General features: G+C 48.7%; 45 protein-coding genes and 2 pseudogenes (1 of these 47 cut by a window edge). 38 read left to right on the forward strand and 9 right to left on the reverse strand.

The window, feature by feature from the left end:
• Positions 1 to 44, forward strand: the end of a protein-coding gene (locus B9Y93_RS12015) for an alpha/beta fold hydrolase (RefSeq protein ID WP_176228914.1). Its footprint begins 805 nt before the window's first position; only the last 44 of its 849 coding nucleotides appear in the window; its start codon lies off the left edge, out of view; its stop codon occupies positions 42 to 44.
• A gap of 155 nt (positions 45 to 199) precedes the next feature.
• Here B9Y93_RS12015 and B9Y93_RS12020 read toward each other — a convergent pair whose 3' ends face one another.
• On the reverse strand, positions 200 to 1,210 hold the full coding sequence (locus B9Y93_RS12020) for a hypothetical protein (protein WP_085494672.1): 1,011 nt from the start codon (positions 1,208 to 1,210) through the stop codon (positions 200 to 202).
• A 180-nt stretch (positions 1,211 to 1,390) separates the two neighbouring features.
• Here B9Y93_RS12020 and B9Y93_RS12025 point away from each other — a divergent pair, with 180 nt between their 5' ends.
• Entirely contained in the window at positions 1,391 to 2,470 is a 1,080-nt protein-coding gene (locus B9Y93_RS12025) for an ankyrin repeat domain-containing protein (RefSeq protein WP_085494673.1), read from the forward strand.
• 203 nt (positions 2,471 to 2,673) lie between these two features.
• On the opposite strand, the gene B9Y93_RS12030 is transcribed toward B9Y93_RS12025, so the two are convergent.
• A complete protein-coding gene (locus tag B9Y93_RS12030; RefSeq protein WP_176228915.1) occupies positions 2,674 to 4,323 on the reverse strand; it encodes an RNA polymerase sigma factor in 1,650 nt (549 codons plus the stop codon).
• 236 nt (positions 4,324 to 4,559) lie between these two features.
• On the opposite strand from B9Y93_RS12030, the gene B9Y93_RS12035 reads away from it, so the two are divergent.
• The 8 genes and pseudogenes from B9Y93_RS12035 (at position 4,560) to B9Y93_RS12070 (ending at position 17,159) form a co-directional block, all read left to right on the forward strand.
• A complete protein-coding gene (locus B9Y93_RS12035; RefSeq protein WP_085494675.1) occupies positions 4,560 to 7,664 on the forward strand; it encodes an ATP-binding protein in 3,105 nt (1,034 codons plus the stop codon).
• Between the two features lie 36 nt (positions 7,665 to 7,700).
• Positions 7,701 to 8,516 carry a helix-turn-helix transcriptional regulator gene (locus tag B9Y93_RS12040; protein ID WP_085494676.1) on the forward strand — a complete coding sequence of 272 codons (816 nt, stop codon included), beginning with the start codon at positions 7,701 to 7,703 and terminating at the stop codon, positions 8,514 to 8,516.
• 296 nt (positions 8,517 to 8,812) lie between these two features.
• Positions 8,813 to 10,120, forward strand: a complete 1,308-nt coding sequence (locus B9Y93_RS12045) for an NtaA/DmoA family FMN-dependent monooxygenase (protein ID WP_097676092.1) — start codon at positions 8,813 to 8,815, stop codon at positions 10,118 to 10,120.
• A gap of 122 nt (positions 10,121 to 10,242) precedes the next feature.
• Entirely contained in the window at positions 10,243 to 11,253 is a 1,011-nt protein-coding gene (locus B9Y93_RS12050) for an iron-hydroxamate ABC transporter substrate-binding protein (protein WP_085494677.1), read from the forward strand.
• Positions 11,254 to 11,599: 346 nt separating this feature from the next.
• Positions 11,600 to 13,702 (forward strand): TerD family protein, encoded by a 2,103-nt coding sequence (locus tag B9Y93_RS12055; protein WP_085495111.1) that lies wholly within the window; start codon positions 11,600 to 11,602, stop codon positions 13,700 to 13,702.
• 188 nt (positions 13,703 to 13,890) lie between these two features.
• A pseudogene (locus tag B9Y93_RS12060) lies at positions 13,891 to 14,055 on the forward strand (amidase); the annotation flags it as partial.
• Positions 14,056 to 14,417: 362 nt separating this feature from the next.
• The gene (locus tag B9Y93_RS12065; protein WP_085494678.1) at positions 14,418 to 15,422 is read left to right on the forward strand and encodes a LacI family DNA-binding transcriptional regulator; all 1,005 of its coding nucleotides are present in this window, start codon (positions 14,418 to 14,420) and stop codon (positions 15,420 to 15,422) included.
• Positions 15,423 to 15,497: 75 nt separating this feature from the next.
• Positions 15,498 to 17,159 carry a glycoside hydrolase family 13 protein gene (locus tag B9Y93_RS12070; RefSeq protein ID WP_085494679.1) on the forward strand — a complete coding sequence of 554 codons (1,662 nt, stop codon included), beginning with the start codon at positions 15,498 to 15,500 and terminating at the stop codon, positions 17,157 to 17,159.
• 156 nt (positions 17,160 to 17,315) lie between these two features.
• On the opposite strand, the gene B9Y93_RS12075 is transcribed toward B9Y93_RS12070, so the two are convergent.
• The gene (locus B9Y93_RS12075) at positions 17,316 to 18,149 is read right to left on the reverse strand and encodes a phosphatidate cytidylyltransferase (RefSeq protein ID WP_085494680.1); all 834 of its coding nucleotides are present in this window, start codon (positions 18,147 to 18,149) and stop codon (positions 17,316 to 17,318) included.
• 179 nt (positions 18,150 to 18,328) lie between these two features.
• Between B9Y93_RS12075 and B9Y93_RS12080 the strand changes: the two genes are divergently transcribed.
• Together B9Y93_RS12080 and B9Y93_RS12085 are read left to right on the forward strand one after the other, a co-directional pair.
• Positions 18,329 to 18,865, forward strand: a complete 537-nt coding sequence (locus B9Y93_RS12080; RefSeq protein ID WP_085494681.1) for a C40 family peptidase — start codon at positions 18,329 to 18,331, stop codon at positions 18,863 to 18,865.
• Between the two features lie 106 nt (positions 18,866 to 18,971).
• Positions 18,972 to 19,310, forward strand: a complete 339-nt coding sequence (locus B9Y93_RS12085; RefSeq protein WP_085494682.1) for a thioredoxin family protein — start codon at positions 18,972 to 18,974, stop codon at positions 19,308 to 19,310.
• Positions 19,311 to 19,498: 188 nt separating this feature from the next.
• Here the strand turns inward: B9Y93_RS12085 and B9Y93_RS12090 are convergent, their stop codons facing one another.
• Positions 19,499 to 22,636 (reverse strand): hybrid sensor histidine kinase/response regulator, encoded by a 3,138-nt coding sequence (locus B9Y93_RS12090; RefSeq protein ID WP_085495113.1) that lies wholly within the window; start codon positions 22,634 to 22,636, stop codon positions 19,499 to 19,501.
• Positions 22,637 to 22,816: 180 nt separating this feature from the next.
• On the opposite strand from B9Y93_RS12090, the gene B9Y93_RS12095 reads away from it, so the two are divergent.
• On the forward strand, positions 22,817 to 23,305 hold the full coding sequence (locus tag B9Y93_RS12095; protein WP_244903385.1) for a GyrI-like domain-containing protein: 489 nt from the start codon (positions 22,817 to 22,819) through the stop codon (positions 23,303 to 23,305).
• A gap of 135 nt (positions 23,306 to 23,440) precedes the next feature.
• Here the strand turns inward: B9Y93_RS12095 and B9Y93_RS12100 are convergent, their stop codons facing one another.
• Positions 23,441 to 23,992 (reverse strand): helix-turn-helix domain-containing protein, encoded by a 552-nt coding sequence (locus tag B9Y93_RS12100; RefSeq protein WP_085494684.1) that lies wholly within the window; start codon positions 23,990 to 23,992, stop codon positions 23,441 to 23,443.
• Positions 23,993 to 24,143: 151 nt separating this feature from the next.
• Between B9Y93_RS12100 and B9Y93_RS12105 the strand changes: the two genes are divergently transcribed.
• The gene (locus B9Y93_RS12105; protein ID WP_085494685.1) at positions 24,144 to 24,560 is read left to right on the forward strand and encodes a DoxX family protein; all 417 of its coding nucleotides are present in this window, start codon (positions 24,144 to 24,146) and stop codon (positions 24,558 to 24,560) included.
• Between the two features lie 45 nt (positions 24,561 to 24,605).
• Positions 24,606 to 25,385, forward strand: coding sequence for a DODA-type extradiol aromatic ring-opening family dioxygenase (locus tag B9Y93_RS12110; protein WP_085494686.1), 780 nt, complete (start codon positions 24,606 to 24,608; stop codon positions 25,383 to 25,385).
• A gap of 199 nt (positions 25,386 to 25,584) precedes the next feature.
• Here the strand turns inward: B9Y93_RS12110 and B9Y93_RS12115 are convergent, their stop codons facing one another.
• Complete coding sequence (locus B9Y93_RS12115) at positions 25,585 to 26,277, reverse strand: Dph6-related ATP pyrophosphatase (protein ID WP_085494687.1); 693 nt, start codon at positions 26,275 to 26,277, stop codon at positions 25,585 to 25,587.
• A gap of 221 nt (positions 26,278 to 26,498) precedes the next feature.
• Here B9Y93_RS12115 and B9Y93_RS12120 point away from each other — a divergent pair.
• Both B9Y93_RS12120 and B9Y93_RS12125 read left to right on the forward strand, forming a co-directional pair.
• Positions 26,499 to 26,639, forward strand: a pseudogene (locus tag B9Y93_RS12120) (winged helix-turn-helix transcriptional regulator); the annotation flags it as partial.
• 194 nt (positions 26,640 to 26,833) lie between these two features.
• On the forward strand, positions 26,834 to 27,958 hold the full coding sequence (locus B9Y93_RS12125; protein WP_085494689.1) for an FAD-dependent oxidoreductase: 1,125 nt from the start codon (positions 26,834 to 26,836) through the stop codon (positions 27,956 to 27,958).
• Between the two features lie 88 nt (positions 27,959 to 28,046).
• Here B9Y93_RS12125 and B9Y93_RS12130 read toward each other — a convergent pair whose 3' ends face one another.
• Positions 28,047 to 29,570 (reverse strand): methyl-accepting chemotaxis protein, encoded by a 1,524-nt coding sequence (locus B9Y93_RS12130; RefSeq protein ID WP_085494690.1) that lies wholly within the window; start codon positions 29,568 to 29,570, stop codon positions 28,047 to 28,049.
• A gap of 311 nt (positions 29,571 to 29,881) precedes the next feature.
• Positions 29,882 to 30,901, reverse strand: coding sequence for an alpha/beta hydrolase (locus B9Y93_RS12135; RefSeq protein ID WP_085495115.1), 1,020 nt, complete (start codon positions 30,899 to 30,901; stop codon positions 29,882 to 29,884).
• Between the two features lie 311 nt (positions 30,902 to 31,212).
• Between B9Y93_RS12135 and B9Y93_RS12140 the strand changes: the two genes are divergently transcribed.
• Positions 31,213 to 32,700 (forward strand): AcpB/EbpR/MafR family transcriptional regulator, encoded by a 1,488-nt coding sequence (locus B9Y93_RS12140; RefSeq protein ID WP_176228916.1) that lies wholly within the window; start codon positions 31,213 to 31,215, stop codon positions 32,698 to 32,700.
• Between the two features lie 133 nt (positions 32,701 to 32,833).
• A complete protein-coding gene (locus B9Y93_RS12145; RefSeq protein WP_085494692.1) occupies positions 32,834 to 33,175 on the forward strand; it encodes a zinc ribbon domain-containing protein YjdM in 342 nt (113 codons plus the stop codon).
• A 111-nt stretch (positions 33,176 to 33,286) separates the two neighbouring features.
• Here the strand turns inward: B9Y93_RS12145 and B9Y93_RS12150 are convergent, their stop codons facing one another.
• A complete protein-coding gene (locus B9Y93_RS12150) occupies positions 33,287 to 33,541 on the reverse strand; it encodes a hypothetical protein (RefSeq protein ID WP_085494693.1) in 255 nt (84 codons plus the stop codon).
• A gap of 274 nt (positions 33,542 to 33,815) precedes the next feature.
• Here B9Y93_RS12150 and B9Y93_RS12155 point away from each other — a divergent pair, with 274 nt between their 5' ends.
• From B9Y93_RS12155 to B9Y93_RS12245, 19 genes are all read left to right on the forward strand, one after another.
• Positions 33,816 to 34,277: a MarR family winged helix-turn-helix transcriptional regulator gene (locus B9Y93_RS12155; RefSeq protein ID WP_170936497.1), complete on the forward strand. Its 462-nt coding sequence runs from the start codon at positions 33,816 to 33,818 to the stop codon at positions 34,275 to 34,277.
• A gap of 382 nt (positions 34,278 to 34,659) precedes the next feature.
• Positions 34,660 to 35,883, forward strand: a complete 1,224-nt coding sequence (gene codB, locus B9Y93_RS12160) for a cytosine permease (RefSeq protein ID WP_085494695.1) — start codon at positions 34,660 to 34,662, stop codon at positions 35,881 to 35,883.
• A 33-nt stretch (positions 35,884 to 35,916) separates the two neighbouring features.
• On the forward strand, positions 35,917 to 37,185 hold the full coding sequence (locus tag B9Y93_RS12165) for a cytosine deaminase (protein WP_085494696.1): 1,269 nt from the start codon (positions 35,917 to 35,919) through the stop codon (positions 37,183 to 37,185).
• A 230-nt stretch (positions 37,186 to 37,415) separates the two neighbouring features.
• Positions 37,416 to 38,612 carry an amino acid deaminase/aldolase gene (locus tag B9Y93_RS12170; protein WP_085494697.1) on the forward strand — a complete coding sequence of 399 codons (1,197 nt, stop codon included), beginning with the start codon at positions 37,416 to 37,418 and terminating at the stop codon, positions 38,610 to 38,612.
• Positions 38,600 to 39,910, forward strand: coding sequence for a D-arabinono-1,4-lactone oxidase (locus B9Y93_RS12175; RefSeq protein ID WP_085494698.1), 1,311 nt, complete (start codon positions 38,600 to 38,602; stop codon positions 39,908 to 39,910). Before B9Y93_RS12170 ends, B9Y93_RS12175 begins: the two co-directional genes overlap by 13 nt.
• Positions 39,911 to 40,067: 157 nt before the next feature.
• A complete protein-coding gene (locus B9Y93_RS12180; RefSeq protein WP_085494699.1) occupies positions 40,068 to 40,532 on the forward strand; it encodes an SRPBCC family protein in 465 nt (154 codons plus the stop codon).
• Positions 40,533 to 40,907: 375 nt separating this feature from the next.
• Positions 40,908 to 41,777 (forward strand): MurR/RpiR family transcriptional regulator, encoded by an 870-nt coding sequence (locus tag B9Y93_RS12185; protein WP_085494700.1) that lies wholly within the window; start codon positions 40,908 to 40,910, stop codon positions 41,775 to 41,777.
• Positions 41,778 to 41,884: 107 nt separating this feature from the next.
• Positions 41,885 to 42,829: an ROK family protein gene (locus B9Y93_RS12190; protein WP_085494701.1), complete on the forward strand. Its 945-nt coding sequence runs from the start codon at positions 41,885 to 41,887 to the stop codon at positions 42,827 to 42,829.
• Positions 42,830 to 43,207: 378 nt separating this feature from the next.
• Positions 43,208 to 44,521: an ABC transporter substrate-binding protein gene (locus B9Y93_RS12195; protein WP_244903386.1), complete on the forward strand. Its 1,314-nt coding sequence runs from the start codon at positions 43,208 to 43,210 to the stop codon at positions 44,519 to 44,521.
• 67 nt (positions 44,522 to 44,588) lie between these two features.
• Positions 44,589 to 45,518, forward strand: a complete 930-nt coding sequence (locus B9Y93_RS12200) for a carbohydrate ABC transporter permease (RefSeq protein WP_085494702.1) — start codon at positions 44,589 to 44,591, stop codon at positions 45,516 to 45,518.
• Positions 45,518 to 46,351 carry a carbohydrate ABC transporter permease gene (locus B9Y93_RS12205; protein WP_085494703.1) on the forward strand — a complete coding sequence of 278 codons (834 nt, stop codon included), beginning with the start codon at positions 45,518 to 45,520 and terminating at the stop codon, positions 46,349 to 46,351. Before B9Y93_RS12200 ends, B9Y93_RS12205 begins: the two co-directional genes overlap by 1 nt.
• Before the next feature lie 41 nt (positions 46,352 to 46,392).
• Positions 46,393 to 47,076, forward strand: coding sequence for an N-acetylmannosamine-6-phosphate 2-epimerase (locus B9Y93_RS12210; RefSeq protein ID WP_085494704.1), 684 nt, complete (start codon positions 46,393 to 46,395; stop codon positions 47,074 to 47,076).
• Positions 47,077 to 47,245: 169 nt separating this feature from the next.
• Positions 47,246 to 49,189 carry a DUF4855 domain-containing protein gene (locus B9Y93_RS12215; RefSeq protein WP_244903387.1) on the forward strand — a complete coding sequence of 648 codons (1,944 nt, stop codon included), beginning with the start codon at positions 47,246 to 47,248 and terminating at the stop codon, positions 49,187 to 49,189.
• A 253-nt stretch (positions 49,190 to 49,442) separates the two neighbouring features.
• Positions 49,443 to 50,594: a sugar diacid recognition domain-containing protein gene (locus tag B9Y93_RS12220; protein WP_085494705.1), complete on the forward strand. Its 1,152-nt coding sequence runs from the start codon at positions 49,443 to 49,445 to the stop codon at positions 50,592 to 50,594.
• Between the two features lie 63 nt (positions 50,595 to 50,657).
• A complete protein-coding gene (locus B9Y93_RS12225) occupies positions 50,658 to 51,416 on the forward strand; it encodes a thioesterase II family protein (protein WP_170936498.1) in 759 nt (252 codons plus the stop codon).
• Between the two features lie 377 nt (positions 51,417 to 51,793).
• A complete protein-coding gene (locus tag B9Y93_RS12230; protein ID WP_085494707.1) occupies positions 51,794 to 53,062 on the forward strand; it encodes a GntP family permease in 1,269 nt (422 codons plus the stop codon).
• A 138-nt stretch (positions 53,063 to 53,200) separates the two neighbouring features.
• Entirely contained in the window at positions 53,201 to 54,337 is a 1,137-nt protein-coding gene (locus tag B9Y93_RS12235) for a glycerate kinase (protein WP_085494708.1), read from the forward strand.
• A 368-nt stretch (positions 54,338 to 54,705) separates the two neighbouring features.
• The gene (locus tag B9Y93_RS12240) at positions 54,706 to 55,683 is read left to right on the forward strand and encodes a ring-cleaving dioxygenase (RefSeq protein ID WP_085494709.1); all 978 of its coding nucleotides are present in this window, start codon (positions 54,706 to 54,708) and stop codon (positions 55,681 to 55,683) included.
• Between the two features lie 172 nt (positions 55,684 to 55,855).
• The gene (locus B9Y93_RS12245; protein ID WP_085494710.1) at positions 55,856 to 57,538 is read left to right on the forward strand and encodes a BCCT family transporter; all 1,683 of its coding nucleotides are present in this window, start codon (positions 55,856 to 55,858) and stop codon (positions 57,536 to 57,538) included.
• The last annotated feature ends 133 nt before the right edge of the window (positions 57,539 to 57,671 follow it).

The raw sequence follows: 57,671 nt of genomic DNA on the forward strand, positions 1-57,671 counted from the left end.
CGGAGGCGCGTTCCCACATGCTGCATTTCCTTCAGGAGGCATAGGAGCCAGCTTCGATCAAGCGAGGTGGCGTTTCAGGAGCTCTTTTGGCTATACGGAGCACAGAGCAGGGAAGCCCTTTTTCTCATAAATATAGAAAGGTAGAGGGCTCCCTCCCATTTGCCAGCCTTCATGATAACGGACAGTGAATCGAGCAGCTTCACAGCTGCTCTAAGTCCTCCAGTACCATGTGGAGAATCCGTTTGGTGTCTTGCTTCAGCTCATCGTTAAGATGCTTCTCAATAGCTGGAACGGCTTCTTGCCCGAGTCCTATCAGCTGTTCATACACTTCGTAATCGGTTTTCCAGAATGAATAGGGACTGTTCTTGCCGAATTCGCCATGATCGAGAGCATGAATCCAGTGCTGCACCTGCTCATCAAGAGGAAGCTGCTTCACGGACTGCACAGCTGCTTGGAATTCCAGATCCTTCTCTTCGACATCAGGCATTGCCTTGTACAGCTGCTTCTGAGAGACGCATTTGCGAAGCAGCTGGCTGGTAGTCAAGTAGTCGCCACCCACACCATCCGCAGCAGAGACATAAGCGATAAAGTCATCCGTACGCTGCAGCTGCTCGAAGTCTGGCTGCAAGCGCTGAATGACATCAATGGCGATTAGGAACAGCTGGGAATCGAACAGTGTTTTCTCAAAAATATAGGCTTGATCGATGTCGAGAAAGCGGGGCTCCTCCAAGCTGATACAATAGAACATCCCGAGCCACTTTTCCAAACGCTCAGGCATGTCCTCATACATAAATGAAAAATCGCCCTCTGCGTATTTCAATTCGGCACAGAGTTTCTCGCGAACTTCAGATTCATCTTTATTCCGATGTCGCTTGCGTTCACGAGTATAGGAATCCTCAACCATTTCGTTCAAGGTGTTCTGGTTATTGATATAGATGATATAGCTGCCGTGATAGGTATCGGTATAAATGGAGAAGGTATACACGTCTTCGTTGTTTCCTTCCGCGATATACTCGTCCATTGCCGACTTGCAATACTCATACAAGGCATCTTCCATCTCTGCTGTACTCACGAAAATACCTTCATGAAGTCTGGTCGAATCGATCTCGACGATCTGCTTATCAGGGGTGCAAAGGATATAGCTTTCGCTGCCCTCTAGTCCTCGTCTTCCACTAATCAGCTTGCCAATGTGCACATCATAAGAACTCATGCTGAAGCCACTCCTTTTTATGAATACATGCATATATATTCCACGATAATAGGGGGACTTCCTCCCAGCAAGTAGAGAGCAAGCAGAATACAAGATCTATCTTCGTGCTAAGGGCTCGTTGTGTTTTCCTGTATTGTTTTCTATACTCGTGTAAAAAGAGTGACAAAGGGAGAATATGGGATGATTAAGCTAAAAAACATAGGAACGTTTGAGACGCTTCCAGATATGGCGATACCTATTTATGAGGGAAATCTACCAGCATTGCAGGATGCGATTGCAGCGGGCTGGGACATAGAGAAGGGTATTGTGCTCAGCTCATATACGACACTAAGTCCGCTTGAACTGGCATTGTTATCAGAGAGGCTGGAAGTTGTGAAGTTATTGTTGGAGCACGGTGTTAACCTCAATGTGAAGCAAAACCCCGCCTTTTTACTCGCGGTTCGCTATTGCAAGGAAGACATCGTACGCTATGTTGCAGCACAAGGCGCCAAGCTGGACATGCGTAATCGAGTGGGCTCAGGCGCTTATTCGCAGGCTTATTACGGCAATAAAAGCAATATTCCGCTCATTCATGAGCTGGGGCTCGATATGAAGACACATGGCGGTGAGGTGCTGCGCACAGCGGTATCTGATCATGATCTGGAATGGGTCACCTATTTGCTTGATCATGGTGTTGATATTAATTACAACGAACCGGATATGGTGTATCCTTATCGAGCGACTCCGTTAACGGTTGCTGCACGGATGGGCAGTATGAAGATGGTCCAATGGTTGATCGAGCGCGGTGCTGATGTATTAAAGGCGGAAAAGGATGGGGAGCGGCCGTATACGATTGCCGTTAGCAGCAAGAATGCGGCCATGGCCGAATACTTGAAGGCGCTGGAGCCTGCAGAGCTGCATGACGTGGAAAATAAAAAATATGAGCTGAGGAAGTATAAGCTGCCTGTCGACCTGATTGCATTTTTAACCGGTGATCAACTGCGTCTGGAGCTAGGCAAAAACGAGTATGGCATTCAATACATTGATTTCTTCAATTTAACCGATACGGTGGAGATGAAGGCTGGTCGTCAGAAGCTGCTGCGGCTGTCAGCTGATATCGATCAGTATTCGGGTCTTCAGCTGGTATGGAACCCTAAGAAAAAGGGCTCCATCGGCTGCTATGATATAGAGCATAAGGAGTACGCGGATTTATGCTGCTTTCAGGATTTCCTCAGCGAGCCTGAGCAGTATCTCATCAAGTTCCTTGAGGGCGAATTGTAAATGGGGAAAGGATGATAAGCTCCCGATGGAGGCTGGTCCACTGATGCCAACCGTGGATACCACAGGTACGGATGTCCATGTGATCACAAAGCACATGAAGCAATGGACTCAGCAATGTCTGTCCTAATGAGAGTCTTCAGCATAAAAAGAGTGTGCCATATAAGAGGAAACCACCGTCTGTAAAAGAGACGGTGGTTTGTTTTTTACTGTTCTACAATCATCCAAATGCCTTCGGAGCCATAAGAACTTTCTGGCGTAGACAAGACGCCTTTTTCCATGCAAGACTCTATAACATCATTGATTAAGCCGCATGTCGTCTGCAGGACAAAAAGGGGGTAATCGTGGATAAGATGACGCGGCACATAGGTCTTAATCATGGCATGAATGGCATCAGCAAAGGGTTCCACTAGATCATCAATTGAATCAGTGAACTCCGTCGATAATGCATAGAATGCGTCCTCATCTTTCGCATCTATAACAAGGATGTTTGGATAAAGCGCATCATTCTCTTTCCTCAGGCAGCCTGCTTCAATGGCTTTTGCGGCGACTTCCTTCTCATCTTCTGTAAGGGAGTCTGCTTTCAATCCCTTTATAGCAAGCAGGGTCAACATCATTACAGGGTCGAGCGACATCTGATGCCCGCAGTTGAAATGCTTTTGAAGGCGAGGTCCGTATATGTTCGCTGCATATACTTTTCGATACCCGCAAAGGTTGAGCGCCTGAATGCCGTCACAGCCATACACATTAAGCTCGATCTCCTCGGTTTCCTTAACGGCAAATCCGAAGGTGTGGAATTCTTTTTCATGAAGCTCCATAGCTGCATAATACTTCTCCGTTAGTCGCTGCTTCACCCTATCCTCAAAGGCCCATATCATGCGAGAGATGAGCGACCATGCTATTTGCGAGGCTTCCGGTGGTTGGCTCAAAAATGGAAAGCGGAGTATGCGCTGCTCATGAGTGCGAAGATAATGGACAGCCTTGTCCACGATTTCCTGTGTGTACGGACGATAAACTTCCTGAATGCGTGCAAGGTCCTGCGCATCAATGAGGACCAAATTCGAGATGTACTTGCCGCTATCCAATCTCTTCAACAGTCCGTAATGGCCATTCTCGCCACGGCACTGTATCTCAAGCTCCTCCTCTACAAAAGGCATTGGCACATGAAGCAGCTCTGAGAGTTCTTTTGGTGTGCGGGCGGTATTTTTGCATAAATAGATGAGATTCTGAGAAAATAATCGCTCCGCTTTAACACGAGGATCATGGCCTGAAGGCGCCCCTGTCCCTATTAACAACAGCTTGACTGGCTTCAATGTTAAGTTCGAGTTGTCCATGTTCTTGTTCGTCACCTCTTTTCGAATGGTATTGCGGGCAGAAAATAACCGCTGCTTCACTGTCGTTTCTAGAATCCCGAGCTTATGGGCAATTGCTGCTGTCTTCATGCCATCCAAATAGTACATAATCATCACATCCCGATACATTTTGGATAAAAAGGCGATCTCTCGTTGGATTCGGCGCAGAGCGTCTGCGTTGCTTTCTTGATTGATGAGCGCATCGATAGGATGGATGACGGCATGCAAAGGAGCAGTCGCATTTGTCGTCAAGGTCGCCTCGCTACTGAGCCGCTTTCGCTTTTCACTAAAATCGGCGTATACGCGTTGGGCAATTGTCCATGCATATCCGTAAAAATGATGAATGTCCTCTTGCCTGCGAAGGCTTTTTAGCAGCTGTACGATAATCTCTGAACAGAGATCTTCCGCTTCATAGGCGCTGCTGCAGCGTTTGTAGGCATAACCGAACAGGGAGTCCAAAAACGCTTTATCTTCAAGATATAAGAGGGCCTCCTCAGGCTTCATCCTCTCACCTTCCTTTATCTCTGTTGTATCCATACATCCTATTAGTCCGCGAAAATGGATGGCGGTTAGGAGGAAAATAAAAAAATCATTCCATAAATTTACCGTAATTTCATGCGATGTTCTAAAATCTTCCCGTTTTATCTGAAGTATAATAGCAGATAAATGATTGGAACAACCAGGGAAATTGACTTGCACGAACGCATGCTGGGGCGTCATGTCTAAAAGGGAAGTGAGTCATGTTCAACGATGTTCATCGATATAAACGAGTGATTGCGTGTGCGCTGGTTATTGTCTTGGTATTGTCTCTTGTGCCAATAGGCATCAAACAGTTCGGCAAGCAGTCAGAGAAGCAGCCCCGAATCATGCAAGGGGTATTGGATTTGACGCAATGGGATCTTCAAGATCACGGGGAGATCAAGCTGAATGGAGAATGGAGCTTCTATTGGCAAGAGCTCCATACGAGTGAAGATTTTCAATCATCGAGTGCTGGCCCCTCCGCGCAATATGTGGAAGTGCCGAATGTATGGAATACGTATGAGAGAGCGGGGCTGCCGCTTCCCGGACAAGGGTATGCTACCTACCGCTTGCAAGTACGGACAGCTGGCCAAGCGGAACCTTTAGCATTAAAAATACCGACGATCTCCACCTCTTACAAAGTGATGATTGATGGAAAGACCTTGGCAACCGGCGGGAAAGTAGCAGCCAGCAAGGAGCAGTCAGAGGCGTCTTATTCTCCGCAGACGGTTGTGTTTCAACCTGATGGCCCAACGTTTGAGATCATTGTGCAGGTTTCTAACTTCCTGTATGCCCGGGGCGGGATATGGAATGCGTTAATGCTCGGAACACAAGATCAAATGACGGATGTGAATCGAAAAGAGATTGCTGTCGATATGATTATTCTAGGCAGCATACTTATGATGGGAATCTACCATATTATGGTTTATCTACTTCGCAGAGACAATCGATCCACGCTTTATTTTGGACTGATCTGCTTGCTTGTCGTCATTCGAATTCTGTCCATGAAAGAGATTTTTATTACCTATCTTTTTCCTGACATCCAGCTGCGTTTCCTTATCTTTAACGAATATATGACCTATTATGGAGGCATGACCTTGACCACGCTGTTTCTTCGCGAGCTGTATCCCAAGGAGTTCTCGAAGAAGATTGTGAGATTGTTGGTCGCCGTCGGTTGCGTATTTATGCTGACGGTTATTGTACTTCCTGCCGAGCTGTATACTCAGTGGATCAATGTCTTTCATGCTTTTGTGTTGTTAACGTTTCCTTACTATTGTTTTGGCGTTGTACTGGCTGTTTATCGAAAACGAAGCGGAGCCATCCTGCAAATTACGGGCGCAGCCATACTCATGGTCACGATGGCTCACGATATTTTATTTTTGCAGGACCCCTATACGTATTACTGGTTCGGCAAGCTCTTATTTCCGTATGGGATGTTTGCATTGATTTTTATTGAGGCGACCGAACTTGCAAGGCGCTTCTCGCATGCATTTCGGACCATTGAAGAGATGTCTGAGAAGCTGCTGTCGCTTGATCAATTAAAAGATGAGTTCCTGGCCAACACCTCCCATGAGCTTCGGACCCCGATTCATGGTATTTTGAACTTATCCCAATCGGTGCTGGATACGGCGTCTACCCGCTTAAGTGCGATGGAGAAAGGCAATATCAACACCATTGTTTCGGTATCGCGAAGGCTTGCCAATCTTGTTAATGATATTCTTGATTTCTCCAAATTAAAAAATGGAGATATTGTGCTCCGTCGAAGCGCTGTCGAATTAAGACCGTTAATCCATGTGGTGATGGAGATGTTCTTGCACTTGGCCGGTGATAAGAAGGTAAGCTTCGTTAACCGGGTCCCTGCAGAGGCACCGAGCGTGAATGCAGACGAAGATCGGCTTGCCCAGATTATGTACAATTTGATTGGAAATGCGCTTAAGTTCACACAGCAAGGAGAGATCAGCGCAACCGCTAGGGATAATGGGGGATGGCTTGAGATTTCCATTCATGATACGGGCATCGGCATTCCTGCTCATCATCTGGAGTCGATCTTCGAGCCGTTTGATCAAGCTGATCACTCCATTCCGATGGAATACGGAGGAACAGGACTTGGCCTCAGCATTACGAAGCGCTTGGTTGAGCTTCATGGCGGAACGATTAAGGTGAGATCTGAGATAGGAAAAGGATCAACCTTTACCGTTACCCTCCCTGTGGCGGGCGATATCCATCATGGTTACAGGAACTTCCATACTGCCGTTACGGAGTGGCCTCGCGGCTTGTCAGAGCTAGCATCAGGAGCGGACATCGGATCGCCTGCGCTTGCATCTGCTATAGAGGACAGAGAGTATACGATTCTGGTAGCCGATGATGATCCGGTGAATCGTCATGTGCTGACCACGCTCTTAACCTCGGACAACTGTACGATTATCGCGGTGTCGAACGGCATGGAAGCCTTGCAGGATCTAAAGCGTCATCGACGCATTGACCTAGCTGTCATCGATCTGATGATGCCAGGCCTGTCAGGCTATGAAGTATGCAGAGCCATTCGGGAGCATTACACCTTGTCTGAGCTTCCCGTGCTGCTCCTCACTGCAAGAAGCCGATCAGAGGACATGCTGGCGGCGTTCGAGGCGGGGGTGAACGATTTTTTGAGCAAGCCTGTTGAGTCAGGGGAGCTTAAGGCCCGAGTTCGCACACTTTTGAATATGAAGACGTCTGTCAGCGAGCTTGTCCGCTCGGAGATGGCTTTCTTGCAGGCCCAGATCAAGCCTCATTTTTTGTTTAATGCTCTATCAACCATAATATCGATCAGCTACAGTGATGTAGGCAAGGCACAAGAACTATTGGAGGATCTGAGCGATTATTTAAGAGGAAGCTTTGATTTCCATAACCAAGAGCGCTTCATTCCGATTCAAAAAGAAGTGGACCTTGTGGAGTCTTACTTAAAGATTGAAAAGGCACGCTTTGGGGATCGCCTGCGCATCAACCTTGACGTAGAGGAGCATCTATTGTCGCCTATTCCCCCGCTCGTCATTCAGCCCATAGTGGAGAATGCAGTGCGGCACGGTGTGATGTCGCGCCCAGATGGCGGCTGGCTTCATATCTCGGTCGCTGCTCATGAGCAAGAAGTAGTGGTAAGGGTAACCGATGATGGTCCCGGCATTCCGGATACGGTTCTGGCTGCGCTGAGAGAAAAGAGGCACGGAGATCGAGGCGTAGGGCTGATTAATATAGAACGCCGCCTGCAAAATACGTACGGGATCGGAATGGACATCGAGAGTACGCACGAACGGGGTACAACAGTGACGATACGTATCCCTGCAAAATAATAGCAACATGTGGAGATAGGGGGCGACAATCACAACATGATGAATGTGGAAAAAATAGCTGATTTTTTTGCTGAGCGCTCCTTTGACATTGAAGGGATCTATCGTCTAGTCATTCAACCCAAAAGTGTATTAAGAGAATTCAAGACGGAGAAGCATGGATTCCTCTTTACGGTTAGTGGAGAGGCGATCATGCGGGTAAATGGCACAACGTACAACCTGCATCCGGGCTCTGTCTTTCACGCCGCTCCGAATATGGTGATGGATTCTCAAGTGATTGGGGACGCCGCATTCGAATACTATTCTTTATTCTATCGATTCGATAAGCAGGGCGATGCCCTTGATCTGATAGGCGACCAGCATTATACACTGGAAGCGGGCTTCAATCCAAGCGTTACAGAAGCCTTGATGATGATTCATCGGCAAGCAGCGATCCGAGAGAGCCTACCGCGCCTTCGGGTCAAGCAATTGTTTCTTGGTATTCTGCATCATGTGCTGATGGCGAGCAAGCATCGCGATCAAGAGGATTCTCCGCGCAGAAGAGTTGTGGATGAAGCAGCGGCGTATATCCATGAGCATTATATGGACCCGCTGACGCTGGATGGATTAGCAGAGCTGCATGGAATGAATGCGAACAGCTTCTCTTATTATTTTCATAAATACAAGGGCATTCGCCCGATTGATTATCTGGTCGATTATCGTATGGAAAGGGCTCGTGAGCTGCTGCAAACGGGGCATTATTCGATTCGTGATATTGCAGCCAGTGTAGGCTATGGGAATCCGCTTTATTTCAGTCGTTTATTTAAAAAGAAATTTGGCGTGGCGCCGACAGCGTATAGAGATGTTGAAGATTAGCAGCTATTGCGAGAGTCCGTGATCAAGGTTTGAAAAATAGATGAAGCAGCCGCAGCCAATATGGTTGGCAGCGGCTGTTTTTTTGTTGCATATCATGCTGAAGTTTTCGTTATCGACAAGAAGATACGAGTCTATGCCAACTCCTCAATTTTTAATAATAATGCATGTGGATTTAGAGATTTGTGTATTCGCATATGGCACAGTGCTTGCTATACTTTTTAATGATAATGAGAATCATTATTATTTACTTATATTTTTATACTACTCAATTCATAGATAAGGGAAGGTTGATTGATTTGAACGAGAAGAGACAGCTATGCATAGGACTAGCCCTGTCATCGACTTGGCTGAAGGGCAACGGCTGGCGGCGTCCCGACAGCGGCATCGAGGATTTATACTCCTCTGATTATTATGTTGAGCTGGCTAAGCTGGCCGAGAAGGCGAAGCTTGATTTTGTATTTCGGCCAGATGCGATGTATCTCAATATGGATGCACTCAGCCATTCGCCGGGCTTTGGCAGCCTTGATCCGACGATTCTGCTAGCTTCCATAGCACGAGAAACCAAATACATCGGACTTGTGACTACTGCCTCCACAACTTTTAATCCCCCTTATGTGGTGGCAAGACAGCTTCAGTCTCTGCATTGGGTCAGCAATGGCCGCGCGGGCTGGAATATGGTTACCGCTCTTGACGGGCTTGACAACTTCGGAGCCTCCCAGATGCCTTCATCGGAAGAGAGGTATGCGCAAGCCAGGGAGTTCTGCGACGTTGTACACAAGCTGTGGGACAGCTATCCGAACGAGGCGCTGCTCATGGATCGAGAGTCAGGGAAGATGGTCGATCAGGAGAAGATATCTCCAATTGATCATGCTGGAGAGTACTTCCGTGTCAAAGGGCCGCTTAATCTGCCTGCCCATTCTGCTGGCTCGATTCCTCTATTTCAAGCCGGCGCTTCAAATACGGGCCGGGATTTTGCAGCCTCGACGGCGGATGCTATCTTCGCAGCCTCGCCTGATATTGCCTCAGGCACTGAGCTGCGCAGCGATCTGAGAAGACGTGCGCAGGAGCATGGCCGTCACCCTGATGCAGTCCGGGTTCTGCCAGGCTTGTATTTCTTCTTGGCAAGCACGCGTGACGAGGCGCGTGAGCTGCACCGCGAAGCACATGCCCATCTAAGCACCGATCGTCGTTATCAAGCCGTCCAATCCATATTGGGTCTCGATATTCGTCATCTGCCTATGGATCAGCGCGTCACTGCAGATGTGCTGCCTGATGCCGATCAGCCGGTACGCAGCCGAACCCATGCTGATCTGCTGCGCAGGCTCATTGTCGAGCAGCAGCCGACAGTAGAAGAGCTGCTGGCTAGACCTGAGGTGGTAGGCTCTGCCCATTGGGTCATTGTGGGCACTGTAGAAGATGCGCTTAAGGATATCCTTGCTTGGCATGAAGCGGGAGCGATGGATGGATTTATTGCCCTTCCGGGCGGGTCCAGACAGTCCATGCAGCTGTTCTTCGATGAGCTGATGCCGCTGCTGGTGGAAAGAGGATTATTCCGCAGCGAGTATACAGGTTCTATCTTGAGCGAGCATCTAGGCATTCAATAGGTTGTTGGCACAGGCCGCAAAGGGTCTACGGGAGCAGCGCCTGCAATCAGATTCGCTGCACGACGTGCTTGATTTCTTCTTAGTAGAGCATAGAAATGGATAAGGAAAGGAATAGGGGTCGAATGAAAAAAAGAATGATGCTAGTTGGAGTGATTGCCTGCTTCATGCTTGTGTTGGCTGCATGTGGAGGAGGAAATCAAGCAAGCCAATCGGGTACTGACTCAAGCAGCACGGATACGGCGCAAGCCGAGCCAAAGAATAGCGGCAATAGCAGCAGTGCAAAAGCAAGCCAGTCAAGAGAGGTTGAATATCTTGGCGAGCATTATACCGTGCCTGAGAAGGTGGAGAGAATCGTCATTACAGGAGCGATGGAGGCGATGGAGGATGCAGCTGTGCTGGATGTTCATCCTGTAGGTGCCATTTCTATCGGAGGCACATTCCCTGACATGTTTGCAGCTATAACAGACAAGGCACAATCCATTGGCGAGAAGCAGCAGCCGAACTTTGAAAAGATATTGGAGCTGAAGCCCGACGTTATTCTAGGCTCAACGAAGTTCCCTACAGAAGTAGTCGAGAATTTGCAAAAGATCGCACCTACCATTCTAGTATCGCATATCTCAACGAACTGGGATGCGAATCTAAGACTCATGGCAGAATTAACAGGGAAGCAGGCAGAGGCGGAGCACATTCTGAAGCAATACAACACAGATACCCAAGCCGTGAAGGCCTCGCTTAAGGAAAAGCTGCAGGGCAAGAAAGTAGCCGCGCTGCGCATTCGTGGATCACAGGTCTTTGTGTATCCGAAGGATGTATACTTCAACCCCGTCTTGTATGATGAGATGGGTCTAGAGGTGCCAGAGCAGGTGATCGCAGCCAAGACACAGGAGGCGATCTCAACGGAGCAGCTGGCGGAGATGAATCCAGATTATTTGTTCTTGCAATTCACGATCAGCGAGGGTCAAGATGCTTCTAAAGTATATGAGGACCTGAAGCAGAATCCGATTGTCCAGCAGATCCACGCCTTCAAGGAGGACCATGTGTATATCAACGTGGTTGATCCTTTGATGGAGGGCGGGCCTGCTTACAGTCGAATCAAATTTGTTGAGAGCGTGCAGCAGCATCTGGATAAGTAATGGCTAGCTAGCGGTGCTTGTCTTGACAGCTCGATAGGGGCAGTGCACCCATGACAGGAAAGAGAGGGCTGATCCCTCTCTTTTTTTGTTTTTGCAGTCGTAATACTTTTGCCCTGTTCGCAGTTGGCGAAGTATGTGATCATGGATTCATCGAAGCAATGAGGCCACTCGCTTCATGCTTCGGCCTTTCAGGCTATTGCGGTCCTTCCTTCTACACTCATTGGCGAATTAGGGCCGCAGCTTCCCTGAAGGATGCTTACTCACGAGAGGAGGTTCCAGGCTATCATATTCCTTCCTTCTATTGATTCCTCAACCAAATGTAGGGATATGGCTTTCCTGGATTCTTATGATCAACCAAACGATATATTTGCGAAGAGCACATAAGCTTGTTGTGAACCAAGAAGCACATGCGGGTCAGCTTTCAAACGCCCATTTGGCCTCAGCGATGAAAAACATCGAGCACCTCGGCTTTACATTCTCGCCTTTATTGATGCAGGCGGTCCGTACCTTGCCAGTAGATCAGTTCGAGGCGCTGTATCGCCAGCTGGTAGCGGATCTGAAGGTTATGGTAGGCGCCCATGTCGCATATAAGCCGATGTATCCGAACTTCCCGATGCAGGTCATGGAAGAAGAAGATGCCGAGCTTTATCTCAATGCGCTCTATCATTATTGCACGCTGGAGCTTCTGCAGTATGAGGTGCGTGAGCGGCTGCCTTTGCTGGATAAGGTAAAGCTTACCGTGATCGATCTTGGAACAGAAGCGGCGTTCTACACGATGATCCGTCAGCTCATTCAAGCGAACGGTTCCATCTCCGAGACGGACAAAGAGGATATCGATACGGTGATTGCGCAGGCCAATCCCGACCGGCTTGCAGAGATCCTGCCCGCTGAGATTCCGTTTAAAGAAAACGTCGCGTTTGTAGCGGGATCATTATACAAGCACGACAAAGCCAATGTGGAGCTGCTTGGACGATACATCAAGACAGCTACCGATGTGCTGCGTCTGGCTGCTGCATGGTCAGAGGGCGATGTCAGCCTTGCCGAGCCCACCCGTTTTCGCAAATTCAAGCGTTCGGAGAGACGTCTCCTGCTTGGCTTGCTTGAGCAGTGCGGCTCCATTACCGAAGATATGCTGAGATATAAAGAGCGCTGGGTTCGATTAGGGGAGATTCTTCACCCTTCCGAATACAAAGCGCGATATACACGATGCAAGGAAGCCTTTGATATCCTGCGCAATGATAAGCCTTTTGCGACCTTTAATGGGAGCGTTGAAGTGGCCTTTCATTATAATCTGATCTGGAATCTTATTGAGCTGTTGATGAAGCGCCCAGGCGAGTTTGCTAGAAGACTGGATCAGCTGCTTCGCAAGAACGAGCAGACGGAATATGTCATCTTGGCCTTTGGTGAGGTGGCGAACCAAGTGGCGACAACGGTGCTGCTGCAAGTGAAATCTTATTTTGCCCATCGTCATGAACAGCAGGAGCAGCGCACCTTTTTCCCAAAAGGCAATGTGGCGAGAGCCTATGCCATTCCCAATACACTACCGCCTATTGAGGCTTCGGTATGCCATGCCATTGTAAACCTGTGCGATCAGGTGCTGGAAGAGCGATTCTCCGCTATGGCTCCATTAGGTAAGACGTACGTTGATCCTAAGCTGAAGACCTATCTCGTACCATTCTCACAACGATCAGCAAGCAAATCGCTGCGCACGATTGTGCGCGGGAGCCGTGTGCCGATGCCAGAGGGGGATACAATACGCTTCTTCAACTGGTGGAAGGAAGGTATCGTTCAGGGCAAGCCAACGGGACGTGTCGATATTGACTTGTCGTCGGTGATGTATGATCACAATTGGGAGTACGTAGAGCATATCTCGTATACGAATCTTCGCTCCAGCAAGTATCAGGCGGTCCATAGCGGTGATATCGTAACGGCCCCTCATGGGGCATGCGAGTTCATTGATCTGCATATCCCCTCGATTGTCGAATATGGCGGACGTTATGTTGTGACTGCGCTTTACTCCTACACTGATCAGCCTTATTGCGATCTGCCAGCGTGCTTCGTGGGCTGGATGATGCGCAAGAAGCCGGGTTCTGGGGAGATCTTCGAGCCTGCGACGGTTGTCGATAAGATCGATGTGACCGCCAATACGCAGATTGCAATTCCGGTGATTCTGGATCTGGTCAAGCGGACGGTTATCTGGACGGACCTGTCTTTAACGAGACATCCATTCCATTACAATAATGTGGAGAACAATCAAAAAGGCATGGTGTTGATGGGAAAAGCCATGTCTACCCTGCAGAAGCCAGACCTGCATGATTTGTTTACACTCCACGCCAAGGCAAGAGGCCAGCTGGTCGCCTCAGCGGATGAAGCCGATACGATCTTCTCGGTCGACCAAGGCGTTACGCCCTTTGATCTAGAAGAGATCATGGCGGAATATTTGGCTTAGTTGCAGAACGAGACATCTAGCTATCGTGATTGGAGAGTGGCCTGCAGGCTGCTCTTATTTTATTGAGGAAAAAGTTGATGTGACGGGTTATCGCTAGTTGCCTGGTGGCTTGTAGCGCTGACCAGAATAGATAGTAGTTGATTGCGTTATAGCTGGAGATTCCAGCATATGTGGGGGCAGATGTGTCTGCGAGAGCGGGGTATCCCACAATTGCGGTTCCGGCGGGAATACAGGATAGCGGCAGGCCGTTTGGCATCACCTTTGCAGGCATGGCTTTTAGCGAGCCGACCCTCATCCGTCTAGCTTATGCGTATGAACAGCGGACAAAGCATAGAAGAAAGCCAGTTTTATAACCACGAACGTTTTCAGAAGAAACGAAACGACCGTTCCCTGGTGGAATACCGAGAAACGGTCGCAGCATATTGGTGTCTTTTTATTCTTATCTACTTGACGGGGTTATGACAACATTAGGGATGGCTTTTTATACGGTTAATAGCCTTGAATAAAGACGGAGTCTTGTCTAGATCAAAGGTGTAGGGCAACCTATATGACGGTTTAAAAGCAGAGGTCATATGTTAAAGCGTCTTCGTGATTGACACATCGATAGTAAGAATAATATGATGATGGTAACGTAAACGTTTAACCTTAGCTAATTGTCTAAAAATATCAGTTCTCTTTTTAAAAGAAGTAAACGTTTACTTAGAAGGGTGGTAGTATGGCGTCTACGATTAAGGATATTGCGAGAGTAGCAGGAGTGTCCACGGCGACGGTATCCAGGGTGCTTAACCATCTTGGCGGGTACAACGAAGACACCGAGAAGAAGGTTATGGCAGTAGCAAAGGCTTTAGGCTATCGGAAAAATGAAAATGCGAGAAGTCTGGTGCAGAAGTCGTCCAAGACGATCGGGGTGATTATGCCGGAGGTCACAACCGCCTTCTATGGCGACATTATAAAAGGAATAGAAGATGTCGCTTATGAATATGGGTATAGTGTAATCCTTACGCACGCAGGCAGTCAGGGCAGCCGCATTCAGGAGAGCATGAATCTGATGGGAGAGCGCAGAGTCGATGGGCTTATTATAGTCTCCGTAGAGCTGCATGAGCCTGCAATGGAGTCGCTGTTATCCCTTGACGTGCCGTATATCCTGATATCGACGAAGACGAAGCGAGAAGATGCGCCATACATCAAGGTTGATGATGAACGAGCGGCATATACAGCCGTGAAATACTTGATTGATCATCATCATCGCACAATTGGAATGGCAGGGGCCAATCCGGAAGACCCGATTGCAGGCGCCCCAAGGATTAACGGTTATATTCAAGCGCTGCTTGATCATGGCATTAAGGTTGATTTGAACTTGATTAAGGCGGGAGACTTTAGCTTTGAGTCTGGCAAACAAGCGATGCAGGCGTTTCTAGAAGATCAAGCGAAGATCACCGCTGTATTTTGCGCGAGCGATGAGGCTGCGCTTGGCATAATCTCAGCTTGCTTCGAGCGCCAGATTAGCGTGCCGGAGGACCTGACTGTTGTCGGCTATGACAATTCCAAGGTCTCTTCGATGTCGATCCCCCCGCTTACCACGGTCGCCCAGCCTCTCTATGAGATGGGGAAAGCCGGCTGCTCCAAGCTGATGGACGCGATTATCCATCATACATCCATTGAATCCCAAGTGATTGCACATGAACTAGTCGTGCGCCAATCCGTAAAAAAATTATCTTAGCACAAGGTAATTTTTTTCACCCGTTACGTAAACGTTTACGTTCCTTATACACTCAAGACTATGGAGGAGATCACGATGAATACAAATAACATCAACTTGCACGAGTATACTCACGAAAGAGAAGTAAAGTGGTGGCAGACTGCGGTTGTGTATCAGATTTATCCGCGCAGCTTTCAAGATAGTGATGGAGACGGCATTGGGGATCTCCGAGGAATCATTAACCGGATCGATTATTTAAAAATGCTGGGGATCACGGCCATTTGGCTGTCCCCCGTCTATAAGTCCCCGAACGATGACAACGGCTATGATATTAGCGACTATCAGGACATTATGGATGAATTCGGCACGATGGCGGATATGGAAGAACTGCTTGCCAAGGCCAATGAGGCGGGCATCAGGATCATTATGGATCTCGTCGTGAACCACACATCGGACGAGCACAAATGGTTTGTTGAATCGAGAAAGGGCCGGGACAATCCGTACCGCGATTACTATATCTGGCGCGATCCTGTGAACGGAGACGTTCCAAATGATCTCGGCTCCATCTTCAGCGGCCCGGCTTGGGAATGGGATGAGGCGAGCGGCCAGTATTACCTGCATCTGTTCAGCAAGCGTCAGCCTGACCTCAATTGGGAGAACCCTAACGTTCGCCAGGAAGTATACGATATGATGAACTTCTGGCTGGATAAGGGCGTAGGCGGCTTCCGCATGGACGTGATTGATCTGATTGGGAAGATACCAGACCAAGGCATTACAGGCAATGGGCCTAAGCTGCATGAATATTTGCAGGAGATGAATCAGGCGACCTTCGGTGCCCATGATGTGCTGACAGTAGGCGAGACATGGGGAGCGACACCGGACATTGCGAAGCTGTACTCCGATCCAGCGCGTCAGGAGCTGTCGATGGTGTTTCAATTCGAGCATGTCAGCTTGGATCAGCAGGAGGGCAAGGACAAGTGGGATCTGAAGCCGCTTGATATCACAGAGCTTAAGCGGGTTCTGTCCAAATGGCAGACCTCTCTAGGCGACCAAGGCTGGAACAGCCTGTTCTGGAACAACCATGACCTGCCGCGCATTGTATCGCGCTGGGGCAATGACAAACAGTATCACGAGCAGAGCGCGAAGCTGTTCGCGATTCTCCTGCATATGATGAAGGGGACGCCGTACATTTATCAGGGCGAAGAGATCGGCATGACCAACTACCCGATCTCAAGCATTGATGAAGTGGAGGACATCGAGTCGATCAACATGTATCATGATCGCCTGTCCAAGGGATATGCTGCTGACGATATCTTGGCTTCTATTAATGCCAAAGGCAGAGACAATGCGCGCACGCCGATGCAGTGGGATGATCAGACGCAGGCGGGCTTCACGACAGGCACGCCTTGGCTGCACGTGAATCCGAACCACACAACCATTAATGTGAAGCAGAATCTAGCCAATCCTGATTCGATATTCCACACGTACCGCCGCTTGATCAAGCTTCGCCAAGACCATCCTATTCTTGTATGGGGCGACTATGAGCTGCTTGAGGATACCGCGAAGGAAGTATTTGCTTATTACCGCCATTATGAAGGAGAGACTTGGCTGGTGGTTGCCAATATGTCGGAGCAGGAGCATGTCTTCTCTGTTGATAAGGACACGGCAGAGGTTGTGATCAGCAACTACAATCGTACTCGTGTTGAGGTGAGACAGCTGACGCTAAAGCCATACGAAGCATTTGCTGTTAAGCTGTAAGGAAATACGAGACTACGAGCAAGGTGTGCAGCCATCTCACAGCTTACTTGCATGGCTGCTGTTCTCTCGATGGATGGTCTTGTCTATCAAAAAATGAAAAAATGACCTCAGTTCCGCGCTGCCGTGGAAGCTGAGGTTTTTTCACATAAGCATGCATTACATGAACTCGAAGAAGTAGCGAATCATATGGAAAAAGACAGGCGAGGTATACGTCAGGCTGTCGATGCGGCTCAAGTATTTCTTCTTCAGCGCGTCGAACTTATGGCCGTCGCCAATCAGCAGGTCGCGCTTCAATACGGATATGGTCAAGCTGCCGAAGAATCCGCTAAGACTGATCAGCAGGCCGGAAAATATGCCGAACACCGGGCCAATCGGCGTCAGATAGAGCTGAATCAGATAAGCAGCTCCTGTCGTCACAATCAGGGCAATGGCGAAGCCCTCCCAGGTCAAGTTCAGGTTGGCGGTCGGCACGACCTTCCGCTTGCCGAAGTAGAGCGAGACAAGATAATGAATGACATCATTAAGCTGCGTCAGCACGACTAAGAACAGCACCAGTCCTGCGCCATATTGAGGCGTTGCAAATTGAAAGTAGGCAAGGTGGCTAAGTCCAAACACCATGAGCATCAGTCCCCACTGGGTGGAGCTGACGCTGCGCATGAAGCCGACGGTGCCTTTGTTGATCAAGCGCGGCAGCGGCAGGAACAAGAATACGTAGATCGGGATAAACACAATAAACATCCCGTACCATTCGATATAGATCCAATAGAACTGGAACGGTATCGATAAGTAAGCCCATAAGTACAATCGGCGGTCCGCTTTTCTTGAACGAATCATGGAGAAATATTCTTTTAGCGAAAAGAACGCAAGTGTCATAATAGCGAGCAGCGACACCACAGGGTGGATTAGCGGCGCCAAGCAGAAGACGAAGAACATGGCCCACCAAGTCTTAATGCGAAGTCCAATGATCGTGTAGTCTGTATCAGGCTGCATTCGAGCCGCCACGGCGTACACAACATGAACGACACATAAGACGGCAAATATTATGATCGAAATGGATAAGGAATGAGTCAATGCGCATCACCATCTTGTCGTAAGCTTACAATTCCAATAGAGGAGTCTTATGTTATTATGAAGGAATAGTCCAATGTTGATAAGGGGTAATTTAGAAAATGACTGCGGAGCGATCAGTCTTTATCCTGCTTACGAATACGGGAACGATATTTACGAGGGTGATTCAGAGCTATACAAGGGCGCCTTATAATCATGCTTCTATTTCCTTCGATCGGGAGCTCTGTGAATTGTACAGCTTTGGCAGGAAGCACCCCCATAATCCGCTCGATGGCGGTTTTGTCAAAGAGGACATTAAGCTTGGCACCTTCAGCAAATATCCGAATACAACCTGTGTCCTATATGAGCTGAAGGTATCGGAACGCGAGATTGAGAAGATGAAGCGGGTGCTTAAAGTCTTTATTCGAAGCAAGGAAAAGTTTATGTACAATCTCTTAGGTGTCATTGGCGTAGCGCTAAAGGAGCCCGTCGAATTCAGCAACTCCTACTTTTGCTCGCAGTTCGTCGCAGAGGTGCTGCAGCGATCTGGGATCAAGATCTGGGATAAGCTCCCCGCACTGGTCACACCTGATGATTTTCGCCAGAGCGAGCGTATGCACCTGATCTACGAAGGCAAGCTAAGTGAATATCAGCCCTGAGTATTGAGCCCCGAATCTAAATGATGAACAGGCTGGCGAGACTGGGAGGACAATAGTTTGCATCAAAAGACAGAAGATTGAGGATGAAGGGAGTGAAACAGCAGCAATGAGAGAATATGAGACGTTCACGAGCTTGGAAGCGCTGCATGCGTTTATCGAGCGCTATCCGCTGTCCTTTGTATATGTGTCAAGCACAGATTGCAGCGTGTGCCACGCCTTGTTCCCAAAGGTGCAGGAGCTGCTAATGAAGTATCCGGAGATCCATCTGGGGAGAGTAGATGCGCAGGAGGTACAAGAGGTAGCAGGAGAGCTGTCTATCTTCACAGTGCCGGTCCTGCTCTTGTTCGTGGAAGGGAAGGAATATGTGCGTGAAGCGCGCATTGTACACATGGATCTGCTTGATGAAAAAATAAAGAAGATCTATGAGCTAGCGGTTGAATCATGAATCGCGCATAGATAGAAAAGAGGAGGAAGCCTTCATCCGAACATTGATGCTGAAGGCTTCCTTAGCTTTGCATAAGCACAAATGGAGGCGCATGCCCCGAACTGCAAATCCAAGCTTGATGAAGGCTGAGAAGCACATCAAGCTTGGCCAAGGGAGTCAATAGGGCTCCTATCCTACAGCCTCGCGGGTTAATCCGGGATCACAAAGGAAACCGAGGTCCCTTCTCCTGTATTGCTCGTAATGGCTAGGCCTTGCCCATAAAGCTGAACCAAGCGGCGGTGGGTGTTGGAAACGCCAATCCCGTTTTTCCCCTTTAAGGCTCGATTCAAGAGCTGATCGATCTGCTCCTTTTCCATCCCTTTCCCATCATCTATCACTTCAATGAGGGTACAGCTGTCTTGCTGGGCAATGCGGATATACACAGTTCCGCCCTTGCTCTGGCTTAGAACACCGTGCTTGACCGCATTCTCTACAAGCGGTTGAATGGAAAGCGGTGGGAGCTGCACGGTAAGATCCGGTTCGACATCCCATACGACGGACAATCGGTCTCTGAATCGCTCCTGTTCAATATACAAGTAAGCCTTCACCAGCTCCAATTCATGTGACAGCTCAACCTGCTCATTGGTATTGAGGAAGTCGAAGCTGATCCGCAGATAAGAAGCAAAGGCATCTCCCAGATCCTGCATCTTCTCAGTATCGATCTCGCCGAGCGCCATGATGGAGTTCAAGGCGTTGAATAGAAAATGAGGATGAATTTGCGCTTGAAGATAAGCGGCTTCCATCCGCAAGCGTTCATGCACCGATTGCTTCAAGGCGATGAGCGCTCGAATGCGGTACTTCAGCTCTAGGGCATCGACAGGCTTAGTGACATAGTCGCTCGCACCAGCTAAGAATCCCGCATAGATGTCCGCAGGCTGGCTCCTTGCAGTAAGAAGCAGGATTGGAAGCTCTGATATGGAGTAGAGCTGCCTAACCTTGCGGGTAAGCTGGTAGCCTGACATATGAGGCATCATCACATCAGCGATAAGCAGATCCCACTGCTGCGTGCTGAGCAGCTCCAGCACCTCTCCTGCCGAATGGGCTGTCGTCACGTTGTATGGCTCCGAGGAAAGAATGCCAACCAGCACTTTCAGGTTAACCGGATCGTCATCGACGGCAAGGATATTTATGCTCGATTCGGTCAGAAGCGGCGGCATTGACTCCTGCTGGCCTTGTTCCTGCCAAGCTGGTGACGAGAGCAAGAAGCGAAGCTCATCTTCCGTAGACTCCCTTGTTGTCGCAGCAGCCCATTCCTCTCTATCTTCCATTGATGGGCGGAGTGAACCTGCTAACGGAAGGTCAAAGGAAAATACAGATCCTTGTCCAAGCTCAGAATGGACGGTCAAAGCACCCTCGTGAAGTTCGACGAGCTGCTTGCATATGCTTAAGCCAAGCCCAATCCCTCGGCCGTCATGAATCCCGTAGTCGCCTTGCTCATAAGGCAGAAACACACGCTCCTTCGTCTCTTGGCTCATGCCTACGCCCGTGTCCTTGATATGGATGACAGCGCGATTATTCCGTACTTCTGCGGACACCGAGATCATTCCAGCCTCCGTGTACTTAAGGGCATTATGAATGAGATTGTACAGGATTTGCACCAATCTCTTCTCATCAGCGAGTACTGCGGGCATGGACTCATCCACGTCCATCCTCATCTGTATAGGCCGATCCTCTGCCATATACTTCAGCATGTCCATCACGCCGGATACCGCTGCTTGAATGCTTACAGGCGCCTTTTCCAGAACAATACGATGCTCTTGCAGTCTGGCGACATCAAGCAGATCGCCAATCATATGGGACATGCGGCGGCTGATCGTAATCATCAGCTTCATATCCTTCAGGCTGCTTGCCTCCAGCTTGCCTTTCTCTCTTGCGGCTACCGTCTCCGCAATATTCATAATACCGTGCAGCGGCGTTCTAAGCTCATGCGATGTATTCGCCAAAAACTCATCCTTAAGCTTGCTGGCCTGCTGCAGTTGAACGTTTAGCTTCGCATTTTCTCTGGAATTGCGGATATATTTTTTGAACCAGTAAGTGGAGAAGCCCACGATTGCAGCAATAATATCGATAGGATAGAAGACATTTGTTACTTCATACACATCATCGATTCCGCTCCACAGTAAGTTGGAAATGATGCCTGCCGCACTTAAGAGGAGAAAGATAGCGTCTTTGTCATCATGCTCCTTAAAGATGATTGCCCCTACAATATAGATAAGCCATGCCCATGGAATGAAGTAGAAGGCAAAGAAGATATCATGATGTACAGCGCCATGAATCAAAGAAGCGGGTGCAGCCACAAGGAATCCGGTAAACAAGACAAGGGCTCCTGCGTACAGCTTTACCCATCTGCTTCGCATCGGTTCTGATAGCAGTCCTCTGAATAGGAGGAGGATGAATAGATTTTGCCATAGCAGGGCGATCAATCGAATCTTGATTCCCCACGTATAATTGGCTGGCAGCCACAGCAGGAGTATATTGTCGTGCCCTGACAGGATGGCTGTCCCTACGGAGACTGTTAGCAGTCCAGTAAGCAGCAGTGTCCATTCCTTGCGGTTAAACAGGTAAAGGATGAAGGCGTACAGCCCATGCAGCAGCAAAATAATGAAGGTTACAAGCTGGAAGCCAATGGAATACCAGCGGGCGTAATCAATCGCAGCTTGGGAGCCAAAGCGCACGGAGCGTACGATACCGCCATTGTATGGCTCGTCATAATTGGCTGTGCGAATAAGCAATTCAATTTCGGTAGCCCCTTTTTCTCCATAGGAAGCGGTAAAAGAGGCGCTTTTTGGCTGATAATTATCTGCATGGGCAGCGGGTCTTCCCATAGTGGCACTTACCTGGCCGTTAATCTCGACAATAGAAGACGTCTGAACGCCCTGAATCCAGAAGGCAATCGGCTCCTTCAGCGGGTCTACCAAAAGCCGAAGACGATACGTCCCATATCCATAGGAGGAGTCTGCTGCTGAATGCAGCTTGTTCCGCCAATCCCCTGGTACCCCAATACGCTCTCCTTGAGGATTCGTATGAATGACCTGTTCATAGGTAACAAACGCATGAGGGTAGAAGCTCCATTCGCCATTTAAGTAGATTGGAGGCGACTGCTCCAAATCCATGCCTCGCAGATCAAGCACACCATCAACAGGCTGAAGCTCTTTTATAGCCGGATACATCTCAGACCATATCCATCTAAGTCCCAGAAGGACGATGAGAAAGACGATAATGATCATGCATTTTTTGAGTACGGGTTTAGGTTCGTTATGCTTCATCATACGATTGAAGTTCGACATGTTTGGATAGGTTCCTCTTTTTGTCATGGTGATGTGATCGGCAGCGTCCAAGTCTATGGCAACAGTGCTCGCCAGCATGGCGCCTCAAAAAAATAACGATGTTTTATTCTAAACTAGACATGCAGATGTCAACTATTGCTGGCTATACTTGGTTTATCTTATAACGCAAAGCGAGGTAACATGATGAATAAACCTATTGCCCATAAATCAGGCATCATTTTAACAGGAGTAACCACTCGTACAACGAATGCAGAAGAAGCAGGTCCCGATGGACGCCTGCCGAAGCTGTGGGAGACATATTTCCAGAACAGTGCAGCTCTGCAAGCATGCAGTTCTCGCCCCGAATACATTTATTCGCTCTATACCGACTACGAAAGTGATGCGTCAGGCGAGTATACGGTTCTTATCGGCCATGAGGTGAAGGAGGGTACACCTCTAAGGGAAGATGCCGCATTCAAACAAGCGGTAGTTCCAGAGAGCGAGTATTTGGTGTTTACATCTAAAAAGGGTCCCATTAGCGAGGTTGTGCTGCAAGTATGGGTAGAGATTTGGGAGTACTTTAAAGGGTCAAAAGAGGTACGAACCTATACAGGTGATTTTGAGCTGTATAAGGCGAACGGCTTTGACCCAGCAAATGCTGAGGTGCAGATCTATATTGCCATCAAATGATAGAGAGCTTCTGCTCATCATTGACTGCATAACAAGAAACCATGTTGATCACGATCGGATCAACATGGTTTCTTTGTCTGCAAAATAGCAAGCATGCAGCCTGTGCAAGGCCAAGTTCGTGAGGTGACTTGTGCCTCACAGCAACGTTCTCCGATTCTCCGTTTCCGTGTAGACGGATATCAGGACTAGGGCAGGCTCATCGCCAATGTTTTTGACAAAATGAGGGGTACACGCATTCCATGAAAAGGAATCCCCTTCACGGAGTTCGGCCGAAACTTCTCCTTGCTCTGCGTAAATTCTGCCTTTAATCACCACATGCACTTCTTCTCCTTCATGTGCATGCGCCTCCCCCGTCGAAGCGCCGGGAGGAACCTCAACGATCATCATCCTCATATTCTTGGAGGAGCTTAGATGCTCCACTCTCATATTCTCCTCGGCTCCACTTGTTGTCACGTAACGCTCCTCTTTTCGAACAATACGCATGCGTTCTTCTTTTTTCAGCAGCAAATAAGCAAGTGGTACTTCCAAGGCTGTTGCAATATTTTCCAAGGTGGCGATGGAAGGAGAAGTTTTATTCGTCTCAACCTGGCTTAAAAAGCCTTGGGAAAGCCCGGTTATGTCACAGATTTCCGCAATGGTGATGCCTTTTCGTTTACGGATAGCTCGTATATTGGATCCGATGTCCATACGATAAACACATCCTTAGCAAAATATTTGTAATACAAAATATATATTTATATTAACAAATTTCCTATTGACATGCTACTGTTCTCATGATTATATTACTGATATAAAATTATTTTTATTATTACTAATATTTAAAGGTGGAGATAAACGCATGAATAAAGTATCTATAGTTACAACATTGATGAGAGTGGTGCTTGGTATCGTATTTCTCGTCCATGGCATCAGCAAGCTTCAAATGGGATTAGGGAATGTGGAGGCTTGGTTTAGTTCCATCGGGATCCCAGGATTTATGGCGTATGGAGCGGCTATGTTAGAACTGGCTGGCGGCGTTCTTCTTATTATTGGATTGGGTACAAGGATTGTATCCCTGCTGTTTGCGCTGATGATGGTGGGTGCGGTTGTTACGGTCAAATGGCCTGCTGGATTGATGGGGTCCGATCAAATGCCTGGTTATGAGCTTGAATTGGGATTGTTCATGATTGCCTTGTATTTGTCTGTATCTGAGGCTCATGCATGGTCAATCGACGGAGTAATCGCAAAGAAACGCGCAGCTTCCATCAAGAGCTAAAGTAAAAGAGGTATTTCAATATTAAATCAAGGAGTGAATCGTGAGATGCTTCCTTCTTATTTCATTGCACATGGTGCGCCTTCACTTGTCTTGGAGGAGCATGCTTATACCAAGATGCTCAAGCAGCTTGCACACCAGCTTCCCAAGCCGAAAGCCATCGTCATTTTTTCTGCGCATTGGGAAGAATCGATTCCATCCATCAGTGTAGTTCGTGAAAATGATCAACATAGCACGATATATGATTTTGGCGGATTTCAGGAAGAGCTGTATAAGATCACGTACCCAGCACCGGGCAACCGTTCGTTAAGCGAGCATATCCAATCGTTGTTTTCGAAGCAGGCAATAGCAAGCAGGCTGGATGAAGAAAGAGGACTTGATCATGGAGCATGGGCTGTCCTGAAGCTGGTCTACCCGGATGCGGATATTCCGGTAGTCGCGCTGTCTGTGAATCGCCACTTGACCAATGAACAGCAATATCACATCGGCAAAGCGTTATCCGAGCTGCGAGAGCAAGACGTGCTCGTAATCGGCAGCGGGGGAACGGTTCACAATCTGGGTCGTGTGAATTGGCGCTCCGACCGTGTAGATGAATGGGCGGAGGCCTTCGATCAGTGGATCGAGCAGAAGCTTGAGACATGGGATATTGATGCCTTGATGAACTATAGGGAGCTCGCTCCTCATGCTAATGAGGCTGTGCCAACGAGCGAACACTTCATCCCGCTGCTGATTGCCATGGGGAGCGGTGATGCGAATCGAAGTGCCAAGCTTCTTCACCGCAGCTATCAATATGGCAATCTAAGCCTAAGCTGCTGGCAGTTTGATTAAGGAATGGATCATGAGTATATGGAGTCTGCAGCAGTTAAATAATCTTGGATGATCGATTTGGATTAGATTCGATTCGTCCATGGAAAAAGAACTGTTATGTTATAAGTAAGAAACCGGTCACTCCAGTAGGAATAGAGTGACCGGTTTTTTTAGTTCAAAGATACGTCATGGGTTCCCATAGAGATGTCGTTATTGTCGGCTATTCTTCACGATTGCAATCAAGCTCCAAGGGCAAGAAGGCATACTTTCCATCCCGCAGGATCTCGCCATGGCGCACAGGGATGGGATGCTTGAAGAGCGGGCCGTCAAGAACGGTCGTATGGAATTCGCCGCCCTCACCGCAAGGATCAATGCCTCTCGCTTCAAGCTCCTCCACATATTCCAGCGTCAAGATGCGGCCAAGGTCCTCTTCATTCATGCCTAAGGATAGGTTAACCGTGACAATGGTGGTCACGAATCCAAGTTGGATGAATTCGAGCACAGCTTCCCGATGGCCCATATCCCACAGCGGCATCGCAAGGCCAAGCCCTGCATTTTTCGTCACCCGATCATGCCAGCAATGATGCTCCGGCACGTCCAGATCGCCAGTAACAAGGACCTCGGCTCCTTGGCTCTTTGCCTTTGCAAGCAAGGTCATGAAGTTTGCTTCATAGTCCTCCCAGCTGGTTGCAGCTGTAAAGACGGGCAGTCCAATCGACTCCGCCTGTGCGCGGATGAGCTCAGGAGGCATGCCGTGGGAGCGCGAACGCTTGCCTTCTTCCTCAAGCATCATAATAAGCCCGATGGGCTTGCCTACCTGCATCGCTTTGTACAGCGCCAGCGTGCTGTCTTTTCCTCCGCTATAAGAGGCGACAAATGAATGGCCGTAAGCCCCATTTTTCCAATCTGTCATTTAGGATTCACTCCGATCGATGTTATCTCGTCTATTATACTTCAACTGAATGGGTTGCAATGTAATTTGCTTTATATCCCTATCCTTAAGAGTAACAGAAAAACGATAGTTCCAGGCGTGATGCTGCCTCCTGAAACTATCGTCTTATCGTTTTCACATAGGGTTCACTTAGATATTTATCCCGTTATTGCAATAGAGCGCGAACGAGAGCCTCGCCGAATTCTGTGTTCCGGGAGGTTCCGCCTAGAGTAGAATACTCCATGACTCCGCTTGGGATGACGCTGCTCCCCATCGTTGAGCTGATGTATGATTGGGGAAAGCAGCGAATGGAGCAAATCAAAAAGGAGCTAGGGGCAGAGTAGTTCATTGGTTTATCTCATACATGTAAAGAAACGTTCACAGGAATAATATTACAATAATACTATAGCTGTGTTAGAATAATGACCATGGTCGAAATATGACCTTGGTCATTTTTGTTTGTGAGCGATAGAAATGCGTATAGAATCGAGAAAAAGGATCTCATAACTTGAATTGCTCGAACAAGGAGGCTATTAAGATGACGAAAGTAATCGTCCTTGGCGGAGGAATTGCTGGCTTGTCCACCGCGATTGCGCTTCAAAGGGAAGGGTTTGACGTGCACGTTTATGAGAAGACGAAGAGGCTAAAGCCAGTTGGGGCCGGCATCATGATTGCAGCCAATGCAACGCGAATATTCAACGAGTGGGGGCTGACGGAGCGATTAAGAGCAAAGGGCAACCACCTAGAGAAGCTCCTAATCCTCTCAGAAAAAGGCAAGATGCTGTCATCGATTAGTCCCAATCCTGTGCCGGAGCAGACGATTGCCATCCACCGTGCCGACCTCCATCAAGTCCTAATGGATGAACTCGGAACGACAAACGTCTCTCTTGGCAAGGGAGCCAATCATGTGCTTCAGGGACCAAAGCATGTGCGTGTTTCCTTTGATGATGGAACAGAAGCCGAAGGGGACTATGTGGTAGCTGCAGATGGGATCCATTCTGCCGTTCGTCGTCAGATTCTGCCTCAGGTCAAGAATCGCTACGCAGGATATACCTGCTGGCGCGGCGTCGCGCCATCCGCACGCTTACAACTTCGCAGTGAACTTCATGAAATATGGGGCCCGGAGGGGAGATTCGGATATTTGCCCATTTCCTCGGATCAGGTGTACTGGTATATTCTCATGAACACAAAGCCCGATAATCAAGCGCTTGGAGCACTGCGTATTGCAGATTTAGCAAAGCGATTTGAGCGGTATACGCCGATGGTACAGAATATTCTGCAGCTTGCAGATGAGGAGTCCTGTCTGCATCATGATATTTACGACATTCCGCTCTTGGATCGCTATTCCTTTGGCAGGATCGCCTTGGTTGGGGATGCAGCGCACGCTATGACTCCGAATCTTGGGCAGGGTGCCTGCCAAGGCATCGAGGATGCCTATGTGCTCGGCAAATGCTTAGGCAGCAATCTGGAATCCGGCCTACAGGACTATGAGAATATGCGGCTTCCGCGTGCGAATAAGATCAGCAAGATTGCTAGGCAAGTCGGCATCATGTCGCAGCTTGATTCGCGATTATGGTGCGCTGTTCGCAATGGGGTGATGAGAATAGCACCGCCACGACTTCTTCGAGGTCAGGCCCGATACATTTATGAGTATGCGTACTAGGAGTATGCGCTGAAATAAAAACCCCCTTGTGGTATCGTGAGCATCCTTGTCAAAGGCTCAACCGCAAGGGAGTATTGTGGGATCATGTTTACGCAGAGAACTGCTGACCCAGTGTGTTAGATAGCTCCTTAAGGCGGAGCAGCTCTTGATTGACTTGACCAGATGCCAGGCTCTGGGAGGCTGTTAGCTGGTTCAGCTCTTGAACAGATGCGACACTCTCCTGATTGACAGCAGAGATGTTGGTCATCTCGATGGCGATGCCTTGAGATTGCTCTTCGGTCTGCTTGACGGATTCGCTTAAGCCCTCAATAATGCCGATCATATTGTGGATGGCCTCGTTCATCTGCTTGAAGCTGGCGACAGAGTTGTGCGTCAGGTCCACCGTGACCGCAGTTGCTTGTGTTCCCTCTTCGATCTGGTGAACGGATGCTGTGCTCTCCTCTTGAATGTGTAGGAGAATGCTGTGGATCTCGTCTGTTGCCTTCGTGCTACGCTCAGCAAGCTTGCGAATCTCTCCTGCCACAACAGCAAAGCCTCTGCCGAATTCTCCTGCTCGAGAGGCCTCAATAGAGGCGTTCAAGGCCAGCAGATTCGTTTGGCTTGCGACTTCCTGAATGGTAGACATGATGCTCTCCACCTGCTGTGCGGATTGGTTCAGGGTTTGCATCGTATGAGCGGTCTTTCCGATGGATTCCGACACAATCAAGACCTGCTGCAGCAAGGATTCAATCTGCTCTTGGTTGTGCAGCACGATCTCCTCCGTATGGGTAGCCGTATGGTTGAGCGTAGAGAAGGATTCCGAGTTATGCTGAATCATCTGATTAATATGCTGTAGATTCTTCTCCATGTTGCTTAGTGAACGGCTCTGCACCTCTAGGCCTTGGGATACTTGTTCGAAGGAGCCGATCATCTTCGTGTTCGCTTCGATGCTCTGCTCTGATTTGTCAGCAACCACTTGAGAGGTCTGCTCCAAATCACTGGACAACTGCTTGACGGTCTTCAGCAAAGAAACAACTTCCTGCTGCTTGTGAAGCTTCTCTGCTTCAAGCGCGTTAGTAATCTTGGCCTTGGAATGAATCTGCAGGCTGGTCGCTCCCGAGGTCAAGATCAGAAAGACAGCATGAATCACAAGCATCAGGAAGGAATAGGATGCGGCACCGAAGACGAGCTCTGTTAGGAAAAAGAATCCGAGAATATGCTGCAGGGCGAATAAGACAGTCATGATTGCAATCAGCTTCATATTTTCATAGTAGGCAACAATGGCCAGCACCATAAAAATGGAGAAATGAAACTCTACCGTGCCTCCCCCGCCTGAGATGATGGACATGCTGGCAAAGGTAAGTGTAAGCGTATTAAGCAAAGGGACAAGCTTGTGGTCATGTTGCTTTTGATAACAGAAGAAAGCAGCTGCCAACAGAATAATGGGAATCACAAACAGAATGTTCAGCGTAACGGCATAACGGTCGGCAATTGTGGGGTCGGCTGCAGCATGGCCCATCATAAGGCTGTGTCCCATAATATGATATAAGCGGTGAAGAATATGTACGATCAGACTAAGCACGATCGTGCCGAGGGACATCGAAAGCATCAGCTTGTTTTTCTTGTTGATCATGGTTTTTTTACCCTCTCTATAGATGATAGATACGACTAAGATACAAGCAATAAAAGGTGATTTTGATTAGGAATTATAGGGGATGGAATCATGAAAGACAATGCTTTTTAGACGATTGTCAGATATAAGCCTTTTATTGGATCATAATGGAGGAAAACTCAATCCAGAAAAGGAATTATAGGGATGTAATGTGTTCAGAGACAGGTAAGCTTGTAGAGGCAATAGGAGAATTATAATGTGCATAGAGCTAGGTCTTATCCTAGCTCTATGTGCTTTATTACAAGAAGGTAATTCGATTCGTCATGAATCGATTATCTGTAGGCATTCAAAAACTGAATCACGGCTTTAAAGGTTTGCTGAGCAGCAGGTGTGTTCATAAGGAACTGGTATTCATGACCTAATTCTCCGGCGCTTTTATCATAAAATATACTTTTGACGGGTACTCCGTGATTCGTCAGAGCCACGGCCAGATCCTTGCCATGCTCCTCGAAGGAGCCTACATTTCCATCGGTTATGAAGGTAGGGGGATAGCGGCCAGAAACGTGGTCAATGATAGAAGCGAGCTGCGTTTCAGGCTGATTCTCCCAATCCTTCGTTCCAATGTAAGCCCAGCCGATTCTGCGCATTAGGAATTTCAACGTGTCGTTGCCCTCTATAGAGGCAAGCTTGGATAACTCATAGGGTCCGCAAAACAAAAGAGTCCCCTTGATTGTTTCTCGATCTACGACAGGGGCTATGCCTACTTGTGACGCATAGTCAGAATCGGATTGAATGTTCACAAATTGACCGGCCAATTGGGCGCCTGCGGAATCTCCGGCGATATAGATGCGATCGAGATTCAGGCCGTACTTATCGGCATTATTCTTCATATAGGTATATGCCTCGCTTACTTGGACAAGCGGCGTAGGATATTGACCCTTGGGTGCTAGAGCGTAGTTGATATTGATTACAGCGTATCCATTTGCAGCTAATTGAACCGCATATTGAGTAATATCCGATTTATCTCCACCTACGAAAGCACCGCCATGAATCCAAAATATGACGGGTGTCTGGTTTGTGGTTTGTTTTGGATAAATAATATCCAGCTCTCCGTCTGGATAACGGGAATGGTAGTCAACATTCTCTATCGTTGATGTCTGCTGAAGCAACTCAATATAATTGTCGGGCGCTACGCTCATCCCGCCCTCAAAGGCTTTGTTTACAATCCAAGCAGTAGGGACAGGCGAGAAAAAGAAATAAGCGGTCCCTGAGATGATGAGAATAAAAATGATAAGAAGGGATCGAAGGATCCACTTTCGGATGAGCTTTTCTTTTTTCCTTGTTATCGTCATAAGCATCTCCATGTTCTGAAAGTAGTGAATGATGAACCAGCCGCCTTGAAAAAACGGCATGATCATTGCGTCTATTTGTTAGTTATAGATTGACCGATTTCGTCCCAAACATTCCTCCTCTAGCTTGCAGTCAAGCTCGACTATCCTTTTCATGACAGGGTACACTAAATGATGATGAATGGAGCTTGTGATAGCAGCTCGTTATGGTGCTATTATAATTCGAGGAGATGCTTAATTTCGATTCGATAAGTACCGCTTATACAGAACATTTTGACATGACGAGAGGCTTTAGCAAGCAAGGGGGAGAATGTATGAAGCAGCTGCTAAACAAAAATGCAAGACGGCAGTTAAACTTGTTAGAGTGTCTTTATCGAAAGGATTCATGGGTGGCTATTCATAAGATGGCAGCGGAGCTTGAATGCACGGAAAAGACGTTAAGGCATGATATCTCATATATTAATGAAGTGTTTCAGCCCTTTGAGATTGAGACATCCAAGCGCAAGGGGTTGCGGCTAGTCTATCCGCCTAACTATTCCTTTGATTTTATCTTTCGAACGGTGCTCGCATCTAGTTTGGAATTCAAAATGCTGGAGTGCATTTTTTTGAATGAACAATATAGTGTCGATGATCTGGCGGAACTATTGTTTGTGAGTCCGTCGACGCTAAGAAGACTAATCACCAAGGTCAATCAAAGGCTTAGCGGCATGGATATTCAAATAACGATTAATCCTTGTCGCATGATTGGCAATGAGGCTCACATTCGAATACTATTGATTCAATTTTTCTCTAAGAAACACTTGTATGGGGACTATCCTTTTTCATCTGAGGAACAAGAATTTGCCAGACAGCTTCTGGCTGAATTTACGGCCGAGAATGAAATTGACAGCAGTTTTTTCCATCAAAAATTTCTAGAAATTACGATCCTGCTATGTCTCATTCGAATGCGTAATGGTCATGTTCGCCCAGTGGATGAGTCGTTCCCAACCGATATCAGCACAGCTTTCTTGGACAATTCAGAGATGGCATCAGCGTGCTCGCAGTTGTTTGGCATATCTTTGAATGAATCTGAGCTGCAGCAGTTGTTCTTTATGTTTCTACGCCCTGAGGCTGCGCGCTCGGAGAAGCATCTGATGGAGCTTGTGCGTCGAAAGCAGTGCAATGCTCATCACAGGGTTTATCAGATTGAGGGATTCTTGGACCGACTTTCAGAGCGATTAGGAATTCCCATACCCAATAAGCGCACGCTCTTACTGAAGCTGTACAATGTACAGACACTGTTTGAATATGATAAAAAGTATGATCTAGAAGCAGACAGCGAGTTTTTCTATGAGCATGCCGTGAAGACCTTTCCTTATTTTGTTGAGGCAGTCAAAGAAGTGTTGAAGGAACATCCTTTCAGCCCCGCTGTGATACATGAAGGCCATTGCTTGGAGATGACAGTACAAGCATTGCTGATGTATTGGACGGGCCTGACAGATGCGCTTGGCAAGCACACGGATTCACTATGTGTAGGGCTTATATTGGATTGGAATGAGGCTCATGCGAGGCTGATTAAGGATTTGCTTTCGTTTCAATTTCGCAACCTTGTATCGATACATGTGATACGAGACAGCAATTGGCGAGGCGCGCTTGGACTTAAGTCTTATCAACTCGTGATTACGAATCTTTCCGAACTTCCTTGGGATGATTGCCCGGTTATCTGTATCAATTCGATCCCTAGCGCTACGGACTGGAATCACTTGAAGGAAGCCATCGAAGAAATCATGCATCATCGCCTGCTGCTTAGGCCTTTTACATAGTGCCATGAACGTCAGGCAAGTAGGGGGCTGCCTATGGGCATAACGGATTTGTGAATATTCAAATATTATGATATTATACATCACTGTAAGCGAACTCATGCTGTACCCAATAATAAAGTAGAGGAATGACAAGATGACTCAATTGCCAAATTGCCCAAAATGTAACTCCGAATATACCTATGAGGATGGAAATCTCCTCATCTGTCCGGAATGTGCACATGAATGGACATTGGACGCAGCGAATGAAGACCATGAGGATACAAAGGTTGTAAAGGATGCCAATGGCAATATCCTGAGCGACGGTGATACGGTTACAGTAATTAAGGACCTGAAAGTGAAAGGCAGCTCCTCCGTCGTAAAGATTGGCACGAAGGTTAAAAATATTCGTCTCGTAGACGGAGATCATGATATTGACTGCAAAATCGACGGATTTGGCGCGATGAAACTGAAAAGTGAATTTGTTAAAAAAGTATAGATGCAAGAAAAAGAGCTAGGCGCAATGCCTAGCTTTTTTTGTATATTCAGCTTTATTCGTAAATGATTCATTCTCTTAGCGAGGTTGAAATGAAGCAGCCAAGCATTGGCGTCAGAGAGTCGTGACCTTGTGCGGCTTGCTGTAGTGGCTTGTCCCGCCTCCGCCTACCAAGACTTGTCCACCCTTAGGAAATTCTAATAGCTTGGTTGACCCGTCAGCAAGCAGCACTTCTACTTTGGCTCGATTGGCTGTCGCAGTATAGATGACGTAGCCGCTCCTTGAAATGCAAGTCTTCCAGTGCCGATCAAACTCTGATCGAAGCACGCGGCTCGAATATACTTGATTCTCGATTTCTGATGAATTCATCGCTCTCCCTCCATTCCATTCCTGAACTTATAGGCTCGGAAGCTTGAACACTCCCTCATTTATGTTATGTCCGTGATGCCAAGTTGCTTGGATACGTGGCAGGATAAGCTTCATAATTAGAAGATATGCTGATGCAGCACTGCAGTAGGCTGTAAGGAGGATTGTCTATCATCTCTTAAGCGCCGATCCATTGACGATGATCGGACAGGAGCATTATAGTGGAAATAGTTCATAAATGAACACTTTATTTTTGAAATAGATGGGGTGCTGCACAATGGTGGATGAGCAATGGAAGCTGGCTGGCGAGGTGCTGCAATCGTATTGGAACATCAATCGTGCGACAGTGAAGCTGTCTCAGCAGAACGCAGCATCGCTCGGGATTACGCTGCAGCAGATAGGGGTACTGAATACATTAGTTGCCAAGCCTTATATTACCTTGACGGAGCTGACGGAGAGCTTGATGTCTTCCAAGAGCACGATGAGTGTCACAATTGAATCCTTGGTGCAGGCTGGGCTTGTGGATCGACAGGTGTCTGTGCATAATCGCCGAGAAGTTCGCCTCTCCGTTACAGAAGATGGAAGATCAGTAAGCAGGAAATCAATCGAGAATGCGAACGCCTATCGTGCGATGTCTCTTGTGCTGGATGAACTAGAGCCAGAAGAGATCCAAACGCTGCTAAAGATGAACCAGCACATTCTAGCGAAGCTTGAGGCTTCACAGATCGAGCCGAAGTAGTCCGGCTGTATTTTTACGAGACAAGCTCTTATCCAAATCCTGACTTTAGTTGACAGCCCTATTTCGATTCTGCCATAATGATAACAACTTAATAGGATACCTTTAATTCAGTCCCGTGAGGCTGACAAGGACAGCGGAAGCATGATCATTGGTAGGGGTACGTGTGCGCACGTATAAGCCCTATTGTTTTATTATGGTCTTAATTAGGCTTATTGTCAGGATACCGGGCAATAAGCCTTTTTTATTGCCCGCTGACCGTAAGCCGACCACTACCGTATGTTCCATCTGTTTGAGCAGAAGCAAACATGCATGCAGCGATATGATGCATGTTGTGACAGTTCAACTGGTACCTATGACATCATTGATCATCAGGGGGATGGATATGGAAAAAGTAGATATGGAATTCTCGCTACAAGCTGTACCACAAAGCTATCGCAATGGTTTTTGGAGGATCTTAGCTGTTATGCTTGGTTTTACGTTCTTCTCAGCCAGCATGTGGTCAGGCGGGGCATTAGGCAACGGCTTATCTTTTGCCTCGTTCATTGGCATTGTGCTTGCAGGCAACCTTATTCTAGGTGTCTACACAGGCGCACTGGCGCATATCGCAGCCAAGACAGGGCTGTCGACTCATCTGCTTACGAAGTATGCCTTTGGGGTGAAGGGCTCTTATCTCTCATCAGCCCTGCTTGGCTTTACACAAGTAGGCTGGTTTGGCGTCGGAGTAGCGATGTTTGCTGTGCCTGTTCAGAAGGCGACAGGCATGAATGTATACATTCTTATTGCCATTGCCGGCATCTTGATGACGATTACGGCGATTTACGGTATTAAAGCACTCGCGATCTTAGGCATTATCGCGGTTCCTTCCATCGCGGTGCTCGGCAGCTACTCGGTATTCGAAGCGACGTCTACGGCTGGCGGATTACAGGGCTTGATGAGCTATCAGCCGACAGAAGCAATGGGACTTGCTGCGGCTCTAACCATTTGCATCGGCTCCTTTATCAGCGGAGGCACACTGACACCTGACTTTGCGCGGTTTGCGAAGTCAAGCCGTTCAGCGGTTACGGCAACGGTAATCGCCTTTTTCCTAGGCAACTCGCTTATGTTTCTATTCGGGGCAGTAGGGGCGATTGTCTACGGACAGGCTGACATTTCAGATGTGATGTTTATGCAGGGACTGATCATACCTGCTATTATAGTGCTAGGATTAAATATTTGGACAACGAACGAGAACGCTTTGTACGCATCAAGCTTGGGATTTGCGAATATTACGAAGCTGCCCAAAAATAAAATTGTCATCTTCAACGGACTGGTCGGTACGATCGCCGCCATGTGGCTCTACAACAACTTTGTTGGCTTCTTGACGGTTCTCGGTTCCATTCTGCCATCGATTGGCTCAATTTTGCTTGCTGATTTCTTTATTCTCAATCGAGGGTCGTACAAGAACTATACGGAGATGAGCTTCAAGTCCGTGAATTGGATTGCGATTGCAGCTTGGATTGGCGGCATTCTTATTGCCAACTATGTGCCGGGCATTCCGCCCGTAAATGGCCTGATCGGTACGGCTGTGCTCTATGTAATTGGCATGAAGGTATTCCCAACCAAATAAGCTGTGACAACATCAATGAAGGGGGATTCATCTGTGATTATTCAACAAGCGAAGCTTAGAGGCCGCGAAGGCCTATGGAATATTGAAGTGGCGGATGGCGTATTCAAGACGATAACGGATCAGCCGATCCATACTGAAGGGCATGAGATCGTGGATGTGAATGGCTGCTTGGTGCTGGCGCCGTTTATTGAACCGCATATTCATCTGGATACAACCTTGACAGCAGGCGAACCGGAATGGAACAAGAGCGGAACGCTGTTTGAGGGCATTCAGCGCTGGTCCCAGCGCAAGGAAACGCTGTCCATTGAAGATGTGAAGACAAGAGCGAAGACTGCGCTGACCTGGCAGATTGCCCAAGGCATTCAGCATGTAAGAACCCATGTCGATGTAACGGACCCCACTCTCACTGCATTGAAGGCGATGCTTGAGGTGAAGGAAGAGATAGCGCCTTATGTGGATCTTCAGCTGGTCGCGTTCCCTCAAGAAGGGATACTCTCCTATCCGAATGGAATAGAGCTTCTTGAAGAGGCGATGAAGATGGGAGCAGACGTGGTTGGCGGCATCCCGCACTTTGAGTTCACGCGCGAATATGGCGTTGAATCCATGAAGGTCGTCTTCGACCTGGCGGAAAAATATGATCGTCTCGTCGACATCCACTGCGATGAGATTGATGATGAACAGTCCAGATTCGTAGAAGTGGTTGCGAAGGAAGCCTATGAGCGCGGAATTGGCGCGCGGACGACCGCGAGCCACACAACCGCGATGGGGTCCTATAATGACGCCTATGCGTACAAGCTGTTCCGTCTATTGAAGATGTCGGGCATTAACTTCGTGTCCAACCCGCTGGTCAATATTCATTTGCAAGGCCGCTTTGATACGTATCCGAAGCGTAGAGGCTTGACGCGTGTGAAGGAGCTGCAAGAAGCAGGCTTGAATGTATGCTTCGGCCATGATGATATCTTCGATCCATGGTACCCGCTTGGCACAGGCAATATGCTGCAGGTGCTTCATATGGGCATCCATGCTTCGCAGTTGATGGGCTATGATCAGATCGTGAATAGTATCGACCTGATTACGAAGAACAGTGCAACGACGCTTCAGATCGAAGACAAATACGGCATAGAAGCGGGCAAGCCGGCGAACTTCATCGTATTGAACGCGGAAAATGAGTATGAAGCGATTCGCAAGCAAGCGGCGGTACGCTACTCCTTCCGTCATGGCAAGGTCATTGCCGAGACAAAGCCAAGCGAGTCATGCGTGATGATGAATGGAGAGAAAGCGCCCGTTACGTTTCAAAAATAAACATTAGCTTCTTGGAACACGAAGATAATCGTCTTCTTGTCCTGTCGGATTAGGCAGGTCAGGGGGACGATTTTTTTGTGGGTTCGCTTGAGAAGTTTTCTTATAAGCAGGATCGATATTCCACACAACCTCCGTTGGGCTCGACCTAGCACTCGTGCAGGAAAGTAGGCTGTATGCCGTGAATAGTAATGGAATAACATGGAATGAAAAGGTGCTGAGGGGGAGCGTAATTGCGAACATATGCGTACTATCAATCGGTCTTTGAGCATGTGCCGAAGCCGTTTGCCTTTGTCGATCTAGACCTCTTAGATGACAATGCAAGAGCCATTGCCAGCATGGCTCAAGGGAAGAATATCCGCATAGCGAGCAAGTCCATACGCTGTGTCGAGATCCTGCGGCGACTGCTGAACAGTGATTCAGCCTATCAGGGCATCATGTGCTTCACTGCAGAGGAGGCGGCATTCTTGGCTGGGCAGGGCTTTGATGATCTCCTGCTAGGCTATCCGCAGTGGCAGCCTCAAGGTCTCAAGGCTGTGCTTGAGCTGATCGAAGCAGGGAAGAGCATTACCCTGATGGTGGACAGCATCGGGCATATCGAGCATCTGGAACGGCTTGCTGAAGGATGCAAGCGACCGATACCCGTGTGCATCGATATTGATATGTCAGTGCAGTATCCGGGACTGCGATTCGGAGTATGGCGTTCCCCGATAAGCTCATGGCATGCGGCAGAGCCGGTTGTGCAGCGCATTCAGGCCTCTTCATGGCTTCGGTTGGATGGCATGATGGGCTATGAGGCTCAAGTAGCGGGGGTAGGTGATCGTGCCGAGGGCTCCATAATGACATGGGCTAAGAATCAATTGATTCGCCGCTTAAAAAAACGCTCCATTCAGGAAGCGGCAAGAAGAAGAGAGGAGATTATTGAACATCTGAGAAAGCTTCATGCCCTGCCTCGGATCGTCAATGCAGGGGGAACGGGCAGCTTGGACAGCTCCTGCAAAGAGCCTTGGGTAACCGAGGTTACGGTGGGATCGGGCTTTTACTCGCCTGGTCTGTTTGATCATTATGCTTCCTTTCGGTATCAGCCTGCTGCAGCCTATGGCATTGAGATTGTAAGGCAGCCTCAGCCAGATATCATCACCTGTCTGGGAGGAGGATATCCTGCGTCAGGAGCTGGCGGTTCGGATAGGCTGCCGAAGCCTTACCTTCCTGAAGGGCTTAAGCTTCTCCCTTTAGAAGGGGCTGGAGAAGTACAGACACCGCTTCGATATACGGGAAATACCAAGCTGGTGGTTGGAGACACCGTGTTTTTTCGCCACGCTAAGGCTGGGGAATTATGTGAGCGCTTTCCTTTCTTGTATGCTGTCTCTAACGGACGCATTGTCGATCAATATGCAACCTATCGCGGAATGGGGGAATGTTTTTTATGAACAAGCAAGCAAAGACATGGTCCAATTGGTCAGGATCGGTGAAAGCACTGCCGAAGCAGTTTGTCGCTCCAAGCTCAATAGAGGACGTTGCTGCTGTCGTTCAGTTCTGCAGACGAGAAGGACGGAAGCTTAGAGTGGTCGGATCAGGACATTCCTTCACCGCGATCGCGGCATCAGATGATATGCTGATGTCGCTTGACGGGCTGCAGGGTATCGTAAGAGTGGATAAAGTGGCCAGGACAGCTACGGTATGGGCGGGAACGAAGCTTAGAGCGCTCGGCGAGGCCTTATTCTCTCATGGCTTGGGACAGGAGAATCTGGGGGATATCGATGTACAGTCCATCGCAGGGGCGATCAGTACGGGCACGCATGGAACGGGTGTAAGCTTTGGCAATATTTCCACTCAGGTCATCGGACTCACGGTCGTGACGGGAAGAGGAGAGGTCGTGGACTGTACGGCGGAGTCCCATCCAGAATGGTTCAAGGCTATGCAGATTTCTCTAGGCCTGCTTGGGGTTATTGTGCAGGTAACGCTCCGGCTCAACGAGGCGTATAAGCTGGAGTACGAGAGCCGTCGGCTGCCGCTTGCGGATTGTTTGCCGGCGCTGCCGCGCATGGCAGAGGAGAATCGCCACTTTGAATTTTTCTGGTTCCCCTATGCGGAGCCCTGCCAGATCAAGATTATGAATATGACCGATAAAGCGCCGACGAGTCGAAAAGTGAAGGATTACTTTGGTGAAGTGATTATGGAGAACGCCTTCTTTGGACTGTTGTCCAAGACGTGCCAATGGCTTCCGCGCACAAGTCGAGCCATTAGCCGCCTATCGGCTTCACAGGTGCCCGTAGGGCAGAAGGTTGAGTACAGCCATCGCTTATTCGCCACGAAGCGGCTCGTTCGCTTCCATGAGATGGAGTACAATGTGCCGGCTGAGGCCATGGCAGATGTTATTGACGAGATGAGAGGGGCCTTGCAGAAGGAGCGCTATCATGTGCATTTTCCTGTGGAATGCCGCTATGCGAAAGCGGATGATATTTGGCTTAGCCCTGCGTATGGACGCGATTCGGCCTATATCGCGGTGCATATGTATCGCGGGATGCCCTACAAGGAGTACTTTGCTGCGATGGAGGCCATTTCCCTTCGATATGAAGGAAGGCCGCATTGGGGTAAGATGCACACGCTTCAAGGAGAGGCGCTGACGTCACGTTATCCGAAGTGGGATGCTTTTCAAGAGGTGAGGAGGATGCTTGACCCGGACCGTATTTTTGACAATGAATATATGGCACGTTTACTCCCGTAACGAAGCAGGGGTTGCTGCACAAGCAGGCTGAGAAGAATCAGTTCTTGTCTATACTAGAGAGGTACGGGAATATCGCAATCGAAAGTGTTTAAGAGAGTACAACGATGGCTACCATGAAAAATGGATGACGAATGACAAGTAGGAGTTGATTAAGGCTGTGAAGTGGCAGGAGAGTCTAGACATAGAGGCTAATATTGAGACAATATGGCGATTATTTGGATGGGATCAACAGCAGCGCATCATGCCTCAAGTAGTTGAGAATAAGCTCATTGAAGAGAAGGCAGGAGGCGTTGGCACGAGAGTTCAACAAAAATATCAGGAAGGAAAGCGGATCGAAACCTACATTGTAGAAGTGTTGGAGCATGAGGATACGAACGAGAAGAAGCACCTGAAAATTGAGTTCGAGTTGGCAAAAATGTTTAGGATTCACGCCGTTTTTACACTATATAAGTTGGATGAACGGCTAACTCGATTTGAGTACGGAGGGACTAATGAAGGGCTGAACTTCATTGGAAAGCTAATGATGAAGCTAGGTAGTTCGAAGAGGAATCAGCAAGTGGTGGACGACTTTATGAATCGGGTTAGACAAGAAGCGCTGAAGGATGAACTTCAAGCTGTATAATGGATCCTGCAAACGTTAATGAAGTCGAAGCCATTCGAAAAAGTACTTAAGGCTTTAATAGCGCATCAGCGCATAAAAGTTCAAAGTGGTACTGTACCCCTCTAGCACTTAGAAATAGAAAGTGTGAGCAGCCTTGTGTCCAATCGCCAGGGCTGTTCCATGTGTTCCATCCTAGTGTTCAGCCTTCTTCTTTGCGGCCTCTCCCTCTTTTTTCTGCTCGAACAGACAATTTTTGCGCCGTGAATCTGTCCAATCTCATTACCTATAACAATATTTGTTGAAAAAAAACTCTCTAACGTTTTATAATGAAGGTGTAATTCTCCAAAATAAAGCAAGCATTTTGCCTATTGTATCGTGTAGAAATGAGGGATGAGAATGGCAAGAGTTGGATCGAAGCTCCAATCATCAAATTCGCTATTGATGATATCTAGCATATATACGTCTTTAACCAAGACGGAGAAGAAAGTTGCCGACTATGTGAAAGAGAACCCTGAAGATACGGTGCTGGCTACGGTGACGGATCTCGCGGAGAAGGCAGGCGTCGGAGAGACTTCGGTCATCCGCTTCTGTCGAAAGCTTGGCTTTAGGGGCTTCCACGAATTCAAGCTGTCTGTAGCGCAGGATCTGGTTGATCGGCCGCCGTCTGTGATGAGCACTGAGATTCACGAAGAAGATGATATGTATACCGTGGCGCGCAAGCTGACGCTGCAGCATGAGATTCTGCTTAAGAATACGCTTGATCTCGTCAATGTGGAGCATCTAAGCAAGGCCGTGGATCAACTGCTTGCGGCTAGAAAAATCATTATTTATGGTGTCGGCTCATCCGGAATAACGGCGCTTGATCTTCATTATCAGCTCATGCGGCTTGGCATGAATGTTGAGGCCCATCGGGATTCGCATATTATTGCAATGACGGCATCTCTGCTGAAGGAAGGGGATCTGGTGTTTGCGATCTCTACTTCTGGCAGCACGCGCGATATTGTCGATCCGGTGAAGGAAGCAAAGAAGAACGGTGCGCAAGTGATCTGTCTCACGGGACATCTGCGATCTCCAATTGCTTCTTATGCAGATACGGTGCTGTTAGTATCTGCGCGCGAAAGGCCGACAGAGGGTGGAGCTTTGTCCACGAAGTTTATTCAGACGTACATGCTGAACATGCTGACAACCATCTTATCGATGAAGAAGGCGGATGCCGATCTAGCGCTTAATGCGACAGCGATCTCCGTAGCTGACAAGCTGTATTAAGACACGCGCGGGGACACCCGCTGGGGAAGGAACCGCTGCGCTTCAGGACAGCCAAGCACAGCGTATAGCGGAATCGCAGGACCTAGCTGAAGGGAGAGCAGTCATTCATGACCTATGCGATTGGTGTGGATATAGGCGGAACGAAAGTGCAGTTTGCGATAATTAATAGACAGGGGAGCATTGTGAAGCGGCATTTGGTTCCTACGGAGGCAGACAAGGGGCCAGAACAGCTTCTGGAGAAGGTGGAAGCGGGGATAGACCGCATGATCGCCGCAATTGGACAATCAGAGCATATCGAAGGGATCGGCATTGGCAGCGCGGGGCAGATCCGTTATTCCGATGGCTCGGTATGGTATGCGGGCGAGACGCTTCCGGGTTGGAGCGGAACGCCAATTAAAGAGCGGATAGCTGAGCGCTTCCCTTACCCTGTAACCGTCGATAATGACGTGAATGTCATTGCGATAGCGGAGAAGCGGTATGGCGCTGCGCAGCAGATGGAGCACTTTGTGTGCCTGGCGCTCGGGACAGGCATAGGCGGCGCGGTTATGGCGGCGGGACAGCTTGAGCGAGGAGTATTCGGCGGTGCAGGGGAGCTTGGACATGTCTCGGTGGACATGAATGGCCCGGCATGTGATTGCGGCAATCAAGGCTGCATTGAGCAGTATGCCTCCGGGACAGGCATCGCGAGAATCGGGCGTGAAGTGATTCAGCAGGCAGCGGCTCCTATCGCTTGGGAGCCTAATGCCAAGGCGATTATTGCGGCTTGGCTTCAAGGCGATGCGGCCGCCACCCAGGTGATGGAGCTTGTCATCCAAGCATTGGGCACGGCTATCGCAGGCTATATTCACAGCTTCAATCCTGAAGGGATATTGATCGGCGGCAGTGTATCCCAAGCAGGGGAGCGCTTCTTCGAGGCGCTCGATCAGGAGGTTACAGCACGCACCTCTCCTGTTATGCGAGCTGCATGCCGGATTGTGCCTGCGCTGCTGGGGCCTGATGCGGGTGTCATTGGAGCCGCGGCACAGGTGTGGCATCATCCATCTTGGAAATAATCAATTGTAAACCTCAAAGCGCACAAGAGAAGGAATGGGAGGAGCAACCAAGAGAGCAATAGGGAAGCAACAGGTGAGCAACAAGATGAAGCACGGAGGGCTGCGTGATGCAGCCCTATTTGTGCTGTCTTGTTGTGCTTTCTTGTTTCTCGTAATGACCGTTAGCGTAGAATTTTTTTCTAAAGATCAACTCAGGGCTTGATTTCTTTTTTGATAGTGAAGAGATCAAATGAAATGAAAATAATGGAGTTTTTCTCCAAAATAACGCTATCCAAGGATTGACAAAGAAATAATTATCCATTAGATTTTTATTAGGAGGATTAATTCTCCAAAATAAATCATAGCTTAGATTAACAATCATGCAGGAGGGTGAGTCATTTGAACAAGAGCAACAAACGAGCGCTGCCAGTATTGCTTATACTTACCGTAATCCTCACAACAGTATTAAGCGCATGTTCGACAGGGGGCAAGGCTTCAAGCGGTACAGAGGACGGCAAGGTCGAGATTCAATTTTGGAATTCCTTTGCAGGGGACTCCAGCAAGCCGTTAGAGGCTGCTATAGCGAAGTACAACGAGAGTCAGGATAAGATCTTCGTGAAGGTGCTTAGCAATCAAGATCCGCAAAAACAATTGACAGCGATTTCAGGAGGCAATCCGCCGGATCTTGTACTGACGCAGTGGAACAACATTGGACCATGGTCAGCTGCTGGGGCGGTGAAGCCGCTGAAGGAGTTTATTGACAAGGACGGATTTGACACCGCTCAGATTATCCCTGCGGCACTTGACCGTATGAAGGTGAAGGATGACATCTATGGCTTCCCGATCTCCATGAGCATGGCGAACAAATTGTTCTACAACAAACAGGCATTGGAAGCTGCAGGCTTAACAGCTCCGCCAGAAACGCTTGAGCAGATGATGGATTATGCGAAGAAGCTCACCATTAAGGATGACAAGGGCAATATTACTCAAATGGGCTTTATTCCCGATTATCCGTGGATTGATAACGTATTCTGGCCGATTATCTTCAACGGCTCCTGGGATGATGGCAATGGCAAGCTTACAGCCAATCAGCCAGCCAACGTGAAGTCAATCGAGTATCAAGCAAGATTCTATCAAGAATTTGGTCAGGAAGGCATTGATAAGTTCAAGTCCGGCATGGGCAAAATGGAGACCCCGCAGGACCCGATTCTGACCGGCAAGCTTGGGATGATGATCGGCTGGGAGAACTGGTATGTAGATAATCGGGGAGAAGGCAAGGAGATTGGAGTAGCCCCATTCCCTTATCCAGAGGCTCAGCCTGAGCTGAAGAATGCGGGTATGGTAAGCCCAATTGCGATGTTCATTCCTGCCAAGGCGAAGTATCAGGACGAGGCTTGGGAAGTGATGAAGTATCTCTTAAGCGAAGATGTACAGATCGATTACAGCATTGAATATGGTTCTATTCCTGTACTGCTTAAGGCGCTTGATAATCCTAAGCTGACGGAGAATGAGAAGACGAAGCCGCTGTGGGATTATTATGAAAGTGCTAAGAGCCCGAATTTGAAAGGGTTTCCAAACAGCATCTACATCAACGAATATTTGCAGGCTTTGAATGAAGAGACCGAAAAGGCATTGAAAGGCCAGCAGTCCGCGCAGCAGGCGATGGATATCGTGGTAGAGAAGATGCAGCCGGTTGCAGATAAAAATAAATAATAGGAACAGCAGGTGCAGGGAATGAACTCCCTGCCCTGCTTGTATCTCTCTTGTGAGGTGAGAAGGGTTGTCTTCATTACAAGCGAACACAGGCATCAAGAGTAGAGAGAGAAAGCGGCTCTTAATCGGACTCTTGTTTATCAGCCCTTGGATATTTGGCTTTCTCGTATTTCAGCTGTACCCCATCATCATGTCTCTCTATTACAGCTTCACGGAATATAACTTGTTCAATGCCCCAGAATGGGTAGGGCTGTCCAATTATATGGAGATGACGAAGGACGCCAAGATGTATCAATCGCTTTATAATACGATTTTCATTACGATATTTGGCTTCTTTCCTCAGCTCATATATGCACTCGGTATTGCACTCTTGCTTAATCAGAGTGTTAAGGGCCTTTCCATTTACCGCACCATATACTTTTTACCGACGCTTGTACCGGCAGTAGCCAGCTCCTTGCTGTGGATGTGGCTGCTCAATGCACAGTATGGCCTCATTAACCAGGCGCTTGGCGCAATCGGGCTGCCTGAGCCGAATTGGCTTCTAGACGCCAATTGGACGAAGCCATCGCTGATCTTCATGGGCTTCTGGGGAACCGGAACGACGACGATTATGTATTTGGCTGCGCTGCAGGAGGTACCGAAGATGTATTATGAGGCTGCCTCCATTGATGGTGCAAGCAGATGGCGCAAGTTCTGGCATATTACGCTGCCAGCCATCTCGCCAATGACCTTTTTCCTGATCATAATGGGCCTGATTGGGTCCTTTCAATATTTCTCGCAAGGGTATGTATTCGCTGATTCCAGCGGCCAGGCGATCGGCGGTCCAAGCAACTCCATTCTGTTCTACGCGATCTATCTGTTCCAGAATGCATTTGTCTTCTTGAAGATGGGCTATGCTTCAGCAATGGCATGGCTGCTGTTCGTCGTTGTGTTGATTCTCACACTCGTTGTATTCCGCAGCTCTGGCAAATGGGTGTTCTACGGGGGGGATAAATAATGGACCAGCGCTCCTTAGGCAAAAGAATTGCCCCGCACCTTATCCTGATCCTGTTTGGACTAATGTTCCTGGCTCCATTTGCCTGGCTGCTGTTAACGACATTCAAGTCGGAGGAAGAGATCTTTGTCATTCCCGTGCAGTGGTTCCCTTCAGAGCTGATATGGGATAACTACTTGAATGCAGTCAGCATGATTCCGTTTGTCCAATACACAATGAACACGGTTATTATTGCCCTGCTCAGTGTAGCTGGTGTCGTGGTTATATCGCCACTGGTTGCTTATGGCTTCTCAAGAATTGACTTCAAGGGCCGTAACGTCTTGTTCATCTTCATGCTCAGCACCTTGATGCTGCCGATGCAGGTTACGATGATTCCACTCTATGTGATGTTCAACAACCTAGGCATGCTGGATTCTTATTGGCCGCTCGTGCTGAGTGCATGGTTTGGCACAGGGATTGCCTACAACGTATTTATGATTCGCCAGTTTTTCAATGGCATTCCCTATGAGCTTACTGAATCAGCGCGCATCGATGGAGCATCCGAATTCCGCATTTATTCTCAGATTGTTCTGCCGCTCGCCAAGCCGGCACTGCTAACGATCGGCTTGTTTACCTTCTTGAACGCTTGGAGCGACTTCCAAGGACCGCTCATTTACTTGAACAATCAGGATAGCTGGACGCTGTCGATCGGGCTGAAGCAGTTTATTCGTGAGAACAGCGTCGCTTGGGGACCTTTGATGGCTGCTGCGACTTTGTTCACTGTACCGATCATCCTGATGTATTTCTTCGTACAGAAGAAATTTATTGAAGGGATTTCGATCACAGGAATGAAATAACACTCTGATTGCCAAAAAGAAAGAAGATAGGAGTATTCATGATGAGACAGATGATTACAAGGAGAGGGCTGGTTGTTTCTTGTCAGGCCTATCAAGGCGAGCCGCTGTTTGGAGCAGACCATATGGCAGAAATGGCCTTAGCCGCTGAGCTCGGCGGAGCGATCGGCATACGGGCCAACGGGACAGCGGATATCGCTGCGATAAAACAAAAAGTGGATATTCCTGTGATTGGGCTTGTGAAGCAGCAGATTGGAAATGGTCCAGTCTACATTACCCCGACTCTGCAAACCGCCATAGCGGCTTATGAAGCTGGGGCGGATATCGTGGCCATTGACGGTACGGGGCGTGAGCGCCCAGATGGCAAGACGCTGCAGGAGGTCGTAGAGGCTCTGCATCATCGCAATATTGCGGTAATGGCAGACATTTCTACCGTAGAAGAGGGCTTGTATGCTGCTCAGCTTGGGGTTCAGTATATCTCAACAACGCTGTCAGGCTATACTCCTTACAGCCCGCAGTGTGTGGAGCCTGATATTGAGCTGGTCCGCAAGCTTGCTCAGAAGACCGCTATTCCCGTTGTTGCGGAAGGAAGATTCCGCAGATCTATGGATATGGTTGAGGCGCTTGAGGCGGGGGCGCAATTTGTCGTGGTAGGCAGCGCAATAACAAGGCCGCAGTTCCTGACGGAGCATTATTGGAAGGCCATGCAGGATACCGTGAAGCTCTAATTCTTTACTACCTATTTTTCTATGCAGGTATACAGCAAGTCACAATCCTTTTGCAAAGGGGGTGAGAGCCCTTCATTCTGACCCGGTGTTAACCGAGACTTACCATCTTTCATGGAACGAAAAAGATGATAGGAGTCGCTTTTAATGGAGTGAATAAAGGAGGAATATGATGTTGTTGTCGATGAAAAAATGGGTACCATTCGTGTTAGCTGCGCTATTAATGGTCTCGCTCCTGCCTGCTGTGAAGGCAGAAGGAGCATCTGCATCCGCAAGTTCCACTAACTACTATAACCTTGCTCCCCAGTCCACTTATACGTGGTCTGAGGCGCCGGAGAGCGCGTATCCTGATCCAGGAAACAAGCTTACAGACGGTGTAATTGGGAGTACCTTTGTATTAGATCCGGCGTGGGTAGGACATATTCGCAAGCAGGCGCGCGAGATTGAATTTGATCTTGGCGCATCCAAGTCCATTGCAAGCATCAAGGTGCATTTTCTTCAGGATTGGCCGTCTTCCGCAATTTTATTTCCTTTGACGGTATCGATGTATGTGTCAGATGACAAGGAGCATTGGGCACTGCTCTCACATAAAGCAACGGAAAAGCTGTGGGTGGATGGCCCGCCTGTTGACCAATATTATACGTGGGATGGGAGTGAGGATGGCATTGCTGCCAGCTCGACGGGAGCTGAGATAGCCTATGCCCGCTATGTCAAGGTGGTGTTTACCATGCATACCCGTGCATGGAGCTTCATTGATGAAGTAGAGATTATGGGGGCTGACGGCAAGCTTGCTGGAGCACAGACTATCCCGCCTTCCCCTTACGATTATCAAGTGACCGGTGCGGATACGGCGGGAATCAACAATCTGACTTTGCTGTATAACGGCCATTACAGCAACGGGGATGGAGATTGGACGAAAGAGACCATTATGCCTCATATCAGCTATGTGGATAATCAAGGCGAGCCGCTCGATTGGATGTTTGACGGTGTGCTGTATCTCGGCCTTTTTTCGCCCAATGGTAAGTCCTTTGACGGCTCGGCTACGGTTCAGGAATGGAATTGGTATCTGAATAAGACCTTTGCTGCACAGGGAGATATGCATCAATTGAATGAAGCGGCAAAAGAAGTCGGCCAGAAGCTAGGCGACCCGAATCATAAAGTGAAGGTGGTCGTGATGATTCCAGATCCGGGCGAATACTTAACGGACTTTGGCGATGTGGACGGCGATGGTCAGTCTGAGAACTTCAATGCCGGTCAGGTCGGCATGGAGCAGGCGATGATCAACCGCAAGAAAGGAGTTAGCTGGTGGATTGATCAAGTGGAAGCGCGCTGGGCGCAAGCGACCTATTCCAATCTGGAGCTGTCAGGCCTGTATTGGCTGTCTGAACAGGTGAGCACAAGCAGCATCGGCCCTGAGATGCTGGAATCGGTCAGCGGCATGGTCCATGCAAAGAACATGAAGCTGTTCTGGATTCCTCACTTCTTGGCCTATAAGAGCTACATGTGGCAGGATGTCGGCATCGACGCTGCCGCCTTCCAGCCGAATTATTTCTTCGAAGAGATGAGCGGTGATCGTATCGAGGATGCTGCGAAGACAGCAAAACGCTACAATATGGGCGTCGAAATCGAATTCGACAGCCGACTGCTGACTGAACCGGACATCTTCCGCCAGCGCTATATTGAATATTTGGATGGCGGCGTGAAGTACGGGTATATGGGAAGCCCATTCAAGGCGTATTATCAGGGCAGCGGACCTGTGCTGAGAACAGCCGCTCTTAGTCAGGACCCTGATACCCGAATTCTGTATGACTGGCTCTATCAGTTTGTGAAAGGGACGTATGTGCTCAATTCCGGCAGCTCCGCTGCGCTCAAACAAAGTGTGGAGCGATTCGAAGCCGCAGGCGAGTTCAAGAATCATGGCGCGGCTCGCTCGCTAACGGCGAAGCTCGATTCAGTGATTCGCTCTGAGCAGAAGCAGCAGACCAATCAGGCGGTCGAGCACATGAATGATTTTGTCGAGCATCTTCACAGTAAGCAGAAGAGTGGACATATCTCGGGAAAAGCCTACCAGCAGCTGTTCAATACGGCTCAATGCTGGCTGTCCAACCATCAATAGTCACTTTTTGCAAGCTATCTCTCCATCGAGGGATAGCTTGTTTCGTCTTTATAATCTCTTATTATATGGGGGAACAATGCCTTGACACATACAGCTCTGATTCCAGATCTGTTGCTGCTAATAATGCTGGAATAAGATCACTTGCTTCAATTGCTGCAATTAGATCTCTTCATAAGATAAGATCAAGTTGTCCGTGTATAATAAGTAGTAAACATTAGAGCGCTTAAAGCACTGCCGCTTGAGGGAGGCCGGCATGAAGGGTTTAACGAAGAAGATTGCAATGGAGATCGTGCGCCGCACGATGCAGGTGATTGGATATAACGTGAACGTCATGGACCAGTATGGCCGCATTATCGGTTCAGGGGACCCGAAGCGCGTGGGGCAATCTCATGAGGGGGCGCTGCTTGCCATTAAGCGCCGAGGACGCTTTGAGATTGATGAAGAGAGTGCGGCAAGGCTGCAGGGCGTGCTTCCCGGCACGAATCTCGTCATTGAATTTCAAGATGAGGTTGTGGGCGTTATTGGCATCACGGGAGACCCGAAGGAAGTGACGAAGTACGGTGAACTCGTCAAGATGACAGCCGAGATGTATCTTGAGCAGATGAAGCTGCTGGAGCAGGCGCAATGGGACAAGCGGATGAAGGAGAATTTCTTGTTGTCCGTCGTAAGCAGTGATGAATCACAAGCAGCGAGCTTGAGGCATCAGGCGCAGCAGATCGGCTTTAAGGTCGATTTGCCCCATGTGGCCTGCATCATGGAATTGGTCGATCACAGCGAGGACGAGGCGATGACGACATTGAAGCGGGTAGCCGATCTGCTGGAGGGACGGCCTGCCATTTCGCTTATTGCCATTCGCAACTCGCAGCAGGTGGTGCTTATTAAGGAGAAGCTGCATGAGCGCATGCCCCATTCTGACATTTGCGAGGGCATCCATCAGATTAGACGATGGCTGGATACGAAGGAGATCTCCCCAATGCGCATTGCGGTAGGCCAATCCTTCACAGGCATCCAAGGCATGATGACATCCTTTCAATCGGCGGAGGATGCGATGCGAGCCGGTCGGGCGATATATCCTGAGGAGCCGGTCTACTATGCCTCGGATATGCCGATGGAGACCTTTATGGCTCGAATGGACCCCAGCTGGATGACCGAGGAATTGATGCAGCGATGGGAGCTGTTTGTTGAGGAAGATCGCAGCGGAGAGCTTCGCCAAACCTTGGAAGTGTATTATATGGAGAATGGCGAGCAGCGGCGCATTGCAGAGAAGCTTATGATCCATCGCAATACGCTCCGCTATCGTCTTCAGCGCATTACAGAGCTAACGGGCAAGGACCCAAGGCATTATCAGGAGCTGTTCCTGCTCATGAGTGCTCGCTGGCTGTACTTGTTGAATCAATCCCGCTGATCCGATAACCCTTAGTTGAAGAATCGCGTGGACAGGAATTGCCTATTGGAGGAGGAGAAAATGATGAAGCATTCTTCGTGGATCGTGAATCCGAGCCCGCATCCGGAAGCTTCGGTGCGGCTCGTCTGTTTGCCTTATGCTGGTGGAAGTGCTGCCGTCTATCGGCCGTGGCTTCGCGCGTTCCCAAGTCAGGTAGAGGTGGTGGCCATCCAGCTGCCTGGTCGCGGAGGAAGGTTTAAGGAGTCGCTATATGATCAAGCCGATGAACTGGTTAACGCTCTATTTAGAGACTGCCAGCACTATTTCGCAGAGAAGCCATTGATCTTATTTGGACACAGCATGGGAGCTATGCTTGCTTATGAGCTTGCGCTTAAGCTGGAGCAGTGCCTGCCTGGCATGCTGAGGCATCTTATTGTTTCGGCATTTCGCGGAGAACAGCGTCCGCCTTCGCCCAAGGTGCGTCACCTCCTTTCAGATCTAGAGCTGAGGGAGGAGCTGAAGCATCTGAACGGAACCCCGCCGGAGCTTCTACATAACAAGGAGCTTATGGAGCTGTTTGTGCCTATTATTCGGGCAGATATGAAGATGTGTGATACGTATCGCTTCGATGAGCGTGTGCTTCACACGGGAATAACGGCATTCGGTGGAGTACAGGACCCTGAAGTGAGCGAAGCTGAGCTAGAGGCATGGTCCAAGCGGACAGAGGGAGCATATGAGCTGAAGATGTATCCCGGCGATCATTTCTTTTTCCAGCAGGATGAACAATCCTTTCTTCAGGAACTGAACCAGATTGTAGAGCGGCTTCACTTACATCGGGTGTAGAAGATCAGGTATAGACTGAACCCCATCTGAACATAGAAATTCATTCGCATAATAACCACTTCGATCACGTATTTCTTATCCTTAACATCTTAGCTGCGAAGCGTGGCGGCGCGCCATTTTCTCTTGAGAAGTTGCGCGTCCGTAAACTGCATGATGCCACTCGAAACATTCACTTCAATCTTTTTGTTGGCAACAGCCATCCGTTGTCATTTTAAGAACTGTTCATTTGCACAAAAAATGACGAAAACAAAACCGAAATATTCATTTATTTGCCTAATGAAACGCTTACAAAACCAAGCTAAAGTATAGGTATGAGCTCATCCAACAATATCGTTGCTTGAAATATACAAGAGAAAAAACTTGGGGAGGAATCGCTCATGACGGTTACTGTAAGCGTTTTAGGCGCACTGGCAGCATTGGTTGTGGCCATTGTTCTTATATTGAAAAAGGTGCCTCCGGCATATGGGATGATGATTGGGGCCCTCGTTGGGGGATTAGTTGGCGGTATCGGCATGGTCGATACGATTACGCTTATGATGGATGGAGCCAAGGGCATGATTCCCGCGGTGCTCCGGATCTTGGCGGCAGGTGTGCTGGCAGGGGTATTAATTGAGTCCGGCGGTGCGAAAAAGATAGCCGAGACGCTGGTGCAAAAGGTGGGCGAGACGCGGGCATTGCTGGCGCTGGCCTTTGCAACGATGGTGCTCACGGCGGTTGGTGTATTCATCGACGTTGCGGTCATTACGGTGGCGCCGATCGCTTTGGCGATTGCTCAGCGCGCTCATCTGTCCAAGATGGCAATTCTGCTCGCTATGATTGGCGGCGGGAAGGCCGGTAATATTATGTCGCCGAACCCGAACGCTATCTCAGCAGCAGATGCCTTCCACGTGCCATTGACGTCCATTATGGCGGCAGGCATAATTCCAGCAGTATTCGGCCTTATCGTCACTTATTTGATAGCTAAGCGCTTGTCCCATAAGGGAAGCATGGTGGAGGCGTCCGAGGTGACAACCGATGAGAATGAGCAGCTGCCAAGCTTCTTCGCCGCTATTCTGGCTCCTGTCGTTGCGATTGTATTGTTGTCCCTTCGCCCGATTGCAGGCATTGTCATTGACCCTGTCATTGCGCTGCCTGTCGGCGGGATCGTCGGAGCCATCGCGATGGGCCGGATCAAGCAGCTTAATCAGTTTGCCGTCTTTGGTTTAGGCAAGATGACGGGTGTAGCGGTCATGCTGATTGGTACCGGAACTCTAGCAGGCATTATTGCCAACTCTCAGCTCAAAGATGTCATAATTAACGGGCTGACGGCATCTGGATTGCCAGCTTATCTGCTTGCACCGATTAGCGGTGCCTTGATGTCCTTGGCTACGGCTTCTACGACAGCAGGTACGGCAGTTGCGAGCTCCGTATTCGGCACGACCATTATGGAGCTTGGTGTTGCTTCGCTTGGAGCGGCTGCTATGATTCATGCAGGGGCGACGGTATTTGACCATATGCCGCACGGCAGCTTCTTCCACGCGACAGGCGGCAGCGTCAATATGCAGATGAAAGAGCGCCTTCGTCTCATTCCTTATGAGACAGCTGTTGGTTTGGTGCTTGCCATTGTATCGACCTTGGTATTTGGCGTATTCGGCTGGTTCTTGTAATGGTTCTCGATCATGGATTCGATTTGGTTTAGATAAAGATGGATACAAGACGGATACAAGATGGGCAGATCAGATGCTCTTCAATAGAGAAAAGCTAAGCGGGAGACAGGAGAAATTGAGGTTAAGGGAGTGGGGAGAATGAAGTTTGTATTAGCTCCGGATTCATTCAAAGAGAGCATGACAGCATGGGAAGCGTGTGAGGCCATGGAGCGCGGATTGCGAACGGTATTCCCCGATGCACAATTCGTGAAGGTTCCGATGGCTGACGGTGGAGAAGGAACCGTGCAATCGCTCGTCGATGCAACAGGGGGCCGTGTGGTACAGTGTGAGGTTACAGGGCCGCTCGGCAATAAGGTGACAGCCTTCTACGGCATTCTTGGAGATGGGCGCACCGCTGTGATTGAGATGGCAGCGGCATCTGGATTAGCCTTGGTCCCTAAGCATGAACGCAATCCACTCCACACAACGACACGGGGAACCGGAGAGCTCATTCTTCATGCTTTGGACCAAGGAGTAAGCTCGATCCTCATGGGGCTCGGAGGCAGTGCCACGAACGATGGTGGAATGGGCATGGCACAGGCACTCGGATACCAATTCCTTCGGGAGGATGGAAGCGAGCTTGGTTATGGCGGCGGCGCCTTGAGCGAGCTCAGCCGAATCGATGCAAGCCGTGTAGATCCAAGGCTGCAAGAGCTTCAGGTTGTCGCGGCTTGTGATGTGGACAACCCGCTGACTGGCAAGCGAGGAGCTTCTGCCATCTTCGGCCCGCAGAAAGGAGCCACCCCTAATATGGTGGAGCTGCTCGATGCAAGCCTTGGTCATCTGGCAGATGTCATCGAGCGGGATCTGAACATGCAGGTGCGTGATACGGCTGGTGCAGGCGCAGCCGGCGGACTTGGCGCAGGCGTGATGGCTTTTCTACAAGCAACCCTAAAGAGCGGCGTGGATATTGTGATTGAAGCAACAGGTCTTGCGGACAAGCTGCAGGGAGCAGATGTCGTACTCACAGGAGAAGGCCAAATGGACAGCCAGACCGTATACGGCAAGACGCCGATAGGCGTAGCCAAGACAGCCAAGCTGTCGGGTGTGCCGGTCATTGCGCTTGCAGGCTCTCTTGGCACAGGTGTAGAAGCCGTACACGAGCATGGCATAGATATGATATTCTCTATTGTGCCAGGCGTATGCACAATAGAGGAGGCCTTGCAGAATGCGTCACTTAATATGGAGCGCACAGCACGCAATGTAGGGGCGCTGATAAGCTTCGGCAAGTCATAATGGTGTCAGCCTTGGTTGAGGCTTGAGAAGAACTTAAGAAGTATAACGTTAAGCGATTGGTCTAACTGGCGATATGCCGGGATCAATCGCTTTTTTGCCGAAATGAAATATTCATGCTTGCAGGGGCGCTCGGTAGGGGAGCGCATGATAGCAGCGATTAACGCTCTACAAATCTGAATCTCTTGACTTCAAGATATATGCGTGATATATTTATCTCGAATTAAAGATAATTTATTTGTAAGTAAATCGCCGCAGGATCTGCTCCTTTTCATCGAGTGAGTCTTGTAGGGCAGGGAATCTTAAGGTATACATCAACAAGGTGCAGCTTCTTCATCTGAGTCGGCATCTATGAATAGGAGGAATCCACTATGAACGGATTAAAGGGAATTCACCATGTAACAGCTATAACCAGCAGCGCAGAGAAAAATTATGAATTTTTCACCTATGTCCTTGGCATGCGTCTCGTCAAGAAGACTGTCAATCAGGACGATATTCAGACCTATCATCTCTTCTTCGCCGATGATCGGGGCAATGCAGGTACCGATATGACCTTCTTTGACTTCCCTGGCATTCCGAAGGGAACTCATGGCAATGACGAGATCTATAAGACGTCCTTCCGTGTACCGACGGATGCTTCTCTGGATTACTGGGTGCAGCGCTTTGACCGCTTGAATGTGAAGCATACCGGTATTCAAGAGGTATTCGGCAAGCAGACATTGTCCTTTGTTGACTTTGACGATCAGCAGTATCAGCTGATCTCCGATGAGTTCAACAAGGGCGTAGCCTCAGGTACGCCTTGGCAGAAGGGGCCAATTCCTCTTGAGCATGCCATTACAGGCTTGGGCCCGATCTTCATTCGCACTTCGAATTTTGAATTTTTCAAAGAAATGATGGAGAAGGTGCTGTTGTTCAAAGAGGTTGCCTCAGACAAGGATCTTCATCTGTTTGAGGTGGGCGAGGGCGGCAATGGGGCACAAGTTGTCGTTGAATCCAACAATGTGCTGCCACAGTCTCGTCAAGGATTCGGTACGGTTCACCACGCTGCCTTCCGTGTTAAGGATCGGGCCGTGCTGAATGAATGGATTGAACGCATGGAGAGCTTTGGCTTTCCGACCTCGGGGTATGTGAATCGTCACTTCTTCGAGTCGCTTTATGCTCGTGTGGCACCGCAGATTCTATTTGAATTCGCTACAGACGGTCCCGGATTCATGGGGGATGAGTCTTATGAGACGATGGGTGAAATTCTTTCTTTGCCTCCATTCCTAGAACCTAAGCGTGCGGAGATCGAGAAGATGGTCCGTCACATTGATACCGTGCGAAGCACCAAGGAATTCAATAAGGAGTAAATTTTTTTATAGGAAAAATATTGCTGGATATACTAACAAATATCCCATTCTGGAGGGATTTCTTCCCCAAAGGAGTGGGATTTTTTTCTATAAAAAATAGATTCTCATTTTTCGTTTAATTCATTTTAAGCTAGGGTATAGTGTATAGAGCTTTAAAAAAGGTGGTAACTAGATGAGCAATGAACAAAAAAAGAAACAAATCGGTTCGGTCTTCTATTGGACCGTTGGTATCCTTGCCGCATTAATTGTGCTTGGTGTAGGAGCCCCTCAATTTTTAGAATCCTTCACGGCAAATATTCAATCCTTTATTACAACCTCCTTAGGATGGTATTACTTAATTATTGTCTCCGTGTTTGTAGTTGTATGCTTGTACCTCATCGTCAGCCCTTACGGCAAGATCAAGCTCGGCAAGCCGACAGACGAACCTGAATTCAGCTACATGTCATGGTTTGCTATGCTGTTCAGCGCAGGGATGGGAACGGGACTTCTATTCTGGGGAACAGCTGAACCGATCTCTCATTACGCCATTCAATCGCCGACAGGAGAAGTCGGCACGAATCAGGCTGCATTGGATTCAATGCGCTATGTATTTTTCCATTGGGGCATCCATGCATGGGGCATCTATGCGCTGGTAGCCATCTGCCTGGCCTTCTTCAAGTTCCGCAAGGATGCGCCCAGCACGATCAGTGCCACCTTGTCCCCGATTATGAATGTAACTGGGGTGAAAGGGAAAGTCATTGATATCATTGCTATCATTGCTACCGTTACGGGGATTGCGACCACGCTTGGATTTGGCGCAGCACAGATGAACGGAGGCTTAACCTATCTGTGGAATGTGCCCTATACGTTTTGGGTGCAGCTTATTATTATTTTTGCAGTGACGATTGTGTATCTAACCTCAGCTACGACCGGCCTGGACAAGGGCATCAAGATTCTGAGCAATGCCAACATGATTCTGGCACTGCTGCTGCTCATGTTCTTTATGTTCTTTGGTTCCACGGTATATTCCCTGAATCTATTTACGGATACGATCGGAAAGTATCTCCAGCGCCTGCCGGAAATGAGCTTTCGTATTTCACCATTCAACGAGGAGAATCGAAATTGGATTAACAGCTGGACGATCTTCTATTGGGCGTGGTGGATGGCATGGGCACCGTTTGTCGGAACCTTCATTGCAAGGGTCTCTCGCGGCCGAACCATTCGCGAATTCACCATCGGTGTGCTCCTCGTGCCGTCTGTCGTCGGCTTCATCTGGTTCAGCTTCCTTGGGGGAACGGCCATCGAGATGGAGATGACAGGTGTGGCGGAGCTTGCTCAGCTGTCTACGGAGCAGATGCTGTTTGGCGTACTGGAGCATATGCCGTTCAGTCTGATTACTTCTGTGCTGTCTATAATTTTAATCGCCTTTTTCTTCATCACTTCTGGAGATTCGGCTACTTTCGTGCTGGGCATGCAATCGACAGGCTCACTTAACCCTTCCACGAAGATTAAGCTCACATGGGGGATTATGCTGTCTTTGATTGCGATTGTGCTCTTGTATTCCGGCGGTCTGCAGGCTTTGCAGAATACGATGATCATCGCTGCTTTGCCGTTTTCCATCATTATGATACTCATGACCTTTTCCTTAATCAAGGCACTCAGTGAGGAGAAAGAGGATATCGACAAGGCTCGCTTGAAGAAGCTGCAGCATCAAACGTATAAGCATCAGAAGCATCTCATTATGGATGAGATCAAGGAAGAGAAGCGCAAGATTGAGATTAAGCGAAAAGAAGAGCTGCATGCAATGGAGCTGCGGCGCAAGAAAGAACTCGCTGAGCTTGAGCAGCGCATAAGCGATATGGAGTCTAACGATTAACAAAAAACGATTCCGAGGCGGACGATAGGGGGGCCTTCGGAATCGTTTTTTGCGTTTATAGCAGGCAGCCCAATTGAAGTAGGGAGCTGCCTGCTATACGGATCATGGGTTAGCTGCCGCAAGCAGGCCGGCT

Origin of the sequence: Paenibacillus aquistagni (assembly GCF_900177815.1) — a bacterium.
Classification (GTDB): domain Bacteria; phylum Bacillota; class Bacilli; order Paenibacillales; family Paenibacillaceae; genus Paenibacillus_B; species Paenibacillus_B aquistagni.

Coding starts and splice junctions, on each gene's coding strand:
- B9Y93_RS12105 (WP_085494685.1), top strand. CDS start 24,144: ATGAATAAAGTATCTATAGTTACAACATTGATGAGAGTGGTGCTTGGT.
- B9Y93_RS12070 (WP_085494679.1), top strand. CDS start 15,498: ATGAATACAAATAACATCAACTTGCACGAGTATACTCACGAAAGAGAA.
- B9Y93_RS12110 (WP_085494686.1), top strand. CDS start 24,606: ATGCTTCCTTCTTATTTCATTGCACATGGTGCGCCTTCACTTGTCTTG.
- B9Y93_RS12145 (WP_085494692.1), top strand. CDS start 32,834: ATGACTCAATTGCCAAATTGCCCAAAATGTAACTCCGAATATACCTAT.
- B9Y93_RS12235 (WP_085494708.1), top strand. CDS start 53,201: ATGAAGTTTGTATTAGCTCCGGATTCATTCAAAGAGAGCATGACAGCA.
- B9Y93_RS12185 (WP_085494700.1), top strand. CDS start 40,908: ATGGCAAGAGTTGGATCGAAGCTCCAATCATCAAATTCGCTATTGATG.
- B9Y93_RS12175 (WP_085494698.1), top strand. CDS start 38,600: ATGTTTTTTATGAACAAGCAAGCAAAGACATGGTCCAATTGGTCAGGA.
- B9Y93_RS12035 (WP_085494675.1), top strand. CDS start 4,560: ATGTTCAACGATGTTCATCGATATAAACGAGTGATTGCGTGTGCGCTG.
- B9Y93_RS12080 (WP_085494681.1), top strand. CDS start 18,329: ATGACTGCGGAGCGATCAGTCTTTATCCTGCTTACGAATACGGGAACG.
- B9Y93_RS12240 (WP_085494709.1), top strand. CDS start 54,706: ATGAACGGATTAAAGGGAATTCACCATGTAACAGCTATAACCAGCAGC.
- B9Y93_RS12140 (WP_176228916.1), top strand. CDS start 31,213: ATGAAGCAGCTGCTAAACAAAAATGCAAGACGGCAGTTAAACTTGTTA.
- B9Y93_RS12225 (WP_170936498.1), top strand. CDS start 50,658: ATGAAGCATTCTTCGTGGATCGTGAATCCGAGCCCGCATCCGGAAGCT.
- B9Y93_RS12155 (WP_170936497.1), top strand. CDS start 33,816: ATGGTGGATGAGCAATGGAAGCTGGCTGGCGAGGTGCTGCAATCGTAT.
- B9Y93_RS12075 (WP_085494680.1), bottom strand. CDS start 18,149: ATGCAGCCTGATACAGACTACACGATCATTGGACTTCGCATTAAGACT.
- B9Y93_RS12085 (WP_085494682.1), top strand. CDS start 18,972: ATGAGAGAATATGAGACGTTCACGAGCTTGGAAGCGCTGCATGCGTTT.
- B9Y93_RS12050 (WP_085494677.1), top strand. CDS start 10,243: ATGAAAAAAAGAATGATGCTAGTTGGAGTGATTGCCTGCTTCATGCTT.
- B9Y93_RS12135 (WP_085495115.1), bottom strand. CDS start 30,901: ATGACGATAACAAGGAAAAAAGAAAAGCTCATCCGAAAGTGGATCCTT.
- B9Y93_RS12125 (WP_085494689.1), top strand. CDS start 26,834: ATGACGAAAGTAATCGTCCTTGGCGGAGGAATTGCTGGCTTGTCCACC.
- B9Y93_RS12205 (WP_085494703.1), top strand. CDS start 45,518: ATGGACCAGCGCTCCTTAGGCAAAAGAATTGCCCCGCACCTTATCCTG.
- B9Y93_RS12040 (WP_085494676.1), top strand. CDS start 7,701: ATGATGAATGTGGAAAAAATAGCTGATTTTTTTGCTGAGCGCTCCTTT.
- B9Y93_RS12245 (WP_085494710.1), top strand. CDS start 55,856: ATGAGCAATGAACAAAAAAAGAAACAAATCGGTTCGGTCTTCTATTGG.
- B9Y93_RS12115 (WP_085494687.1), bottom strand. CDS start 26,277: ATGACAGATTGGAAAAATGGGGCTTACGGCCATTCATTTGTCGCCTCT.
- B9Y93_RS12215 (WP_244903387.1), top strand. CDS start 47,246: ATGTTGTTGTCGATGAAAAAATGGGTACCATTCGTGTTAGCTGCGCTA.
- B9Y93_RS12100 (WP_085494684.1), bottom strand. CDS start 23,992: ATGGACATCGGATCCAATATACGAGCTATCCGTAAACGAAAAGGCATC.
- codB (WP_085494695.1), top strand. CDS start 34,660: ATGGAAAAAGTAGATATGGAATTCTCGCTACAAGCTGTACCACAAAGC.
- B9Y93_RS12130 (WP_085494690.1), bottom strand. CDS start 29,570: ATGATCAACAAGAAAAACAAGCTGATGCTTTCGATGTCCCTCGGCACG.
- B9Y93_RS12230 (WP_085494707.1), top strand. CDS start 51,794: ATGACGGTTACTGTAAGCGTTTTAGGCGCACTGGCAGCATTGGTTGTG.
- B9Y93_RS12055 (WP_085495111.1), top strand. CDS start 11,600: ATGATCAACCAAACGATATATTTGCGAAGAGCACATAAGCTTGTTGTG.
- B9Y93_RS12220 (WP_085494705.1), top strand. CDS start 49,443: ATGAAGGGTTTAACGAAGAAGATTGCAATGGAGATCGTGCGCCGCACG.
- B9Y93_RS12095 (WP_244903385.1), top strand. CDS start 22,817: ATGATGAATAAACCTATTGCCCATAAATCAGGCATCATTTTAACAGGA.
- B9Y93_RS12025 (WP_085494673.1), top strand. CDS start 1,391: ATGATTAAGCTAAAAAACATAGGAACGTTTGAGACGCTTCCAGATATG.
- B9Y93_RS12020 (WP_085494672.1), bottom strand. CDS start 1,210: ATGAGTTCTTATGATGTGCACATTGGCAAGCTGATTAGTGGAAGACGA.
- B9Y93_RS12065 (WP_085494678.1), top strand. CDS start 14,418: ATGGCGTCTACGATTAAGGATATTGCGAGAGTAGCAGGAGTGTCCACG.
- B9Y93_RS12150 (WP_085494693.1), bottom strand. CDS start 33,541: ATGAATTCATCAGAAATCGAGAATCAAGTATATTCGAGCCGCGTGCTT.
- B9Y93_RS12090 (WP_085495113.1), bottom strand. CDS start 22,636: ATGTCGAACTTCAATCGTATGATGAAGCATAACGAACCTAAACCCGTA.
- B9Y93_RS12210 (WP_085494704.1), top strand. CDS start 46,393: ATGAGACAGATGATTACAAGGAGAGGGCTGGTTGTTTCTTGTCAGGCC.
- B9Y93_RS12030 (WP_176228915.1), bottom strand. CDS start 4,323: ATGAAGCCTGAGGAGGCCCTCTTATATCTTGAAGATAAAGCGTTTTTG.
- B9Y93_RS12190 (WP_085494701.1), top strand. CDS start 41,885: ATGACCTATGCGATTGGTGTGGATATAGGCGGAACGAAAGTGCAGTTT.